This is a genomic window from Acetobacter tropicalis (genome assembly GCF_001580915.1).
In the GTDB taxonomy this organism is placed as follows: domain Bacteria; phylum Pseudomonadota; class Alphaproteobacteria; order Acetobacterales; family Acetobacteraceae; genus Acetobacter; species Acetobacter tropicalis.
Genome location: NZ_LHZQ01000199.1, coordinates 1 through 45956, shown reverse-complemented (window position 1 = coordinate 45956; position 45956 = coordinate 1). Strand labels below are relative to the sequence as shown.

Here is a 45956-nt window from a genome sequence, read left to right as displayed (position 1 = left end):
CCCGAAATTGCCTCAAGTGTGAGAAATCCGCGTCGATATTGCCGAAGATGTCAGGACAAATCTGGGACTGCTGGCCAGAGGAACAGCTTATCCTCTACCAGCAGGCATGGCCTCACGCCTTGGAGCATCCACCGCTGATCTGCCCGCTGTTCTGAAAGGGCTCGGCATTCGCCTCAAACCCGCCATGCCCTTGGAAAAACAGCAGTTTGGTCCTCCGGTGCCAGTCATGCTTCAGCCCGTTCGGGCTGTACTGTCCAACCAGAAAAGTGCGCGCCAGAAAAAGAAGCGCGCCATCACCACCCCGCCCCCGTCTGGTCCCTTTGCAGTACTGGCAGTGTTGCAAAAACGTCGTTAAACTCAGTCCCGCTTTGGTGGAAATGGCGATACCGCACGCAAGCGGGTTGCCATAGGGGAAAAAGCCCCTCATATCATGCGCCATCGTTGGTGGTATGGGCCGATATGGTACGTGCCATCTTACCTTGGCCCGACTTGATCCGGCCCCCAGATAATTTCGGAGATGGCAATGACCTACGTGGTCACTGAAAACTGCATCCGCTGCAAATTCATGGACTGTGTGGAAGTCTGCCCTGTTGACTGCTTCTACGCCGGTGAAAACTTTCTGGTAATCAACCCAGACGAATGCATTGACTGCGGCGTGTGCGAGCCTGAATGCCCCGCCGAAGCAATTTTCCCCGATAGCGATGATCGTGCGACAGCATGGGCGGAACTCAACGCAAAATACGCCACCCAATGGCCGAACATCACCCGCAAGGGTACTCCCCCTGCTGATGCGGAAGAGTGGAAAGACAAACCCGGTAAAGCCGACCTGCTCTCTCCGGAACCGCAGAAAGGCTGATCTTCAAGCCTTTTCATTTTCTACGGTCTAAAACGGCGTGGCGCGCTGCCTTTCCCGGCAGTCCCCGCCGTTTTTTTATGCCCACTGGCCTTCTGTCCCACAAACAGCACCCATAGATGCTCGACGCGGAGAAACAGCCGCCCGTTGCAAGCTAAGCTCCCGCTCTCTTTTTCTGCATGAGCCACCAGCGGTCAAAAGTATTAGCGGACGCACCCCCGTCTTATAGAAAAGAAGAGAGGTCGCTGGAGAGTAAACAGTACCAATAATTATGAGATTTGAGCGATACGACTTCCACCCTGGATTGCACCAACTATGAGAGCATGGTCGCGGCTTCAGGTAGCTTCATAGGCCAAACACTGTAACCGTTGATATAAATACGCCCGCCTGACCGGCTAGTGCCCGGCACGAAAACTGTTCCTTATAGGACATCACTTCAAGCCCCATTCCCCAACACACAAAAAAGGCCGCGGAATTGCTCCCGCGGCCTTTTTCACATGAGCTCCAACCGGAAACCGGCCGGAGCAAACCCCGTATTAGCGGGACATCATGTGCAGAGCTGTGTTGTTCATGATGAACAGGGTGCCAATGATGAAGATGGCAACAAATCCAACCGTGAACACAAAGCAGATGTTGTTCCAGCGCTGCTCGGACCCACCACCCATGTGGAGGAAGTAGTGCAGGTGAACCAGCACCTGAACCAGAGCCAGAGCAGAAATTGCCAGCACGGTACCAGACGGGGACAGGCTATGCGTTGCAACAACTGCAAAAGCCAGAACCGTCAGGATAACGGCAAGAACAAACCCGATAATGTAAGACGATACGCTACCGTGGCTCTCACCAGAGGAGGTTGTGTGAAGATCGCTCATCAGATCATGCTCGCCAGATAGACATAGGTGAAGACGCAGATCCAGACGATATCCAGAAAGTGCCAGAACAGGCTCAGGCAGGTGAGCTTGTTCATCATGCGTTCCGGGATCTCGGTTGTACCCATGAGCTGAACGATCAGGGTAACAATCCAGATCAGACCACAGGTCACGTGCAGACCGTGGGTCGACACCAGCGTGAAGAAGGCAGACAGGAACGCACTGCGATCCGGCCCTGCACCTTCATGAATCATGTGAGCGAATTCGTTCACTTCCAGCCCGACAAAGCCAAGGCCCAGCAGGAAGGTCACACCCAGCCACATGATGACTTTGCTGATCTCGTTCTTATGGGCGGCAATCATGCCAAATCCATAAGTGATGGAAGAGACCAGCAGAAGGGCTGTTTCCAGCCCAAGTCCGCTCAGTTCGAAAAGTTCATGGCCGCTAGGACCGCCATTGAACTGGTTACGCAGGACTGCAAACGCGGCAAACAGAGAGCCGAAGATAATGCAGTCCGTCATCAGGTAGACCCAGAACCCGAACACCACCGGAGATTCGTGGTGATGTTCGTCGTGGCCCGAGGTCGGAACAGTTGTATCGTGCGCCATTACTCAGCTGCCTGTGCCATCAGTTTACGGGAATGCTCGTTCTCGATCCGGGCAACTTCTTCAGCAGGGATATAGAAATCGATATCCTTGTTGGCACTACGGGCAATAACCGTCCCGATCACACCAATCAGACCAATAGCAGCCAGCCACCAGATGTACCAGACAGCGGCAAAACCAAGGACCAGGCTGAAAGCACCCACGAGGAAACCAGCTGCCGTGTTTTTCGGCATATGGATTGCTTCATAAGGGCCACCTGCACGACGGGTATCAATGCCGTTTTCCTTGTCATGCATGAAAGCGTCGAGCTCATGCACGTGGGGAACCAGAGCAAAGTTGTACACCGGCGGCGGAGAAGACGTGGACCATTCGAGAGAACGTGCGTTCCACGGATCACCCGTTACGTCACGGTTCTGCGGCAGGTTGCGGTCACGGATGGAAACATAAAGCTGCGTCAGCTGACAGACGATACCGAACAGGATCAGCACCGCACCCACTTCAGCAACCAGCAGCCAGGGGTGCCAGGCCGGGTTGTCGTAGTGGTTCAGACGACGGGTCATGCCCTGGAAACCAACAACATACAGCGGAACGAACGCGAAGTAGAAGCCAACGAACCAGAACCAGAAAGCACGGATGCCCCAGCTTTCGTTCAGCTTGAAGCCCATAACCTTCGGGAACCAGAAGTTCATGCCACAGATGTAACCGAAATACACACCACCGATAATCACGTTATGGAAGTGAGCAATCAGGAACAGGGAGTTATGCAGAACGAAGTCAGCGCCCGGAATGGCCATCATCACACCGGTCATACCACCGATGGTGAAGGTCACCATGAAGCCAACGGCCCAGTACATGCAGGCATGGAACTGGATGCGGCCCTTATACATGGTGAACATCCAGTTAAACAGCTTCACACCCGTGGGGATGGAGATCACCATGGTTGCAATGCCGAAGAAGGCGTTCACGTCCGGACCAGCGCCCATTGTGAAGAAGTGATGCACCCACACCAGGAAGGACAGGATCATGATCGCGCAGGTTGCGTAGACCATGGTGCCATAGCCGAACAGCGGCTTCTGGGAGAAAGCAGGAACAACTTCAGAGAACACGCCGAAGGCGGGAATAACAAGAATATAAACTTCCGGATGACCCCATGCCCAGATCAGGTTGAGGTACATCATCTGATTACCACCACCATCATTGGTGAAGAAGTGCATGCCGAAGTAACGGTCCAGACCCAGCAGCGCAACGGCAACCGTCAGCACAGGGAAGGAAACCATGATCAGGATGGAAGCACAGAAAGCGGTCCAGGTGAAAACCGGCATTTTCATCCAGGTCATGCCAGGAGCGCGCATCTTCACGATCGTCACGAAGAAGTTCACACCTGTCAGCAGGGTGCCAACACCCGAAAGCTGAATGGCCCAGATATAATAGTCTACACCGACGCCAGGGCTGAACTGAGTTTCAGACAACGGCGGGTAGGCCAGCCAGCCACACTGCGAGAATTCACCGATGAACAGGGAAACGTTCACCAGAATAAACGCAATGGCCGTCATCCAGAAGCTCAGGTTGTTCAGGAACGGGAAGGCAACGTCGCGAGCGCCGATCTGAAGCGGCACAACGAAGTTGAACAGACCGGTCATGAACGCCATCGCCAGGAAGAAGATCATGATCGTTCCGTGAGCGGAGAAGATCTGATCGTAATGGTGTGGCGGCAGGTAGCCTGGGTTGCCAGCATAGGCTAGGGCCAACTGGGTACGCATCATGATAGCGTCCGCAAAACCGCGGAACAGAGCAACGAGCGCCAGGATGATGTACATCACCGCCAGACGCTTGTGATCAACAGAAGTAAACCACTCTTTCCAGAGATAGCCCCACTTCCCGTAATAGGTGATCAGCCCCAGAACCGCGAGACCGACAATGGCAACGCCCAAGAACGTGCCTACAAGGATCGGAACATCCAACGGGATGGCCGATAACGATAGTCTCCCTAGCATAGATCCTATTCCTTCATATTCATGTCGGACATCGCGGACTGCACCTGGATCATCTGTCCGGTGTTTTTGTCCATGACCATGCCGTTATTGTACTTGGCTACGATCGTGTTGAACATTCCGGGTTCAACGTGCGCGAAATATTCGACAGGATTAGCTTCGCTCGGCGCAGCCAGCTTCGGATAGGTCTGGCTATCAAGCTGCTCGGACGAAGATTTAACTTTATCAACCCATGCGTTGAATTCATCACCGCTTACAGCAAGCGTACGGAATTTCATGTCAGAAAAACCACGGCCACTGTAGTTGGCGGATTCACCCAGGTAATCACCCGGTTCGCTGGCCAGCAGGTGAAGCTGGGTCTGCATGCCCGCCATGGCGTAAATCATGGAACCAAGACGCGGGATGAAGAAAGAGTTCATCACGGAATCAGAGGTAATCACGAAATCGATGGGCGTGTTAACCGGAATGGCCAGCTGGTTAACGGTGGCAATACCCTGTTCGGGGTAGATGAACAGCCATTTCCAGTCCAGAGCCACAACCTCAACGTGCAGCGGCTTGGTGGTCGCTTCAGCTTCCAGCGGCTTGTACGGATCAAGGGAATGACAGGTCTGGTAGGTGATCACGGCAAGAAAGATAATGATCAGCGTGGGAACGCCCCAGATAACCAGTTCGATCTTGTTGGAGTGACACCATTTGGGAAGATATTCCGCGCTGGTGTTGGACTGGCGATACTGCCAGGCGAAAACCAGAGACAGAATGATGGTCGGGACCACCACAATCAGCATCGCGACTGTTGAGGTAAGGATGAGTGATTTCACACCCTCACCAACCGGGCCTTTCGGGTCTAGAACATCCAATTCACACCCGGCAAGCAGCAACGCTGACGATAGGCCGCCTAATCGCGCCATTCTCGCCAGTAACTTGTTTTTCATCGCACGCCTCTTGGTTCTGACATCAACTTAGCCTCACAAAGACTCTCTGCTCCTGCTGCCATAGAAGCCGGACAACAGCAAGAAACTACGTTCCGGCCCCGCAGAACTCACACACCACAAGGCCGACATGCAGGCAGTTTCACCAACCGGTTGAAACAGCCTTCATGCCGGGCAGCGCAGAACTCCCACAGGCAGCAGAAACGCCCTGAGCGCTACTTTATTCCTAAAGGCCAGATTCTCAATGTCTGAAAAGTTCCATCAGCCCTTCATCACACTGAGGCCATTGCCCAAGGAATGTTTCCTCACCGTGTTATTTCGCTGATTTTAAAGAGTCACAAGATATCACGATTTATTTCAAATTGTTTCAATATTTTTGCGGACTCTAAATTTGCTTATGTTTTTCAATGGTATAAATGCGCTTCTGAATTATCACGCACGCGTTACTCACTTCATCGTGCTTAGTATAAGTCTTATTTTGAACTTATTTCGGACTATTATGGTCCTTTTCGTTCATCGCATAGCTGACTCAGCAAAAAAGCCCGGCCTTATTAGGCCGGGCTCTGCTGGAAGACACAGACTCCTCTCTCCTGGGATGAAAAGGAGAGAGGTAGCGACTTCTTAGTCGTTGGTGTTTCTGACACCCATGAACTGCAACAGAAACTGAAACAGGTTGATGAAGTTCAGGTAAAGGCTCAGGGCATCATAGACACTGCGCTTGGCAGCTTCATCCGGCCCTTCGTAAGCAGCATACTGCGGATAGGTAACCCGGATACGCTGCGCATCAAACGCACTGAACGCGGTAAAGATGAATACGCCAACAATACTGTACACAAAGTACACTGCCGGGCTTTTAAGGAAGATATTTACCAGACCAGCGATAATCAGTCCAAACAGCCCCATCATCAGGAAAGAGCCAAATTTGGCCAGATTTGCCTTGGTGGTGTAGCCCCATAGGGATGTTGCGCCAAACATGCAGGCTGTCACCAGAAACACGCGCACAACGGAAACGCCCGTGTAAACTAGGAAGATGCTGGAAAGACTGGCCCCCATGGTGGCGCAGAATGCCCAGAACAGTCCCTGCGCGCCCTGGCGTGACAGACGGTTCACACCAAAAGACATGACAAGCACAAAGCCCAACGGAGCGATCATTGCCGCGCCCCCCAGTAGAGTGGGGTGCAGCGCCATACCGCCGGGGGTTGGGGTTAACTGGAAAAACAGCCCACGCAGGCCCGTAAAAGCAACTGCATAAGCGACGATTGCCGTCAGCAGTAGCCCGGATGCCATCCAGTTATAGACCCGCAGCATATAAGCCCGCAGGCCTGCATCCAGTGCGCCAGCCTGAGCATTCCACCCAGATGCTGCGGCAGGTGAACGAAAGTCGTGACCGAACGACATTGTTTTCCTCTCCTTGTCCGGACAAGCCGGCTTTGCTTTATACTTGTGGCTGCCCTGCCACTGCGTCAAGGGTCAGGCCCTTATATTCTCTCAGGATGCATCCACCTGAATGGACGCTCCACAAGCCAGTTTTCCAGCCTTCCCTTTCCGCCTGTTTTACCAGGCAGACCTCAAGGTTTTTCCATGTATCTGACCATCGGCATCACCCTTCCCGACGATCTGCGTGACGCATTACTGGCTTTGCAAAACCATTTTCAGGACAAGAGCTGGGAGCCCGCATCTTTCCTGTTCCTTCCCCTGTGCACGCTTGGAGAGGTGACCCAGCCTCTCACGCTGGAAGAACTCGACCACGCCCTGCATGGGCTGCGCCTGAAGGAACCCGCCAGCTTCGTGCCCGACGGCTTTGATGTTTTTACGCGGCGAGACCGAATCACGCTTGAACTCAGAGTTCGTTCGCCGTCTCTTGATCACCTTTCCGTGAAAAGCCTGTCCGCCGCCAAACGGGCGGGAGTGAGAAATGCGCGCATTTGTGCCCCTCTCAGCATTCCTCTGGCCACCATCTCCGCCGTCCCTCCAGAAGATGTCAGCGCATGGATACAACTGCATCATCAGACAGTTTTCACCACGTCTTCCATTTCGGAAATTACCCTTTTCCGGTCATGGAAAAACAGAGAAACAACACTGTTCACCCCAGAGGCAAATTATCTCTTCGCGCCACCAGGATCATTTGTATAATGTTTGTTATAACATACTCAAGATCACGCTGATTACCTTCTCCCGTGAGAAGATGTACCGCCTCTACCCCTCTGTAACGCCAGCAAATTATTGCATGGACTGGCATCAGCTATTCCTCTGGCGTGATTGACAGCGCGGAGCCTCATTGGCTGAGTGTAGGAAACCGGTCTTCCGGCTTTTAATTGTCTTTTTTCCTCACCTTAATACCAGTCGAGGACACTAACGCATGACCCGCCCCGCCTCCGCCAAGAGACGTTCGCTGCTAGGAATTCTCGCGGCCGGAACGATCTGCGCCGCACCGCTGCCTCTGGCAGCTCTCCCCGCCCATGCTGACAGCCTGGGCAACACCGGGGAAGCGATCATCCACGCGGATGATCATCCTGAAAACTGGCTGAGCTATGGTCGGACCTATACCGAGCAGCGCTACAGCCCGCTGGACGAAATCAACAAGTCCAACGTGGGTAACCTGAAACTGGCCTGGTATTTTGATCTTGATACCAACCGCGGCCAGGAAGGTACTCCTCTGGTTGTGGATGGGGTCATGTACGCCACCACCAACTGGTCCAAAATGAAAGCGCTGGATGCAGCCACCGGCAAGCTGCTGTGGCAGTATGATCCGCGCGTTCCCGGCAACATTGCTGACAAAGGCTGCTGTGACACGGTTAACCGTGGTGCAGGCTACTGGAACGGCAAGGTGTTCTTCGGCACGTTCGATGGTCGCCTGGTCGCTCTGGACGCCAAGACCGGCAAGAAGGTCTGGGAAGTCAACACCATTCCCAAGGAAGCCTCCCTCGGGCAGCAGCGCTCCTACACCGTTGACGGTGCCGTGCGCGTTGCCAAAGGCCTGGTGCTGATCGGCAATGGTGGCTCTGAATTCGGTGCCCGTGGCTTTGTGTCTGCCTTTGATGCAGAAACCGGCAAGCTGAAATGGCGCTTCTATACCGTTCCCAACAACAAGAACGAAGCTGACCACGCTGCATCAGACAACGTGCTGATGAACAAAGCCTACAAGACCTGGAGCCCCACGGGCGCTTGGACGAAGCAGGGCGGCGGCGGCACGGTTTGGGACTCCATCGTGTATGATCCGGTGGCTGATCTGGTTTACTTGGCTGTTGGTAACGGTTCTCCGTGGAACTACAAATACCGCACGGATGGAATTGGTGATAACCTGTTCCTGGGCAGCATTGTGGCGGTCAAGCCTGAAACCGGCGAATATGTCTGGCACTTCCAGGAAACGCCGATGGACCAGTGGGATTACACCTCTGTCCAGCAGATCATGACACTTGATATGCCGATCAACGGTGAAAACCGCCACGTGATCGTGCATGCGCCCAAGAACGGCTTCTTCTACATTCTGGACGCCAAGACGGGTGAATTCCTGTCCGGCAAGAACTACGTTTACGTTAACTGGGCACAGGGTCTGGACCCCAAGACGGGCCGTCCGATCTATAACCCGGATGCGCTGTACACGCTCAACGGCAAGGAATGGTATGGCATTCCGGGTGACCTTGGTGGCCATAACTTTGCTGCCATGGCTTACAGCCCCAAGACAGGTCTGGTTTACATCCCGGCCCAGCAGGTTCCCTTCCTGTATAAAAACCAGGTTGGCGGCTTCAAGGCACATCCGGATTCTTGGAACCTCGGTCTGGACATGAACAAGGCCGGTCTGCCGGATACCCCGGAAGCCCGCACCGCATTCATGAAGGATCTGAAAGGCTGGATTGTAGCCTGGGACCCCAAGAAGCAGGAAGCTGCCTGGGTTGTTGACCACAAAGGTCCGTGGAACGGTGGTATCCTTGCTACCGGTGGTGATCTGCTGTTCCAGGGTCTGGCAAACGGCGAATTCCACGCTTATGACGCCACCAACGGCGCAGACCTGTTCCACTTTGATGCACAGAGCGGCATTATTGCTCCGCCCATCACCTACAAGGCGCAGGGCAAGCAGTATGTGGCTGTAGAAGTGGGCTGGGGCGGTATCTATCCGTTCTTCCTCGGCGGTCTGGCCCGTACGTCTGGCTGGACAGTCAACCACTCCCGCGTTGTTGCTTTCTCCCTGGATGGAAAAGCTGAACTGCCTCCGCAGAATGACAAAGGCTTTCTGCCCGTCAAACCGCCCGCGCAGTATGACACCAAGGTGACCGATAACGGTTACTTCCAGTTCCAGACCTATTGCGCCGCCTGCCATGGCGATAACGCAGAAGGTGCCGGTGTGCTGCCGGATCTGCGCTGGTCTGGTTCCATCCGCCACCAGGATGCGTTCTACAACGTAGTGGGTCGCGGTGCCCTGACGGCTTACGGGATGGATCGGTTCGACACCAGCATGAAGCCTGATGAAATTGAAGACATTCGTCAGTTCATCATCAAGCGTGCGAACGACACCTATCAGCGTGAAGTGGATGCTCGCAAGAATGACAAGGGCATTCCCGAAAACCCGACTCTCGGCATTACGCCGTAATGGTCCGGCACAGTCATGACGTCATTCGGCACACAAGCGACACAGTGGTAAAAACGATGATCAAAGGACTAAAAGCCGCTCTGGGAGCGGTCGCTGTCGGGCTTCTGGCAGGCACTTCTCTGGCGCACGCACAAAGCGCTGACGATGAACTGGTGAAAAAAGGCGCGTATGTTGCGCGCCTGGGGGACTGTGTAGCGTGTCATACGGCGCTGCACGGTCAGGTGTATGCTGGCGGTCTGTCCATCCAGACCCCCATTGGCACCATCTACTCCACCAACATCACCCCTGACCCCACCCACGGGATCGGGACCTATACGTTCAAGGAATTTGACGAAGCCGTACGCCATGGCGTGCGCAAGGACGGCAGCACGCTGTATCCGGCCATGCCGTATCCGTCCTTCGCCCGCATGACGCAGGATGACATGAAGGCGCTGTATGCCTACTTCATGCATGGCGTGAAGCCGGTGGCCCAGCCCAACAAACCGGCTGGCATTTCCTGGCCGTTGTCCATGCGCTGGCCGCTGTCCATCTGGCGGTCCGTGTTTGCACCGGCCCCCAAGGACTTCACACCGGCTCCGGGCACCGATGCGGATATCGCTCGCGGCGAATATCTGGTGACAGGCCCCGGTCACTGCGGCGCCTGCCATACCCCGCGCGGCTTTGGCATGCAGGAAAAAGCGCTTGATGCGTCCGGCGGTGCTGACTTCCTGAGCGGTGGTGCCCCGATTGATAACTGGATCGCCCCAAGCCTGCGCAATGACCCCGTTCTGGGTCTGGGCCGCTGGTCTGAGGATGATATCTACCAGTTCCTGAAATCTGGCCGTATTGACCATTCCGCAGTGTTTGGTGGCATGGCCGACGTGGTGGGCTGGAGCACGCAGTACTTCACGGATAGTGATCTGCGCGCCATGGCAAAATATCTGAAAGCCCTGCCGCCGGTACCGCCGGCCCGTGGTGATTACAAATATGATGCCTCCACCGCTCAGGCTCTGGATTCCCACAACACCTCCGGCATGCCGGGTGCCAAGGAATATGTTGAACAGTGCGCCATCTGTCACCGTAACGATGGTGGTGGTGTAGCCCGTATGTTCCCGCCGCTGGCTGGCAACCCGGTTGTGGTGTCTGAAAACCCGACATCCGTTGCCCACATCATTGTGGCCGGTGCGGTTCTGCCGCCCACAAACTGGGCCCCTTCTGCCGTGGCAATGCCTGGCTACAAGAATGTTCTGTCTGACCAGCAGATTGCGGACGTGGTCAACTTCATCCGCACCTCCTGGGGTAACAAGGCTCCGGCCAACGTTACGGCAGCAGACATTCAGAAGCTGCGCGTTGATCATGCACCGATCTCCACCTATTCATGGGGCTTCGGTGGAAATGACACGGCTACATGGGGTGTCTTCCATCCGCAGCCTTATGGCGCAGGCTGGACCTTTGCTCCGCAGACCCACACGGGTGAAGACGAAGCTCAGTAAGAGCGACTTTTTCTTCCTCGCTCCTTTAAAAGAGCGAGGACCTGCTAAAAACACCGCGTTGGGCAACCAGCGCGGTGTTTTTTATGCTTACCCCTCAGCACGCCACAAAGCTGCTTCACATCTCCCTTCTGGCACCACAAGCAAGCACATACTTTTCGCTCCTTGTGCAAAGCAGCACGGCATCACATATGCTGAAATATGGCCGCTCCATTCCCCTCCTCCCTGCTTTCTGAACGGATTGTTATTCTGACTGGCGCAGGCATCAGTCAGGAATCCGGCCTTGCCACCTTTCGGGATGAAGGCGGATTATGGGCGTCACACAGCATTGAAGATGTCTGCACACCTGAAGGATTTTCCAGAAACCCAACCCTTGTGGACGATTTTTATAATCATCGACGCAAGGAGGCGCAGACTGTTGAACCCAACGCAGCCCATAAGGCTCTGGCGATGTTGGAAACTGCGTTACGGAACCAAATGCCGCATGAGGCAGATGACCGCTTTCTGCTGATCACGCAAAACATTGACCCTTTGCATGAGCGCGCAGGCAGTCGCAGCCTTGTGCATATGCATGGTGAGCTGGAACGGGTGCGCTGTACAGCGTGCCACCAGAGTTTTCAGTGGATAACAGACTGTTTTCCAACCACGCCTTGCCCCCATTGTAGCGCAGCAGCCTTACGACCGGATGTGGTCTGGTTTGGCGAGATGCCTTACCACATGGAACGTATTGAAAAAGCGCTTGCTCGCTGCACCCTTTTTATCGCCATCGGCACGTCTGCAACGGTATGGCCTGCCGCTGGTTTTGTGCAGGCGGCTGGCGCGCACGCCCATACTGTTGAACTGAATCTGGCGCCATCTGCCGCATCTGGCCAGTTTGATGAAGTCTCGTACGGTCCGGCCACCAAGGTTGTTCCGCGCTACGTGAGTGGATTGCTCACACCATGAAAACCCTTTTTTCTACGCCCCCCTGTTCCTCGTCTGCCATCAGTGATGAAGACCTCATGGGTTTTCTCAAAACCGTGCGGAGTTGTACGGCCTGTGCTGGCAAACTCCCCTTTGCGCCCAGACCTGTTATCAATTTTTCCCCAAAAGCCCGTTTGCTGATTGCCGGACAAGCCCCCGGCACCCGCGTGCATGAAACGGGCATTCCGTTCAATGACGCGTCAGGCGAGCGGTTGCGATCTTGGCTGAACATGGACCGCGATCTTTTTTACGATAAAGACCAGATTGCCATTGTCCCTATGGGATTATGCTATCCGGGCGTTCTGCCCAAAGGAGGAGACCGACCGCCTCCGCCTGAATGTGCGGCGCTCTGGCGAGAACGTATTCTTTCTTTCCTGCCCAATATCCAGATGACCCTTCTGGTAGGCTCCTATTCACAAAACTATACACTGGGAAAAGGAAAGGTTTACGAACGCACCCTGAATTTTGAGAATTATCTGCCTGACTATTTTCCGCTTCCTCATCCCTCATGGCGCACGGGGGCATGGGAACGCGCAACACCGGAGTTTCAGGATCGGGTTATCCCTGCCCTCCGGTGCCGCGTTGATAAGATACTGGGCCGATAAAGCCGTGTTTTATTCCGTTGGCAGCACCAGCAGAATACGAATGTCATTCACGTTTGTCAGCGTTGGCCCGGTTATGACGAGATCTCCTATTTCCTTGAAATAGCTGTAACTGTCATGGTTTTTAAGGAAATCCTGCGCATCCAGATCTCGTTTTTTCCCGCGTGAGAGCGTATCGGGTGTCACAATGGCACCTGCGGCATCTTCTGTGCCATCAATGCCGTCACTATCCCCGGCCAGAGCCCATATACCCTGCTCGCCATCCAGTGCCTGCGCGCAGGCCAGCAGAAACTCCGTATTCCGTCCACCACGGCCCGGTTTTTCACCTTTTCTGATGGTGACCGTCATCTCTCCCCCGCTCAACAGAACAGCGGGAGCCGCCACAGGCACACCATGCATTTTGACTGAGCGCGCAATGCCAGCCAACACCACACCGGCCGCACTGCTTTCCCCTTCCAGCGCATCGCCCAGAACAAGCGGGGTGACGCCTGCCTGACGGGCACGCTCCGCCGCAGCCTGAAGCGCCAGAAAAGGTGTTGCGATCATCGTCACGCTGTTGCCTTCCGCCACATCAGGCGTGTGCCCGTGTGTGCGGTCGGCCTCATGTTTGAGATGCGCAAGTGCTGCTTCCGGCAAGGCCAGATCGTATTTGCGCACAATCCGCAAGGCATCCAGCGCTGTTGTGTTGTCTGGCACCGTGGGACCGCTGGCAATAACGGCAGGATCATCACCCGGCACATCGCTGATCACAAAAGTCGCCACCCGTGCGGGAAAAGCCGCCTGTGCCAAGCGCCCCCCCTTAATGCCGGAAAGGTGGCGGCGCACCGTGTTCATTTCCGTAATGGTCGCACCTGAATGAAGCAGATCTTTCCCGATCTTCTTTTTTTCATCCAGACTTAGTCCTTCCGCTGGCAAGGCAAGCAGCGAAGAACCTCCGCCTGAAATCAGGGCGATCACCAGATCATCCGCGCTCAGCCCTTCCACTGCTTTCAGGATAGCGCGGGCAGCCGCTTCACTTCGCTCATCCGGCACCGGATGAGAGGCTTCCAGAATGGTAATATGCTGCGTGGGCACAGCATGTTCATCACGCGTGACCACTACGCCGCCCAGCGGAACATCCGGCCATGCCTCTTCCAGCGCGGCTGCCATGGCGGCAGAAGCCTTGCCCGCCCCAACCACAACGCACCGCCCCTTTGGCTTTTCCGGCAGAGCCTGCGCCAATACCCGAGACGGACTGGCACTCGCGACAGCCGCATCAAACATCTCTCTCAAAAAAGCCCGGATCTGCGCCGCAGACCATGATGAATCGGGCTTTGCCGAAACAGATGAAGTGGGTTGAGGACACATCAGGAACACTCCTTTTCCGGCATTTCTTGTTTTTCTTCTCTGACCAACCCAGGTCAGCCGAACGCCGTGTTTTTCATGGTGTCTTGTGAACGCAGGAAACAACAGGATTGCGTCAGGCGCTACAGAGTGCCCTCATCACATCCCGGTGAGGCGCTGTGTGACCACTGGAGAGAGGGCCTTACTCTTCAGCAACAGAAGGGGCGCTGAGACTCTTAAAGAATTTTTTCAAAATCCAGACCGAAATCAAGGGCTTTGACGGAGTGAGTCAACCACCCGACAGACAGCAGATCCACCCCTGTCTGGGCAATGGCTGGTGCTGTCTGGGGCGTGATCCCGCCAGACGCTTCCACCAGCAGACGGCCATCTATCATATCAACACAGGTGCGCAGATCGGCCAGAGACATATTATCCAGCAGAACGGCATCCACCTTCTCGCCCGCCAGCAGGGCACGCAACTGCTCTGGCGTATCCACCTCAACCTCAATTTTCACCATATGGCCTGCCGCCGCACGTGCACGGGCGACTGCCTCCTGCACACTGCCCACCAGTGCAATATGGTTGTCCTTGATCAGAATGGCATCATCCAGCCCCATACGGTGGCTGACACCACCACCGGCCCGCACAGCATATTTCTGAATGGCCCGCAGGCCGGGCATCGTTTTACGCGTGCAGCATAGACGCGCTTTAGTGCCAGCCATACTGCGCACAATAGTGGCCGTCGCTGTAGCAATCCCGCTCAGGTGAGACAGAAAATTCAGCCCCACACGCTCGCCTGTCAGGATGGCGCGGGCGCTGCCTTCCACCACCGCCACAACATCTCCGGCGGCCAAGGCTTCCCCTTCCTTCTTCAGGCGCTGGAAGTTCAGGGAAGGATCAATGAGATGAAAGGAAAGCCGTGCCAGATCCAGCCCGGCCAGCACACCGTCTTCCCGGCTGCGCATCACCACGCGCAGCCTGTCCTCCGGGCCGATTACGGCATTGGTGGTCAGATCACCCCCGCGCCCCAGATCTTCCAGAAGGCCCGCCCGCACCAGCGGTTCAAGCATGATATCGGGCAGAGAAGGCAGCATTCGGCAGTCATCCATCGTGTAAAAAAGGTCTCTAAACCGATAGCATCCGTTCAATCGCCAGTCGGGCGCGGTCGGCCACATCAGCCTCCACTTCCACCTTTACTTCCATATTTTCAAGCGCCTTACGAATGGAGCCAAGCGTAATACGCTTCATGTGCGGGCAGAGATTACAGGGGCGGATCAGTTCCACATCCGGATGCAGAGCGGCCAGATTGTCGCTCATGGAGCACTCGGTCACCAGCAGCACGCGCGCGGCTTTGCCGGACGCCACAAAGTCTGACATGCCCGCCGTGGAGCCCGCAAAATCAGCCTCCGCCACCACTTCTGGCGGGCATTCCGGGTGGGCCAGCACTACCAGATCCGGATAGGCTTTGCGCCAGTCCCGAATTTCCTGGGGTGTGAAGCGCTCATGCACCTCACAATGGCCTTTCCAGGTGATTACCTTCACGCCGGTTTCGTTCGCCACATTCTGGGCCAGAAACTCATCCGGGATCATGATCACTTCGTCCACGCCCAGGCTTTCAATCACCTGTCGGGCGTTGCCGGATGTGCAGCAGATATCACTCTCCGCCTTCACGGCAGCGGACGTGTTCACATAGGTCACAACCGGCACGCCGGGGTAACGCTGCCGCATCAGGCGCACATCTGCCGCCGTGATGGATTCCGCCAGTGAACATCCTGCCTCTGCCGAGGGAAGAAGAACGGTCTTGGACGGGTTCAGCAGTTTGGAGGTTTCCGCCATGAACGCTACACCGGCCATGACCATGATATCCGCCTCAACCTCCTGCGCCTTACGCGCCAGAGCGAGGGAATCACCCGTGATATCCGCCACACAGTGGAAGATTTCCGGAGTCTGGTAATTATGGGCCAGAATAACGGCGTTATGCTTCTGCTTGAGTTCCAGAATGGCCGCAATATCATCTGCAAACGCAGGCCATTCCATTGCCGGAACCACGTGGCGCACGCGATCATACAGGGCATCCGCCCGTTCTTGCCAAAGCGTGGAGTCAGGGAACCTGATCATATGGTCTTTTCCAACCGTAGGGATGAAGGCCGAAGCACGTCTTTACGGGAACAAATCATTCAGAGCCAGCCCTGCCAGCTTCCATGAGGAAAACAGCCGCAGGCTGAAAGGCCGGACCCTACCCCCTCTACACCAAGACCTGTAGGGGGCAAGCCCACATGGGGGCGACACATATGTGTGAAGCCCAAGCCCATTGCGCCAGAGCATCAGGCAGAAGCAGGCACTGTTTTTTCCGGGAAGGCAGGGTCCAGATAAGGGGAGGAAGCATCGAAGAATGCCCGGTTCTGGGCCAGTTCCGTTTCAATCACGCGCAGGCTGGCGAGTGCCCGTAGCATTTCCACCCGCACGGACAGATTGGTTTCCACCTGTTCACGCTGCACCAGATAGAGCACCGCCAGATGGGTAGCGCGGGAAGTGCGACCATACTGGCCACCATAACGGCCTGTAAAACGCTGCATGCGGTTCATCATGGCCTGCGTCGCCCGCTGCGGGCCGGGGGGAAGCACACCACGCGCCAGAATACTGCGCAGGCGCAGCACATTCAGCCCGATGGTCATGCTGGACAGCACACCGCTGAGGTAGCTTTCCAGCACGTAAGAGCGTTTGCCGCCCGTCATGGATGACAGGCGCACAAAATTATCCACGCCGCGCCCCACAACCTCTGACGGCAAAGGCGGATACCGCCATGCGGCAAGCCTGCGCAGCCAGCGTAGAATATCCAGCCGCATATCCCACCGCAGACCATCGGGATCAAAGGGCAGGAAGACACGATACATCCACATGGCGAACATCATGGCCAGCAACAGCGGCAGAGCCGTGTTGAAATACATGACCTCGTCCATGCGGCCCTGATTGAGTGGACCAACCAGAATGGGCAGAAACAGATTGTACGCCACAGCCGCCAGTACCAGTGGCGCATAGGCAAACGCCAACCCGCCCACCAACATGGGAATAGCCAGACACATGGCCAGCATCTCGTATGTGGTGGGTTGGGCCATGACCCAAAGGTCCAGCAGCCCGCACATGCCGATTACGCACACAGTGCCGTGCAGAAACGCCTGCGTGGCCAAGGCTGGTTGCTCCAGCGTGGAGAACAGGGCGCACACAATGGAGACAAACATCATGAAGGTCAGACCATCCGGCCAGGCCGTTGTCATCCAGATCAGGCCCGAGCAGAAAATGGTGACCGAGGCGCGCAGGCTGTTGGTGAACGCCACTCGCCAGTCACGATACGTCCGCATACCGTAGCGGAAATGATCATGCGGCTGCGGGTGGCGGCTCATTTCAAACTGCTCCAGCGAGAGACGCAGTTCGTCCAGCAGTTCATCCAGCTTGTGTAAAAGCTGCCCTTCCCGCGAGAGGCGGCGTTCCTGCGGCAGATCAACCGGGGGATGCGTGGCGGCCACCATTTCTTCTTGCAGACTGGTGGCCGCCAGTTCCCGGCAGGTGGCATCCAGCAGGGTCAGTTCATCCAGCACCGGTTTTATGGGCTGATCGTCCCCCAGCCTGCCGGGGAGCCCTTGCAGAAAGAGGCTGACCTGCTCGGCTGTCTGCTTGTAATGCACGCCCTGACTATCCGGCACGGCCAGCAGAGCGGAAAGCTCCATGCCGCGAGACATCAGCACCGTAATGGCCGCCAGTGCAGCGCGGGCGTGGTCCCCTTCATGCTCGTGTTTGCCCATTTCAATTTCGGCAAACTCCACCTGATCGCTCAGGGTCAGAATGGTGGTCAGCACATCCGGGGACCGGGTAATGGCGTTATGGTCCCCTCGCAGCATGTTCACCAGAGCACGCGTAGCGCCCCCCATGGCCTGCACAAAATTGGTCGCCAGCCGGTTACGGGCGCGCGTGCCCAACTGATACTGGAACAGGGAGGAGATGGTGGTTTCCACCACAATGCCAAGCGTGATGTACGTGGCGCGGGCCATGGCAATTTCAAAAATATGGTCCGGTGCCAGAACCCCATCCAACGCGATAATGGCGTAGGTAAAACCGGACGCCCGCATGCCATGAATACGGTAATTGGTCATGGCGGCGGGGCCGGGCAGCAGGGTTCCGATAAAACAGAAAATGCCGATTCCACCGGCCAGACACAGAATATACAGCAGGGGCGCCTGCGGCATACAGGCCACCAGCACCACGGCGCAGATGGTGCCCACCACCATGCCGAACATGTGCCAGCGGGCCTTGGCAATGGATTTGCCCCGTGTGCCCTGGGCCACCATCCAGACTGTCAGCGCCGCCCATTGGGGACTGCCCAGTTCCCACCACAAGGCAATGCCCAACGCTATAAGTGCGGAAATGGTGGTACGCAGGGCGTATCCAAAGGAGAGAAGATCAGGCGCAATCAACCAGCGCAGATGATCCAGCTTACGGGGTGGCCCTCCGCCCAGAAGCGTCTGCCGGACCATTGCCGCAAGAGCCTGATAAAACTGGCTGAGTGAAAACGCCGCACTTCTCATGCAGCCAGTCGCCAGCCATCAGAGGTCTGTAATCCTGCCATGAGTTTCACATACATCATGGCAAGGAAAAACAGTACTCAAACCTCGTATGTTCTTTCTGCTTGCATGATCAGAAAGAACAAACCGAAGCAGGCAGTATTACTCTTCGTACGTAACCAGACTTTTAACCGGCACGTCCAGCTTGTCGCGGCCGCCAAGACCTGTCAGTTCCACCAGCAGGGAAGCCCCGACCACATTCGCGCCAGCCTTACGCAGCAGCGTGATGGAGGCCGCCAGTGTGCCGCCGGTTGCCAGCAGATCATCCATCACCACAACGCGCTGGCCGGGTTTGATGGCATCATCCTGAATCTGGAGCGTATCGCTGCCATATTCCAGATCATAGGTATGAGAAATAGTGCCACCCGGCAGCTTGCCTGGTTTGCGCAGCATCAGAAGCCCGCAACCAAGCCGATCCGCCAGCGGAGCGGCTGTCAGAAACCCGCGCGATTCCACAGCAGCCAGCATATCCGGCTCCCACGGAGCAACCTGACGCGCCAGACGCCCCATGGCGATCTGCCATGCATCCGGTTCCCGCATCAGGGTGGAAATATCGTAAAACAGGATACCGGGTTTGGGAAAATCCGGAATATTCCGAATATAACGCTTAAGATCAATCTCCTCGCGCTTCGTCATGTTCCGTACTCTTCCTTCCTGCTTGTACAGCACGCCGGGGCTACTTGCTCAGCCCGCCAGACGGCCCGTTTCATCCTGCCTCTCACACCTTTGATCAAGGCTTGTATGGCAACCGGCACACGCTCTAGCCCGCACCCCCGCCTTCCGCAAGAGAGAACCGTGACGAATCAGACCCCGGCCCGCGCACTCAGGGCGGAGGTCACCGCCCGCATCAGCCCGTCCCGCCGGAAGGGTTTGGCCAGAAGGTGCGCACCCTCCACGGCCCCAGCGGGGCTTGGGCTGTCTGGCGTCAGGTCGCCCGACATATACACCACGGCCAGATCCTCATACCGGCCAGCCAGCACGCGGGAGAGCGTCAATCCATCCAGTGGGCCGGGCAGTTGCAGGTCTGTCACCAGCAGGTCCAGCTTACCTTCGGCCGAGGCGGCAACATCGAATGCCTGTTCTCCATCCGCCGCCTCCAGCACGCGGTGGCCCGCCATGCCGAGAATGGTAACAACAATATCCCGAATCGCGGCATCATCCTCCACCACCAGCACCTGAATGGGCCGCACCTGCGGTTTGACCGCAGGTGGCGTGGCACGCGGCAGAAGCGTTTGCTGCACCCCGGTCACCTCATCAACCGCCACGGCACGCGGCAACCACAGAGACACCTCCGTGCCGCGGCGCTCACCTGTTGCCACAACCACCCGGCCTTTAACCTGCTGGGAAAAGGCCAGAACCATGGCCATCCCCAGCCCGGTGCCAGCACCTTCCTCCTTGGTGGTGAAGAACGGCTCAAACAGATGGTGCAGCACTTCGTCCGTCATGCCGCATCCACTATCAATCACGTCTAGCCTTACCCAATCTCCGGCAGGCAGAGGTGTGGGGTCTGACACAACACGACGATTCCGTCCGTCTTCCACGGGCAGGCTCATCAGATCAGCGTTGACAGAGAACGTCACGTTACGGGCCACAATCCGCAGCCGCCCACCCGTAGGCATGGCATCCCGCGCATTGATGGCCAGATTGAGCACTGCGCTCTCAAGCTGGGCGGGGTCCGCTCTGACAGGCCAGATATCAGACCCATTGCCGCATTCCACCACAATACGCGGCCCGATGATGCGGCCAAGCAACCCACCAAGAAAGGAGAAGAGATCAGACAGAGAGAGCGAATCGGGCGTGCTGCTCTGCCGCCGAATGAAGGACAGCAACTGGCCAGTCAGGGCCTCTGACCGCCTTCCGGCATGCGTTGCGGCGGAAAGATATTCCTGCCTTTGCTCCACATGGTCTGGCTGATCATGATCTGCCGCCAGTTCAAGATTGCCCAGAATAACCGTCAGCAGATTTTTGAAGTCATGTGCGATGCCTGCCGTAAGCTGCCCCAGCGCGCGCAATTTCTGGGCCTCCCCCAAGGCGCGCTCACTACGCAGGCGCATGCTGATATCCGCCGCTGTCAGCACAAATCCACGGCGGGCTGCCGCACCATCCGGCGCAAAAAACAGGGTGCGGCACAATTCCAGATCCGCCCCGTTTATCCCCTTACATTCCACCATCACGGGCGGAACAGACTGGCCGAGGGAAAGACTGGCCTCAATATGTTCAAAAGGTTCCAGCAGCGGGACACCACCGACCACCAGCGCAGCACTCAATGTGTCGTACGGCAGACCGAATTTCAGGAAATCCCTCTCCAACCCCAGCACCGTGCCAAGCTGTTCATTCCAGTGCCAGAGGCGGCCATCGGCACCGAATACCGCCACGCCAAGGCTCAGGCTATCCAGCGTGGCGCGCAGCCGCAGCGCCAGATCACGCGATGAGGCTTCCGCCCGTGCGGCGGCAAGAGAGGAACGATCCAACACCCAGCCTGCGGAAATCAGACTGAGCACACCCGTCAGAATACCCAACAGCCCCAGCCTGCGCTGCCAGCTTGTATTACGCAGCATATTCGCCACGCGGTCAGCCTGATCCATGGTGCTGACATGACTGAGAACAGAGAGATTATTGTCCAGCGCCGTCAGAGCCTGTTCACCGCCCGCTGGCATGGCGGCTGCCTCTGGCTTCCAGCCTGCCACTTCGTCCAGTTCGTGCGCCACTACTGTCAGGGGTTCGGCTCTTCCCGCGCCTTCGCGCAGTTGCACGGCCTTGAACCCATCATACCCGCTGCGGGCGGCAGCAAGCTGGCTGAGGGCACGGGTGTAACAGGCTGCATCCTGCTCCTGCTTGCGTGCCAGCCAGCTATAATAACAGATACGCGCTTCACTGGTGGCGTGATGGAGATTACGCAGATAGCTGCCGGCGGCAGTACTCTGCCGGTCCAGATCCCCATGCCGGGCCATTTCATTGCCCAGTTCAATACCCATTGTACCAAACGTTACAATAAGCAGGCCGGCACCAATAAGTGCCAGAACATGGGCCCGTCTTGCTGGATGCCGTGCCATGGGACCGACAAGCTCCCTCTTCCGCTGCGGAAAATCAGGACTGTGCAAGCCTGACGCCATCCGTCAAGCGCCTAAGCCGCATAACGCCTGTCCACAAGGCGAAAAAAGTGCGTCAGCCTGCCCCGCTCTCCTGTGATTGTGCCTCTAAAGCCTTGGGCCGCAGTGCACAGACAAACAACATCATGACCGTGCCAAAGAACATGCACCCCGCCATGGGGAGAGCGGATGTGGTTGGAAACATGCCCAGCAGTGCCCCGGCCAACGCGCCCATAACATATTGCATGGTGCCCGCCAGTGCCGCAGCCGCACCAGCAAGACTGGGATGGTCCGCCAGTGCGCCCATCATGGCGTTAGGGAAAATAATGCCCGTGGGGGCCAGTGTCAGCAGCATGGCCCCGATCATCAGCCACACCTGATCATGCCGCCATGCAGGGCCTGCATACCATTTCCCCCACGCCACAACCGCCACCAGCAGGGCTCCCCCCAGCAGGGAAACAATAACGGCCCCTTGCAGCAAACGTGCCGAATCGATCCGCCCCACCAGAATACCGTTCACCTGGGACGCGCCGATCATGAACACGGAAAACACGCCAAACAGCATGGAAAAATGCAGCGGCGAGAACCCGAAAATCTTGATGAACACGAAAGACGCCGCCGTCAGGTAGCTGAACTGCATGAACGTGGAAAAACCCGTCACCATGGCATGGGAGGTAAATCCCCGATCCCGCAACAGCGTGAGGTACCGTGTGACCAGCGTGACAGGAGAGAGCGCAACCCGTTTCTGGAACGGCAGCGTTTCCGGCAGCAGGAACAGAACGCACAGCACGCAGATGGCCCCGTAGGCAGCAGAGGCCCAGAAAATCACCCGCCAGGACGCCACGGCAACCACCAGCCCCCCAAGCATGGGGGCAAGAATGGGCACCACACCCATCACCATCACCAGCCGGGAGAGCATTTTGGCGCCCGCATTCCGGTCTGGCACCATATCCCGCACGCACGCCGTGGGGATAACCAGACTGGCTGACGCACCGAGAGAGGCCACAAACCGCGCGATGGAGAATGTCAGGATATCCGGCGCGAAGGCACACACAGCAGATGCGACCGTATAGATCAGATTGCCAACCAGCATGGGCATGCGACGGCCGTAGCGGTCAGACAAAGGTCCCACACTCAACTGCCCGATGGCCAGCCCCACAAACCAGATGGACAATGTCATCTGCACATTGCCGGCATCGGTATGGAAGGTATCCTCCATCGCAGGGAAAGCGGGCAGATAGATATCTGTGGAGATCGGGCCGACGGCTGTCAGAAACCCCAGCAGCAATGGCACCCAGCCAGGCACCCCCTGCGGAAAGACAGCCGATTGGGAAACAGATTCTCGCGAGACGGAGGCAGAAGCCATCTGCGGCGCTCCAGAAAACAAACAAAAAGGATGGAAAGAAAGAAAAGGAACCAGCCCAAAAGAAACAGGCAGAAAAACGAAACACAGAACTGCGTCACGCTGGATGACGCCTTACCGGACAGGAAAAACGCCCTCAGGCGTTCCCTTCCGAAGGGTCCTGCTTATCAGGCATCAGCCGTGCAATACGGGCCTTGCGCCATAACCACATGCCAAACAGGGCGGAAACGCCAAACAGCCCCCCGCCAAGCACACCTTGCCACACAGCGTCAACCCGGATGCCAGACCCCAGCAGCACCGCCACAAGGTTCTGCGGCAGCCCCCCCAGCACCGTAGCGGCCACAAAAGGCAGAAGCTTCATGCCCGAAACACCCCCCAGAAGGTTCAGCAGTAACGCAGACCCAACCGGAAGCAGCCGTAAGGTAAGAATGCTCAAAAATGGCTGCTGGCTGAGCATGGCGTCCATCCGCGCAAACCGCGCCCCCAATCTGGCGCGCGCCCAGGCCTGACCGCCCCAGCGCGCCCAGAGGAATCCTGCCACACATCCAAGGGTGGAAGCAAGTGTTATCATCACCGTGCCTTCTCCCACGCCGTAGGCAAGCCCGGCGGCAAAGCCCGCAACCTGCCGGGGCAGGCCAAAGGCACACCACAGGGACGCTCCGCCCACAAACACCATACGCCCCCACACGCCATCCCGCAGTAAGGCAGTGCTATCCAGCATATGCCGCAGGGCCGGTATGTTGCGAAGAAGCAACGCTCCCGCCACCAACAGCCCCAACATCAGCAAGGGCCGCAGAAACCGTGCGGCAGAGCTGGGAGCCGAAGAGGAAGTGGAGCGATCAGGCTGGTCCATCCGTGCGGCGGTACCATCTTCTTGCCCATGGCCGCAAGCACAGTCTAAATCCTTGGCATCTGATGCAACAGCGCGCAAAAGGCCGCCATGTCCTCTTCCCTTCCGCGTCATGCCGACATGGCGCCCCATCACCGTCGTCTGATTTCCAACTGGCTGTTTGTCCTGTGCTTCATGCTGCTGGGCATGATCGCCATTGGCGGTGTCACGCGCCTGACAGGCTCTGGTCTGTCCATCATGGACTGGCAGCCTGTCAGCGGCATTATCCCCCCTCTCTCCCACGCTGAATGGGAGCGGCTGTTCGCGCTGTATAAAACCATTCCGCAATATCATCTTCAACATGAAGGATTCGGGCTGGAAGGGTTCCAGAAAATTTTCTGGGCTGAGTGGATTCACCGCTTCTGGGGCCGCCTGATGGGCCTGGTGCTCTTTGTGCCGCTGGTATGGTTCACCATTCGCGGCATGATTACCCGCAAACTGGCGCTGCGACTGTTCCTTTTCTTTATTCTCGGTGCGCTACAGGGGGCCATTGGCTGGTTCATGGTCGCTTCCGGCTTCCGGCCAGACAGCACAGCCGTGGAACCTGTGCGGCTGGTGCTCCACCTAAGCGCGGCTTTGGCCCTTTATCTGGCTGTTCTATGGACCGCGTTTTCCATCCGCTGGCCCCAGCCGCAGACCGTTCCCGCCACGCCGGCTGCACACCGCACCAAAAGGCTGGTCTGGGCGGCTCTGTGCCTGATCTGCATCACCATTATAGCGGGGGGCTTTACGGCAGGCACTCATGCGGGGTTCGTGTTCAACACCTTCCCCCTGATGGACGGCCACCTTATTCCACAGGATTATGCGCGTCTGACTCCCTTCTGGCTGAACTGGGTGGACAACAAGGCCGCCATTCAGTTTGACCACCGCCTGCTGGCAACCCTGACAGCCCTGACCATTGGATGTGTGCTGCTGGTTGGCCTGCGCACCCGCGGCCTTGGCGCCAAGGCCCACAATGCGCTGATGCTGCTGGGCTGGGCCGTGCTTATTCAGTACGCGCTGGGGGTTACCACCCTGCTGCTGGTTGTGCCGGTCTGGGCCGGGGCAGTGCACCAGACCTTTGCCGCCGTGCTGCTGGGGGTGATGCTGTATGTGCTGCACAACCTTCGGGGTGTCAGCACCCGCTGAGGCCAGAGGGAAAACCGGATGCTCTCTCCCATTTTCCCGGCACAGAATGGTTGCTTTTAGGCTCTGAAACTGTATGGTGCGCGCCATGAATTCCGTCTGGTTCACGTCCGAGTCTCTGCGGCGCGCCGAAATGGCGCGGGCGGGCGGCGTGGCCCTGCGTCTGGACCTTCTCCTTCGACTAATCAGCCCCTGAGCGATCCCGGCGGCTTCGTGCCGTCACGCTTAGGGGGCGAGTGAACGAGTTTCCGCATAAGTGCGGCACAAGCGGCGCTGACCCGCGCCAGAAACCAGACCAGACTGATATCTTAAGGACATTCTCCATGTCAGCCAGCCACACCATTACCCATCCCTCCTTTGGCCAGATGAGCGCCGACCGGGTTATCATTTTTGATACCACCCTGCGCGATGGCGAGCAGTCCCCAGGTTTTTCCATGAACCTGACGGAAAAACTGCGGATGGCCGAGGCTCTGGCCACTCTGGGCGTGGACGTGATTGAAGCGGGCTTTCCCGTTGCGTCCAAAGGGGATTTTGAATCCGTTCACCAGATTGCAAAAAACACCAACGGCCCGGTAATCTGTGCTCTGGCCCGCACAGGCGGCGCCAAGGACATTGCCGCGGCAGGTGAGGCGCTGGCCCCTGCGAAACGCAAGCGTATCCATAACTTCATTTCCACGTCTCCGCTGCACATGAAATACAAGCTGCGGATGGAACCTGAAACAGTTCTGGACCTGATCACCACCGGTAACACGGCTGCCCGCAACCTGACGGATGATGTGGAATGGTCAGCCGAAGATGGCTCCCGCACCGAGCCAGACTTCCTGTGCCGCTGCGTGGAATCCGCCATCAAGGCCGGTGCCACCACCATCAACATTCCAGACACCGTAGGCTATGCCACGCCGGAAGACATGGAACGCATTTTCTCCATGCTGCGGGAGCGGGTGCCGGGTGCTGAGCGCGTGATTTTCTCCGCCCATAACCATAACGATCTGGGGTTGGCCGTCGCCAACACGCTGGCTTCTGTCCGGGGTGGAGCACGCCAGATTGAATGCACCATCAACGGTATTGGCGAACGTGCCGGTAACGCTGCGCTGGAAGAAATTGTCATGGCCATGCGCACCCGGCATGACCAGTACCCCTTCACCACCGGCATTAACACGCCCGGTCTGCTGAAGGTCTCTCGCATGCTGGCCACCATCACCAGTTTTGACGTGCAGCCCAACAAAGCCATTGTCGGCCGCAACGCCTTTGCGCATGAAAGCGGTATCCATCAGGATGGCGTGCTGAAAAACGCCGCCACCTATGAAATCATGACCCCCGAAAGCGTGGGCTGGAGTCGGTCTTCTCTGGTCATGGGCAAACATTCCGGCCGCGCCGCGTTCCGCGACAAGCTGAAAGCACTGGGTTATGGCGATCTGGAAGACAGCAAGCTGAACGATGCTTTCTCCCGCTTCAAGGATCTGGCTGACCGCAAGAAGGTTGTGTACGACGAAGACATCGTTGCGCTGGTGGATGATGAAGTGCGCGATCACGACCACATCCGCTTTGGCGCGCTGAGCCTGGCTTCCCAGTCCGGCAAGCCTTCTGAAGCGGAACTGACCCTGCATGTGGATGGCAAGACAGTGGCCGCACAAGCTTCTGGCAACGGGCCTGTGGATGCCGCCTTCAACGCCCTGCGCACCGCTTTCCCGCATGAAGCCCGACTGGCCCTGTTCTCCGTCGGTGCGGTAACGGAAGGCACGGACGCACAGGCCCGCACCACCGTACGGCTGGAAGAAGATGGCAAGATGGTGGATGGTCAGGGCGCGGATGCCGATACCGTTGTTTCTGCCGTGCGCGCCTATGTGCATGCGCTGAACAAGCTGCTGGTCAAGCGCACCCGCGCTGAACCCGAAGCTCTGACGGCCTGATATTTCCTTCCCTCTTTTTCGTGCCCGGATTCAGGAAACGGAAAAGAGGGGGATGCTTTATCCGCATTGCTTTTCGCGGAGAGAAGCTCTGCAAGGCCAGCCAGAAGGGATCAACTGGAATGGACTGGCCGTTTTTTCTTGGAGCTGAAACGATTGATACGGAGATCCGGTGCTGTCAATCGGAACCAGAAACAAACGTATTCAGCGGCCAAGAGGTCTATCAGCCTGACGTGAAAGAGTTTTCAAACGGCATCTCAGACCAGCAGAAGACTCTTTCCTCATAGTTTCTCGCGCAAAGGTCTTGTCTGGCTGGTTGCGCATGGGTAATCCCTGCCCCACATATCAACGCGATCTTTCCGGGTAATTTGTAACGGCTCACACTCAGAGAGATCGCTCGGCGCCGCCTTCAAGCCAGGAGTCCTGGATGTTTTCTCGTCTGCTCGGTCTCATGTCTGCTGACATGGCAATTGACCTGGGTACTGCCAACACCCTTGTCTATGTCAAAGGACGCGGGATTGTTCTCAATGAGCCATCTGTTGTGGCCATTGCCGAGGTACGAGGCAAAAAACAGCTTCTGGCGGTAGGGGAGGAAGCCAAACTGATGGTTGGCCGAACCCCCGGCAACATTACGGCCATCCGCCCCATGCGGGACGGAGTCATTGCAGATTTTGATGTTGCGGAAGAAATGATCAAGCATTTCATTCGCAAGGTTCATAACCGCCGCGCCTTTACCAGCCCGCAGATTATTGTGTGTGTGCCCTCCGGCTCCACCGCCGTTGAACGCCGCGCCATTCAGGAAAGTGCTGAAAGTGCCGGTGCCCGCCGGGTCTTCCTGATTGAGGAACCCATGGCCGCCGCCATTGGCGCGGGTCTGCCAGTAACCGAGCCTTCTGGCAGCATGATTGTGGATATTGGCGGTGGCACGACCGAGGTAGCCGTGATCTCTCTGGGCGGCATTGTCTATGCCCGCTCCGTGCGCGTTGGCGGGGACAAGATGGATGAAGCCATCATCTCCTACATCCGCCGCGCCCATAATCTGCTGATTGGGGAAAGCTCGGCAGAACGTATCAAGATCAAGCTGGGCTCCGCCATGATGCCGGATGATCCGGAAGACCCCGGCCCGTGGCTGGATGTGAAAGGCCGGGATCTGATCAATGGGGTGCCGCGTGAAGTGCAGGTTTCCCAGGCCCAGATTGCCGAAAGCCTGATTGAACCTGTCAGCCAGATTGTGGACGCTGTCACCACCGCGCTGGAAAACACACCGCCCGAACTGGCGGCTGATATTGTGGACAAAGGCATTGTGCTGACAGGCGGCGGTGCGCTGCTTTACCGCCTGAGCGATGTGCTGCGTCTTTCCACCGGCCTGCCGGTCACGGTTGGGGAAGATCCTCTTTCCTGCGTGGCGCTGGGCACGGGCCGGGCGCTGGAGGAAATGAAACGCCTGCGCAATGTGCTGACCACCATGTATTGATGGTATCCGGTTTCATCACGCAGACCACCACGCCATCCTCGCGGAAAAGGAATGGCGATCACCCGTCAGCCTGACTGACAGAAGAGGATGCATCACGGTTCATGTGGGGTCAGTTCACACACGCCCTGAACGGACAAGGCGGGGCGAAACCCCTGCGTGAGGCCGTACACGCATGATTCCGGTTTCCATTCAGGTTCGGCAGGCTCTTGGCAAGCTGGTGCTGCCGCTGCTGCTGCTGCTGTCCATTGGCGTGATTATTGGCGCACAGGCAGACAAACCACTGGCGGACAGGGCACGCATGTATGTGGCTGATGCGCTGGCCCCCCTGTGGTCCCTGATGAGCGGCACACAGGAGCATGTGCTGACCATGACGGAAAACCTGCGCGAAGCCGGACGCCTTGCCAGAGAAAACGCCCGCCTGAAAACAGAAAATGAAAATCTGCGCCGATGGTATGATGTGGCCGTCTCCCTCACGCGGGAAAATGACTCCCTCAAGACCGCCCTGCATTGGATTCCCGAACCTGCTCCCGCTTTTGTGACCGGACGCGTGGTGGCGGATAGCGGAGGAATTTATGCCCGCGCCGTGCTGCTGGTGGCGGGTACCGAAAGTGGCGTACAGGTTGGCAATGTGGCGCTGGCCGCCAACGGGCTTGCGGGCCGCGTAACAGAAACAGGGGCGCATTCCGCCCGAATCCTGTTGATTACAGATATTGCCAGCCGCCTGCCGGTTATGCTGGAAGCCAGCCATGCTCCTGCTATAATGGTAGGTGATAACTCACCTATGCCGAGATTGATGTATTACGCGCAGGACACCCGACCCATTGAAGGCGAACGTGTTGTCACCAGCGATCAGGCCGGGGCCTTTCCTGCGGGGCTGCCCATTGGCACGGTACATTACGTCAGCCCCGGCAGGCCTGTTGTTGCTCCCTTTGCCCAACTGGATCATCTCACGCTGCTGCGGGTCTTCAACTTTGGGCGTGCGCAGATTGAACCCCCGGAAGCACCGGGCCACGTTCCCCTGACCCCACAGAAAAAATCACTGGAACTACCGCTCAAAAGCCTGCTGGGTCAGGGTTAAGGACAGCGCACGCCATGATGCCTGATCCTTCCATGTCTTCATGGGAACCGGAAATCCAGCCCCGGCAGACCCTGTGGCAGCGGCTTGATAGCGGCTTACGGCACCTGCTGCCCTCCCTGTTCATTGCGCTGGCCATTATTGTCTTCTCAGCCCCCATCCCCTTGCCGGGATCGGCTGAACTGCTGCCTGCCATCGTGATCGCCACCGTATTTTTCTGGTCCTTCTGGCGGCCCTCCGGCATGCCGAGTCTGGCGGTGTTTGTGCTGGGCCTGTTCATGGATCTGGTGGGGTTTGCGCCGTTAGGGGTCAGCGCCTTTATTCTGCTGCTGGTGCACGGAGTCGCGTTCTATGCGCGCTTTGGTCTCATGCGGCTGCATTTTCTGCTGGTGTGGGCTGTGTTCAGCCTTCTGGCCACGGCCGCCTGCATGCTGCAATGGGGGCTGGCCTGCCTGTTCAGGCTTCATATGCTGGACATGGCCCCCGCTTTGTTTGAATCTTTCCTGTGCATAGGGGTTTATCCCCCACTTTCCGCCCTGTTCTCCTGGGTTTTCCGTATGCTTGATGATGAGGAAGACGCCTGATGCCAGCAGGAGAACCATCATGCGGTTGAGGCGTCGCAGGCGGGAAAACCAGCGCCTGATGCCCATCAAGAACCAGAAGGACCCAGCACGCGGCGTTTTTACACGCCGTGCGCTGCTGTTCATGGCTGTGCAGACGGGTACGCTAGGGGTTCTGGCTCACAAACTCTACCAGCTTCAGGTCAAGGATGGAGACCGCTACGCCCGCATGGCCGCCAGCAACCGGGTCAGCAAGCGGTATCTGGCGCCACCGCGTGGCCGTATTGTGGACCGCTATGGCATTGCGCTGGCCAACAACAAGGAAAACTGGCGCGCCCTGATCCTGCCGGAAGAAACCACGGATGTGGCCGGCACCATAGAACGGTTTTCCACCATCATTCCGCTGGATGAACGGGACCGCGCCCGCATAGCCCGCGAAATGCGCCATCAGCGGCGGTTTGTGCCCGTCATGCTGCGGGACTTCCTCTCCTGGGATGAAATGGCGCGGATTGAGCTGAATGCGCCCTCTCTGCCCGGCGTTCTGATTGATGTGGGCACCCGCCGCGTTTATCCGGAAGGGGAACTGCTGGCCCACATCATCGGTTATGTGGCGCCCCCCAATGAGCGCGATGTGGCTCACTCTGCCCTGCTGGCCCTTCCCGGTATGCGGGTTGGTCGCTCTGGCATTGAGCAAAGTCAGGACGAAAAGCTGCGGGGCACGGCGGGGTCCGTGGAAATGGAGGTCAACTCCGTTGGCCGCGTCATGTCCGAACTCAACCGGATAGAAGGCGCACCCGGCACGGAGATCGGGCTGACCATTGACCGTGGCCTGCAACAGAAAGTGCTGGGGCGCATTGGAGAACAGACGGCCTCTGCCGTGGTGATGGACTGCCGCAATGGCGAGGTGCTGGCCATGGTCAGCACACCCTCCTTTGATCCTTCCCTGTTTGATAGCGGCGTCAGCCATGCGCAGTGGATTGAATGGACCAATAACGAACGCACGCCCCTGATCAACAAGACCGTGGCGGGCGTGTATCCTCCCGGCTCCACCTTCAAGCCCGCCGTCGCCATGGCCGGTTTGCAGTCCGGCCTGTTTTCTCCATCCGACCGGATATTCTGCCCCGGTCATCTGGATGTTGGCGGAACCCGCTTTCACTGCTGGTCGCGCTGGGGGCATGGGTCCATAGACCTGCATCAGGCCCTGAAATATTCCTGTGACGTCTATTTCTATGAAATGGCCCGCCGCATAGGCATGGACCGGATTGCTGATACAGCCCACCAGTTCGGGCTGGGCACAACGCTGGACATTGAACTGCCCCACACCCGCACCGGCCTTATTCCCACCCCAACGTGGCGGCAGGCACACCACCACCACTGGAATGGCGGGGATACCATTGTCAGTGGCATCGGGCAGGGGTTTGTGCAGGTTACACCGCTGCAACTGGCCACCTACACCTCCCGACTGGCAACGGGGCGCAGTGTGCAGCCCCATCTGGTGCGCGCCCTGAACAGTGAAGTCGGGCCGCAAGCCACGGCAGACCACTGGCCAGAGCTGAACATGCCGGAGAAATACCTCACGGCACTGCGCAGTGGCATGTTTGCTGTTGTGAATGAACAGCACGGCACGGCCCCCAAGGCGCGGCTTTCCCTGCCCGGCGTGACCATGGCGGGCAAGACGGGTTCCGCGCAGGTTCGGCGGGTGTCTCGCGCCCTGCGCGAAAGCGGTCACTTCAATTCCGCCAACCTGCCGTGGGAATATCGGCCGCACGCGCTGTTCATCTGCTTCGCGCCGTACGATAACCCTCAATATGCAGTTTCTGTGGTGATCGAACACGGAAACGCCGGGGCTGATGCGGCAGCACCTCTGGCGCGTGACATCATGACCGACACCCTGATGCGTGACCCGGTCAACCATGTCACCCCTCCGCCCGAAAGCGTGGCAGATGCGGGCGATATCGAATAAGCCATGAAGTTCCACAAACGCCTTTTGCGGGCAGAACCGAGCTTTCGGCTCCTCTCCAAGCTGTGGCGCATCAGTTGGCTATATGTGCTGCTGATCTGCACTCTGGCCGGTGTGGGTTATATTACTCTGTATTCGGCAGGCGGTGGTACCCCTTACCCCTTCGCCGCCCCGCAGGCTGCCCGCTTTGCCGTCGGGCTTGTGCTCATGATCACGGTTGCCATGCTGCCGCCCAAAATACTGGTGCGCATATCCTGGCCGCTTTACCTGCTCTCCATCACGCTGCTGGTGGCCGTATTACATATGGGCCATGTGGGCAAAGGGGCCGAGCGCTGGCTGATGATCGGCGGTTTGCAGGTGCAGCCTTCTGAATACGCCAAAGTGGCGTTGGTACTGGCTTTGGCCTCGTGGTTTTACCGCATCAGTTACGCCCGCATGGGCAACCCCCTGTGGCTGTTACCGCCTGCTTTCATGGTGTTGTTGCCAGTTGTGCTGGTTCTGAAAGAGCCCAATCTGGGCACAGCCACCATTATTGGCGGTATTGGCGCGGCCATGTTCTTTGCCGCCGGAATGCGCCTGTGGCTGATTGTGCTGCTACTGCTGCCCGTGCCCTACATGGCCAAATTTGCCTACGCGCACCTGCATGATTATCAGCGCGCCCGCATAACCACCTTCCTGAACCCGGAGAGCGACCCGCTGGGTGCCGGATACAATATCATCCAGTCCAAGATCGCGCTTGGTTCAGGCGGTATGTGGGGTCAGGGCTATCTGCATGGATCACAGGGGCAACTCAACTTCCTGCCCGAAAAACAGACCGACTTCATTTTCACCATGATTGCCGAAGAATGGGGGTATGTGGGGGCCATTACGGTCATTGGTCTGCTGCTGGTGCTCATTCTGGGGGGCATGCTAATGGCCATCCGCAGCCGCAACCGTTTCGGGCGGCTGGTTGCGCTGGGTATCAGCATGAACTTCTTCCTCTACTGCCTTGTAAACCTTTCCATGGTGATGGGGGCCATTCCGGTTGGGGGCGTGCCTCTGCCACTGGTGTCTTATGGTGGGTCTGCCATGCTGAACGTGATGCTGGGGTTTGGCCTGCTGCTTTCCACCTGGGTGCACCGCGATTCCCGCTTTGGCGAAAGCGAAGACGAGGAAACGACCTGAATAGCGGATTTTTTCTGCTGCTGTCGGTTCAGGAAGTAATATATTTCCTGTGGATGATGTGACATAAAAGCGGAAATGAAGCAGAAAACCGCCATTTCCCAATCGCCTTCGGGCCCCTTTTTCCGTAGCCTCTTCAAATAAAAATCAGAAATACCAAAGGGCTTTTCCATACATCATGCCACAGATCAGTAACCCTTCAGACAATACTGATACATCCTCGCAATTCCGCACCATTATCATAGGAATACTTGCCGCTACGGCCGGCCTTATGTCCGGGCTTGATATTGGTGTGATTTCCGGCGCTCTGGATTTTGTATCCGAGGCCTTTCATGCTTCCACCTTTGCGCAGGAATGGATTGTCAGCGCCATGATGGCTGGGGCTGCTGTTGGGGCTGTGCTTGCCGGATGGCTGGCCAAGATTACAGGCCGCAAATGGGCGCTGGTTCTGGGGGGCGTGATTTTCATTATCGGCTCGCTGGGCTGCGCTTTGGCATGGTCTGTGGCCAGCATGATCTGGGGACGAGCCATGATGGGGCTGGCCATTGGCATTGCGGCCTTTACCTCCCCTCTCTACCTGTCTGAAATTGCCAGTGAGAACACCCGTGGAGCCATGATCTCCACCTACCAGCTCATGATTACCGTTGGCATTTTCATGGCGTTCATCAGCGATACGCTTCTCAGCTACCACGCCCAGTGGCGCTGGATGTTCGGGATGATTGCCATCCCCGGTGTGTTGTTTGTGGTGGGTGTGCTGTTCCTGCCCTACAGCCCCCGCTGGCTGATGATGCAGGGCCGCCGGGAAGAAGCGCTGGCTGTTCTGAAAGACCTGCGCCCCACTGCGCATGAAGCCCATGCCGAAATCCGCGCCATTGATGAACAACTCAAACAGCGGCAGGGCGGGTTTAGCCTGTTATGGGAGAACGCCAATTTCCGGCGCTCCATTCTGCTTGGCGTCATGCTTCAGGCCATGCAGCAGTTCGCCGGTATTAACGTGGTGATGTATTACGCCCCCAAAATCTTTGCCATGGCAGGGTTTGTGGGCACCGCCCAGATGTGGTGCACAGCCATGATCGGCTTTGTAAACGTGCTGGCCACTCTCGCCGCTATCGGGCTGGTGGACCGCTGGGGACGTAAACCCATTCTGTACTGCGGGTTCTCCATCATGACTGTCTCCATGGCGGCGCTGGCCGTACTCAACCATGTGGGCATGGAAAGCGACGGGGCAAAAATTCTGTGTGTTTTCCTCATCATGATCTTTATTGTGGCGCATGCCATGTCCGCAGGGCCGCTGATGTGGGTTCTGTGTTCAGAAATTCAGCCCATCAAGGGAAGGGATCTGGGTATTACCCTCTCCACCCTGACCAACTGGATTTCCAACATGATTGTAGGGGCGTCTTTCCTTAGCCTGCTGGGCTGGTTGGGCGGGGCAAAAACCTTTGGCCTGATCGCTCTTCTAAACGCCCTGTTCCTGCTTCTGACCAAACTGTTCGTGCCCGAAACCAAAGGCGTTTCTCTGGAAGTGATTGAACAGAATCTGATGGCTGGAAAAAAACTGAGGGAAATCGGGCAGTAAGCGCATTTTGCCGCCCCACCTCCCTTATGAGACGCACATGCTCTCTTGACTAGATCTGGGGTGGCTTTTAGCCTACGCGAGAAAAGGTAACAAATAGTACTGTTTTCCTCTCTTCTCTTCCCTTACCCGGTTCCGCGCGCTGACACTCTCCCGATTCTTCCCCACAGGCGGACAATCCCTCCCGCCTGCGCTGGTGCTTAAAGATGGGTGTTGGCGTGCTTCTTCTGTTGGTTTTTTCAAAGGCAGGATACGCCAGCGTGACAATGCACCCCATTCCCTTACGCCGTTTTCTGGTATCGGCTGTCGCTCTGCTGGCCCTGGCAGGCTGTAATCGCAAACAGGCCACCCCGCAGCTCCCACCCCAGACTGTTGGCGTTATAACCCTTCACCCTCAGGCTGTGACCATCCATACCAGCCTGCCGGGCCGCACAGATGCATTTGAAATTGCTCAGGTACGCCCCCAGGTCACAGGCGTTATCCAGAAACGTCTGTTTACGGAAGGCGCGGATGTTACGGCGGGGCAACAGCTCTACCAGATTGATCCCTCCCGTTATCAGGCTGCGTATGACACCGCCCGCGGCCAGTTGGCCGAAGCACAAGCAGCCGAAGTCACGGCCCGCGCCAAGCTGGAACGCTACCGTTCTCTGGTGAAAGCCCACGCGGTCAGCAGCCAGGAATATGATGATGCTCTTGCTGCGGAAAAGCAGGCGCAGGGTCAGATTCTCAGCGCCAAAGGGCAGGTGGAAAGCGCCGAGGTTAATCTTGGCTACACCAAGATGTATGCCCCTATTTCCGGACGAATCAGCCGCACACTGGTTACGGTGGGTGCGCTTGTCACGGCCAACCAGACTGACAACACAGCCATTGTCACCCGGCTGGACCCCATTTACGTGGACGTCAATCTACCCGCCATCACGCTGTTGCGCCTGAAGCGGGAACTGGCGCAAGGCCGCATCACGCGCCAGCCCAATGGCGAAGTACCAGTGACCCTCACGCTGGAAGATGGCTCGACCTACGAACATGTGGGCCGTATGGCGCTTTCGGAAGTCAACGTGGACACCTCTACGGCCTCCGTCGTGGTCCGCGCTATCATGCCTAACCCGGACAAATTGCTCCTGCCGGGCATGTATGTACATGCACAACTTGAGGAAGGCTCTGACCCCAACAGTCTTCTGGTGCCCCAGCAGGCCGTCAGCCACAACACTCATGGGGATGCACAGGTCTGGGTTATCAAACCAGATAACACGGCAGAACTGCGCCAGATTCAGATTGGACAGGCCTATGGAGAAAACTGGCTGGTAACCGGTGGCCTGAAAGACGGCGAGCGTGTGGTGACCGTTGGCGTGCAGAAAGTGAAGCCCGGTGCCAAGGTCAAGCCTGAAGAAGCCACCACGCCTCCGGCAGCGTCCTCCCCTGATGCCGCCAGCCAGAACAAGGGCCAGTAAGACTCATGTCCCTGTCGCGCTTTTTTATTGATAGGCCCATCTTTGCGTGGGTCATCAGTCTCATCATCATGCTGGTTGGCGGGCTGTCCATCTTCCGGTTGCCCATTGCCCAGTATCCCAGCATCGCGCCACCCCAGATCGCCATTTCCGTCACCTATCCAGGGGCGTCAGCGAATACGGTGAACGATACGGTTGTACGCCCCATCCTTCAACAGATGTTCGGGCTGGACCATCTGGAATATATTTCCGCGCAGTCTTACGCCTCTGGCCAGATGGAAATTGACCTCACCTTCGCACAGGGTACCAACCCGGACATTGCGCAGGTGCAGGTGCAGAACAAGCTTCAGCTTGCCCAACCCAAACTGCCAACGGAAGTCACGGCTCAGGGCCTCAGCATCACCAAAGCCGTCAAGAACTTCATGATGGTGCTGGCCTTCATTTCCACTGATGGCAGCATGAGCGGCGCGGATATTGCCGATTATGTGGCCTCCAACATCTCTGACCCCCTCAGCCGTGTAACGGGCGTGGGTGATCACACGCTGTTCGGGTCCGAATACGCCATGCGCATCTGGATGGACCCCGGCAAACTGTTTAGCTACGGGCTGACGGTGAAGGATGTTCAGGCAGCCATTCAGAACCAGAACATCCAGATTTCTTCCGGTGAACTGGGCGGTCTTCCGGCCAGCAAGGGTATCCGGCTGGATGCCACCATTATCGGCCCGACGCGACTGACCTCACCAGAAGAGTTTCGCAAGATCATCCTGAAAGTCCAGCCTGACGGTTCTCAGGTGCGTATCAGTGATATTGCGAAGGTTGAACTGGGCCCACAGACCTACAACACCAACTCCTTCTACAACAACATGCCGGCCTCCGGCATGGCGCTGAAACTCGCCCCCGGCGCAAACCAGATTTCAACCGAAGCCGTAGTGCGCGCGCAGATCACCCAGTTGGAAAAATTTTTCCCGCCGGGTCTGAAAACTGTTTACCCGCTGGATACGCAGCCCTTTATTACGCTTTCTATTGAAGAAGTGGTCATCACGCTGCTGGAAGCCATTGGGCTGGTGTTCCTGGTGATGCTGATTTTCCTGCAGAATTTCCGGGCCACGCTTATTCCCACAATTGCGGTGCCTGTTGTGCTGCTGGGTACGTTCGGTCTGCTGGAACTGTTTGGGTATTCCATAAACACCCTGACCATGCTGGCCATGGTGCTGGCCGTGGGCCTGCTAGTGGATGACGCCATTGTGGTGGTGGAAAATGTGGAACGCGTAATGACGGAGAAAAAACTCTCTCCGGTTGAAGCCTCCCGCGTTTCCATGGATGAAATCTCCGGTGCTCTGGTGGGCATTGTGCTGGTACTCAGCGCCGTGTTCCTGCCTATGGCAGCATTCTCCGGCTCCGTGGGTGTGATCTACCGGCAGTTCTCTGTCACCATTGTTGCAGCCATGTGGCTCTCCGTGCTGGTGGCCATGGTGCTGACTCCTGCCCTGTGCGCCACCATGCTCAAACCCGGCACGCACGAAAAAACCACCGGGCCGGCTGGCTGGTTCAACCGCACTTTCCATAAGCTGACCAATGGTTACCTGCACGGGGTGCAGTTCCTGATCAGCCGGATGGCGCTCTCGCTCATCGGGTTTGCGCTCATCACCGGTCTGGCTGTTTTCCTGTTCATGAAACTGCCATCAGGCTTCCTGCCGGATGAAGATCAGGGGCTCATTTTTGGTCAGGTCACCATGCCGCCCAATACGCCCATGGAACAGACCGAGGCCATGAACCGTGAAATTGCTGATTACATTCTCAAGACAGAAGGTAGTCTGGTAGAATCCGTCTATTCCATGAACGGCTTCAACTTTGCCGGGCAGGGCCAGAACTCTGGTGCGTTCTTCATCCGGTTGAAAGACTGGAAGCTGCGCACGGGTGCCGGGCAGACATCTTCCGCCATTGCCAACCGCATCATGATGCACTTCTGGTTCAACCCGAAGGCGCAGATCTTTGCCATCAACCCGCCTGCCGTGCTGGAACTGGGCAACGCCACCGGCTTTGACCTTGAACTGGAAGATCGCGGGCATCTGGGGCACCAGAAACTGCTGGACGCCCGGAACATGGTGCTGGGTCTGGCAGCTCAGGACAAGCGCCTGATGGCCGTGCGCCCCAACGGCATGGAAGATGCCTCGCAGTATCATCTTGATATCGACCGGGAAAAAGCCAATGCACTTGGCATTACCATTGATGATATCAACAGCACCATTGAAGGGGCTCTAGGCTCCATCTACGTCAACCAGTTCACGCGGGATGACCGTGTTAAACAGGTCTATATTCAGGGTGTGCCAGAAGCCCGAATGCTGCCCGCCGACCTGAATAAATGGTACATCCGCAACGCGCTGAACACGCTTACGCCTCTGAACGCCTTTATCAGCGGACACTGGATTGTCGGTCCGCAGAAAGTTGAGAACTACAACGGCCTGAACGCCTTTGAAATTCTCGGACAGCCAGCAGCCGGTTACAGTTCAGGCGATTCCATTACCGCCATTCAGGATATTCTGAAAAAACTACCCTCTGGCATTGGTTATGAATGGACCGGCCTTTCTTTTGAACAGATTGCCTCCGGTTCCTCCACCGGCCCGCTTTATGCGCTGGCGGCGGTTGTCATTCTGCTGTGCCTTGCGGCCCTGTATGAAAGCTGGGCCATTCCGCTGGCGGTTATTCTGGTGGTGCCGCTGGGCGTTCTGGGAGCCATTGCAGCGACCCTCCTGCGCGGCATGGATAATGATGTGTATTTTCAGGTTGGACTGCTGACCACCGTTGGGCTGGCGGTGAAAAACGCCATCCTGATTGTGGAGTTCGCAAAAGCGGGCTTTGAACAAGGGCAATCTCTTGAAGATGCCGTGCAGACCGCCGCACGCGAACGCCTGCGTCCTATTCTGATGACCTCCATCGCCTTTGTGGTGGGTGTGTTCCCGCTGGCCATTGCCTCTGGCGCTGGCTCAGCCTCCCGTATTGCCATCGGCACGGCCGTAGTAGGCGGTATGGCCACGGCAACGCTGCTGGCTGTCTATTTTGTGCCGGTCTTTTTTGTCGGGGTTCTGCGCCTCTTCCGTGTCAGACGCATCAGCGAACGGCAGGAACAGCCCTCACCCGCCTCCAACGCTATCGGAAGCGAATAAACGCATGTCCGCATTTTCTTCCTCTCCGCGTCCGCTCCGCTTCCGCGCCCTGTCCCTCGCTTTGGCGACAGGCGTGCTTTCGGGGTGCACCATGATCCCCAAATACAAACGGCCAGCCCCCCCGCTGGCCACCACCTGGCCTGCCTACCAGAATACGGGCAATCCCAAGCTGCAACAGGCCGCGTACGATATCGGTTGGAATGATTTCTTCACCGACCCACGCCTGAAGGCGCTCATTGCAATCGCCATTCGTGAAAACCGCGATCTGCGTGTCGCTGCGGCCAATATTGCCGAAGCACAGGGCCAGTACGACGTTCAGCACGCTGGCCTGTTCCCCACCATCAGCGCATCCGGCGGGCCAATGTATCAGGCTCCATCCGATGCCGCAGGGCTGAGCTTTGCGCCGGGGCTGGGGTCAGAAAGCTCTGAAAAATCCGGCATGAGCCTGGCGCGTGATCCGTTCCGTTATTATCAGGGAGGAATCGGGTTTTCTTCCTACGAGATTGACCTGTTTGGCCGTATCCGCAGCCTGACGCGGGAATCTGCTGAAAAAGCATTGTCCGAACAGGCCAACCTGCGGGGCATGCTGATCAGCATCGTCTCGCAGGTGGCAACAGCCTATGTCACCTGGCTGGGGGACAAGGAAACGCTGGCCGTGGCGGATAATACGCTGACCACGCAGCAGGAAACGCTCAACCTGACGCGCGAAAAATACAACCATGGTGAAGCCAACCTGCTGACGGTGCGGCAAGCGGAAACACAGGTGCAGCAGAGCGCTGCCCTGCGCGCTGATTCCCGCCGCAAGGTGGCGCAGGATGAAAACCTGATCACGCTGCTGATTGGCGCACCTATTCCCGCCAACCTGCCACCACCACAACCTTTAGGGCAGCAAACCATTCTGGCCGATCTGCCCGCAGGTGTGCCATCTGATCTACTAACTCGCCGACCGGATATTGTAGGAGCAGAGCACGATCTGCTGGCGGCACAGGCGGATATTGGCGCAGCACGAGCTGCCTTCTTCCCGCGCCTGACGCTTACCGCCAATGATGGCATTTCCAGCCTTCAGTTCCATCAGCTTTTCACATCCGCCGCCACAACATGGGGCCTTAATCCGCAACTTCAGATCCCGCTCTGGACATGGGGCATGAACAGCGGAAACCTGAAAGCGTCCAAGGCACGGCGGGATGGGAAAATCGCCTCCTACGAGAAAACCGTGCAGTCGGCCTTCAGGGAAGTGGCAGATGCGCTCGCTGCCCGAGAAGCCTATCTGGATGAGAAAAAACAGGTGGATGATCTGGTCACATCCTCTGCTGATGCCTTCCGGCTGGCCAAGATGCGGTATGATGCCGGAACGGACTCCTACCTCACCACACTGGACTCTCAGCGTTCCTACCTGCAGGCCCAGCAGGTCCAGATCATGGTTGCCGTTTCCAACTACCAGAATCTGATTACCATCTACCGGGCGTTGGGTGGAGGATGGAAGGAGCACACCCTTCCTCCAAAATCCCCCGTTCCGGTTGCGCGCCAGCCTGTCTCTCAGACAGGCTGATACACGCCTTACACCAAAACCGTTCCTCATATCCGCATTCCTGATCTAGGCTGCGGTGAGGAACGGCTACGGCGCTATGTGAGCGGCTAAGTGCCGTCAGATACACAGCCTGCACCTGACCAAAAACATCCCAGATCAATCAGGTCGGTGTGTCAGAACATCTTTCCTGACAGGTGGAGGGTTCAAAAAACTCTCTCCGCCCCTTTCTGCCACAAGCAGTATCACTGGATTATGGGTCTGACGTGACGGAGGATGTTTTCCAACCCTTCCGGGTTTAAACCATTTTGACCATGGCGCACCGAGAACCAGGGGGCAGTCCAGAGATTTCCTCCTGCCGCACAGTCTCTGTCAAACGGGTTTCATTCTTAGCCGACGACACGACGCAAAACCCAAGGCGCTCATAAAAAGGCCGGTTCCATGGTGCGGAGCGGAAGGTTGTCAAGGTAACCCGCGCCATACCGCGTGCTTTGGCTTCTGCACAAGCGTGCTGAATGAGAGCTCGTCCAAGCCCGGCTCCCTGGGCCCTTATTTCTACCGAGACTTCGAGAATATGCAGGTCAGCCCCCTGCTGTTCCGCGCTTAAAAAACCACAGGGCTTTCCTGCACTCTCCACGCCCACCCAGCACAGTCCTTGAACAATGCAGGCCGTGTGCTGGGCCTCTGAAAGGCTTGCCCCGTCTTCCGCCAGAAAAGCCAAAGCCGGAAGCTGACGGAAGAGTTGCGCGGCAGACCGTTCAATAACAGGCAATTTCGGCACGTCTTCCTGCCGAGCCAACCGAACGGAGAAAGAAGCACTACCCATGGTTTCTCTAAATTCAGATAGAATACTGATACAAAAAAAGGCCGTCTGAGACGACCTTTTCCTGCGGCATGTTCGCCAGAACGCCTTTTATTTTTTGGCAGCAACCGGAGCCGGAGAGAGCTTCAGCACCCAAAGCTGGGCAATATCATGAGCGCCCGTATCCCCGTCCACTGTCTTCAGTGTGGCGATAGCAGCGTCTTTCTTCCCAGCCTGCATCTGCGCCAGACCAAGGTGCAGGCGGGCGATATTCACATCCGACATACCTTTGGTAATAGCCTGCTGCATCAAATCAAGGCCTTTATCAACCTGCCCGAATGTGACGTAGTTATAGCCAACCTTCAGCAGATCATCGCCTGTTTTGGCCTTAAGGGCCGCAGCTTCATCCGCAGCAACGGAGGCTTTCTTGTCCGCTACCGTTTTTTCAACCAGCGCTTTCAGGCGCGCCTGACGCGGGGCTTCTGCTCCCTGCCCCAGCACATTGGCTTTGTAACCATCGTTCATCAGGTCCAGTGCCAACTGCGGCATGCCATTCTGCATGGCAATTTCCGTCATTTCCATGAAATCACGGGACTGGGTCACATTCCCTGCGGCCAAACGGATGCGATACACATCAAGCTGAAGAGCCGGTGGAATCTTTGCATTCACAATCAGTTCGTGCAGCAGAAGATCCCAGTATTCCTTTTTGGGGTAATACGTGGCCAGCAGAACATAAGCATGCGTGCTGGTGGTAGAATCCTTCATGGCAGAGGCACTGGCCGCAAGCATCTGCAACTGGGATTCAGCCGGAGCCTTCTTGGCTTTGACTTCCGCGTCAATCTGTTCCTTCAGCACCCGTACCGTGTTCGGGTAATCTTTCTGAAGGTAATAGGACTGTGCCAGAAGCGTACCCATGGTTGCGTTGGGGCCGACTTCCTTCTGGTAGCGTTCAATAGCCTTGACCGCACGGGGGTAGTCCTTGGCTGTATAAGCCATGGTGGCTTCAGACATCAGCATCTGGTGCTTGGTGTCCTTGGGCGTGCGGGGGGAGGCTATCAGCTTGTCATACGCTGCCGTAGCGGCATCCAAATTCCCAGCCTGCGTGGCCACTGCGGCACGCATCTGGGTAATGGTGTAGGACTCGTAATCACTCTTGCTTTTTACAGCATCCGCCGCATCTACCGCCGCCATGGCTTTGGGGTAGTTATGGGCTGCAAGCGCACTTTGCGCCTGCGTGAGCGCCTTGCCTACATCCGCTCCCAGAGTATCGGCTGCATGAGCCAAGGGCTGGGCAAACGCGAATGCCACGCTGGCAAACAGCGAGATGCGTAAAAGATGGGAAGACATTAAGTTACTGTCCTTCTGCAAACTGCTCTTGCCCGACAATACCAAGCTTGGTCACACCAAGCCGCTGGGCATCAGCCATAACATGCACCACCGTTTTGTAATCCGCCAGACGGTTTGGCTGCAGATGGACTTCTGGCTGCTGATCAGCCGGACCACTCGCGGCTTCGCGCAGGTGAGCCTGAAGATCATCTTCCCCGGAAAGGGGCTGGCCATTCCATGTAATCGTGTTGTCGAAATCAACGGCAAGCGTCACCACCGGCGTTTCCTGCGTTGAAGGCGGCGGGTTACCTTGCGGCAGATCAATGGAAACGGCCTGGGTCTGCAACGGAATTGTGATGATAAGCATGATCAGCAGAACCAGCATCACGTCGATCAACGGCGTGGTGTTGATATCGACAATGCCTTCGTCTTCCGTCGTGCTTTCCGATCCGACATTCATGCCCATGGGCTGTCACTCTCTTACAAACTCTGGTTCCGCGACACGGTCCGAACCCAGACGGACGCAGAATAAAAGGGCAGATGCTCCGTTACCCCTCCCAAAAGAAGTAACGGAATTTTCTGATGTGATCAGCCGTCTTTCGGCTTCTCGGTAATAAAGTCGATATGCGCAATACCGGCTTCCTGACAGGCGGCCACCAGCTTGCCGACAGATTCGTAACGGGACTTTGTATCCCCACGGATCTGGATCTGCGGCTGGGGCTGCATGACGGCAATCTTTTCCAGACGGGCCATAAGGTCGGCCCGTCCTTTAAGTGGCGTTTCGTCCCAGTATGCCTGTCCGTTCTCCGTCACTGCAAGCACGACATTCCCGTTTTTGGTCTGTGTCGGCTGGTTAAGATCCTTCGGCAAATTGACTTTTACCGTGTGGGTTGCAACCGGAATTGTGATCAGAAAGATGATCAGCAACACCAGCATGACATCAACGAGGGGCGTCGTGTTGATCGCAGATACGACGTCGTCTTCGCCCCCGCTGTCTCCGACAGACATACCCATGATTAGCCTACCCGGTTAGAGACGGTGGAAGTCGTGGGGGAGTTATCAGCGCGGACAACAATGCTTTCTGGTCCCGCACCATGACGCACACCACCGATCAGGATGGACTGAAGGTCAGCAGCAAAGTCGCGCACGCTGTCCATGGCACCCTTGTTACGGCGAACCAGCAGGTTGTACCCCAGAACGGCCGGAACAGCAGTTGCCAGACCAATAGCCGTCATGATCAGGGATTCACCAACAGGGCCAGCAACCTTGTCAATAGAAGCCTGACCGGCGATGCCGATAGCTGTCAGAGCGTGATAAATACCCCAAACCGTACCAAACAGACCCACGAACGGAGAGGTGGAACCAACAGTCCCCAGGAAGGCGAGACCTTTCTGCAGGCTGTTCTGGATGTTGTTCACGGAACGCTGGATGGAAAGAGACGTCCAGCTGTTCAGGTCGATGGATTCCTGCATCGTGCCTTCGTGATGTTCAGCAGCAACAATGCCGGTGTCAGCAATGTAGCGGAACGGAGATGTCGTGCTCAGAGCTGCGGCACCTTCCTGAATGGAAGATTTGGTCCAGAAGTTTTTGGTGGCTTCTTTCGCAGCAGCAAACAGACGGGCCTGTTCAATGAACTTGGTGATCATGATGAACCAGGTGCCCAGAGACATGCACAGCATGATCAGCAGAACGCCACGGGCAATGATGTCACCGTTGGACCACAGAGCGCCCAGACCGTAAGGATTTGCTTCTTCCTTGCTGGCGGGAGCAGGCGGTGCAGCGGGAGTATCAGCTGCAGGGGCTGCAGGTGCATCAGCAGCCGGTGCGGCCGGGCCAGCAGCCGGCGCAGAGGCGTCCGGCGTGGGCGCTGCAGGTGCTGCGCTATCGGTAGGAGCAGCCGGAGAAGCGGCTTCAGGAGCCGGAGCTGCCGGGGTTGTGGAGGAATCTGTTGCGGAAGGAGCAGAGGCCGCAGGAGCTGAAGCATCCTGAGCCAGCGCCAGAACCGGTGTCGCCGTGCCCAGCATGACCGCAAGAGCCGGAACTGCGAGACCCGACACTGGAAGACGAGACAGTCTGATCATGTACCTTAAAATCCTTATCTTATGCGGCCTGGCGTCGGCACCCTTCCGGCGCCAGGCAGTTATCTCCAGTAATTCGGCTAAATGCCGGGATCAGTCATCCAGTCTGAACCTGATCACATACACCTTGTGAAGCTCCTTGACGGGCTGCCCGTTCTTTGTAGCCGGGCGATAACGCGCCTTGTGCACGTAATCGAGAGCGGCCTGAGCAAAGGACTGACCTCCCTGCACGGACTGAACGGAACAGTTGCTTGTCATCCCCGTGGTTTCCACGTCACACGCAACGGTCACACGACCTTCAATGTTCTCTTCTTCCATATCCGGCGGATAGACCGGACGGGCGTTGTTCAGCGGAGACGTGCCTGCCGTCGTGTCCGGTGAGTCAGACGGAGCCGCCTTTGAGGCAGGTTCAGTCACAGGCGGTGCCGGCGACGTAGTGGTCTGCGGCGGCGAAGGATGCTTGGGCGGCGTACGCGAAACATGCTTGATCGGCGGGTTTGGCGGCGGCGGCAGCTGAATCTTCGGCGGCGGAATGTACGGCGGCGGCGGGACCGTCATGGTCGGCGGGCAGCATTCGGGCTTCTGGCACACCCCGAATATAGACCTGTTTAACACGGTCATCCCGCGTGAACTGG

Annotated in this window: 36 protein-coding genes and 1 pseudogene; 18 read left to right on the top strand and 19 right to left on the bottom strand. The window is 57.3% G+C overall.

Annotated features, from left to right (window positions below; genetic code table 11):
* Positions 1-106 precede the first annotated feature (106 nt).
* On the top strand, positions 107-355 hold the full coding sequence (locus AD944_RS07425; protein ID WP_045543614.1) for a hypothetical protein: 249 nt from the start codon (positions 107-109) through the stop codon (positions 353-355).
* 168 nt (positions 356-523) lie between these two features.
* Positions 524-856: a ferredoxin FdxA gene (gene fdxA, locus AD944_RS07420; protein ID WP_035380722.1), complete on the top strand. Its 333-nt coding sequence runs from the start codon at positions 524-526 to the stop codon at positions 854-856.
* A 533-nt stretch (positions 857-1389) separates the two neighbouring features.
* Here fdxA and cyoD read toward each other — a convergent pair.
* The 5 genes from cyoD to AD944_RS07395 all read right to left on the bottom strand — a co-directional run bounded on the left by cyoD (position 1390) and on the right by AD944_RS07395 (position 6642).
* On the bottom strand, positions 1390-1722 hold the full coding sequence (cyoD, locus tag AD944_RS07415) for a cytochrome o ubiquinol oxidase subunit IV (protein WP_006557382.1): 333 nt from the start codon (positions 1720-1722) through the stop codon (positions 1390-1392).
* Positions 1722-2327 (bottom strand): cytochrome o ubiquinol oxidase subunit III, encoded by a 606-nt coding sequence (cyoC, locus tag AD944_RS07410; protein WP_035380646.1) that lies wholly within the window; start codon positions 2325-2327, stop codon positions 1722-1724. Before cyoC ends, cyoD begins: the two co-directional genes overlap by 1 nt.
* Entirely contained in the window at positions 2327-4318 is a 1992-nt protein-coding gene (gene cyoB, locus AD944_RS07405) for a cytochrome o ubiquinol oxidase subunit I (RefSeq protein WP_035380648.1), read from the bottom strand. The genes cyoC and cyoB overlap by 1 nt, the downstream gene beginning before the upstream one ends.
* A gap of 5 nt (positions 4319-4323) precedes the next feature.
* Positions 4324-5247, bottom strand: a complete 924-nt coding sequence (gene cyoA, locus AD944_RS07400; RefSeq protein ID WP_006559606.1) for a ubiquinol oxidase subunit II — start codon at positions 5245-5247, stop codon at positions 4324-4326.
* A 618-nt stretch (positions 5248-5865) separates the two neighbouring features.
* Positions 5866-6642 (bottom strand): Bax inhibitor-1/YccA family protein, encoded by a 777-nt coding sequence (locus AD944_RS07395; RefSeq protein ID WP_006559607.1) that lies wholly within the window; start codon positions 6640-6642, stop codon positions 5866-5868.
* Positions 6643-6825: 183 nt separating this feature from the next.
* On the opposite strand from AD944_RS07395, the gene AD944_RS07390 reads away from it, so the two are divergent.
* The 5 genes from AD944_RS07390 to AD944_RS07370 all read left to right on the top strand — a co-directional run bounded on the left by AD944_RS07390 (position 6826) and on the right by AD944_RS07370 (position 12869).
* Positions 6826-7377: a 2'-5' RNA ligase family protein gene (locus tag AD944_RS07390; protein ID WP_035380650.1), complete on the top strand. Its 552-nt coding sequence runs from the start codon at positions 6826-6828 to the stop codon at positions 7375-7377.
* Between the two features lie 226 nt (positions 7378-7603).
* On the top strand, positions 7604-9832 hold the full coding sequence (locus AD944_RS07385; protein WP_006559609.1) for a PQQ-dependent dehydrogenase, methanol/ethanol family: 2229 nt from the start codon (positions 7604-7606) through the stop codon (positions 9830-9832).
* Positions 9833-9888: 56 nt separating this feature from the next.
* Positions 9889-11304 carry a c-type cytochrome gene (locus AD944_RS07380; protein ID WP_035380652.1) on the top strand — a complete coding sequence of 472 codons (1416 nt, stop codon included), beginning with the start codon at positions 9889-9891 and terminating at the stop codon, positions 11302-11304.
* 198 nt (positions 11305-11502) lie between these two features.
* Positions 11503-12246 carry an NAD-dependent deacylase gene (locus AD944_RS07375; protein ID WP_045543615.1) on the top strand — a complete coding sequence of 248 codons (744 nt, stop codon included), beginning with the start codon at positions 11503-11505 and terminating at the stop codon, positions 12244-12246.
* Between the two features lie 56 nt (positions 12247-12302).
* The gene (locus AD944_RS07370; protein ID WP_227004933.1) at positions 12303-12869 is read left to right on the top strand and encodes a uracil-DNA glycosylase family protein; all 567 of its coding nucleotides are present in this window, start codon (positions 12303-12305) and stop codon (positions 12867-12869) included.
* Between the two features lie 9 nt (positions 12870-12878).
* On the opposite strand, the gene AD944_RS07365 is transcribed toward AD944_RS07370, so the two are convergent.
* From AD944_RS07365 to AD944_RS07330, 8 genes are all read right to left on the bottom strand, one after another.
* Positions 12879-14129 (bottom strand): glycerate kinase type-2 family protein, encoded by a 1251-nt coding sequence (locus AD944_RS07365; RefSeq protein ID WP_099048361.1) that lies wholly within the window; start codon positions 14127-14129, stop codon positions 12879-12881.
* A 296-nt stretch (positions 14130-14425) separates the two neighbouring features.
* Positions 14426-15283: a carboxylating nicotinate-nucleotide diphosphorylase gene (gene nadC, locus AD944_RS07360; protein ID WP_035380726.1), complete on the bottom strand. Its 858-nt coding sequence runs from the start codon at positions 15281-15283 to the stop codon at positions 14426-14428.
* A gap of 31 nt (positions 15284-15314) precedes the next feature.
* The gene (gene nadA, locus AD944_RS07355) at positions 15315-16307 is read right to left on the bottom strand and encodes a quinolinate synthase NadA (protein WP_045543618.1); all 993 of its coding nucleotides are present in this window, start codon (positions 16305-16307) and stop codon (positions 15315-15317) included.
* A 206-nt stretch (positions 16308-16513) separates the two neighbouring features.
* On the bottom strand, positions 16514-18769 hold the full coding sequence (locus tag AD944_RS07350) for an FUSC family protein (protein WP_006558710.1): 2256 nt from the start codon (positions 18767-18769) through the stop codon (positions 16514-16516).
* Positions 18770-18907: 138 nt separating this feature from the next.
* Positions 18908-19441, bottom strand: coding sequence for an adenine phosphoribosyltransferase (locus AD944_RS07345; protein ID WP_035380661.1), 534 nt, complete (start codon positions 19439-19441; stop codon positions 18908-18910).
* A 167-nt stretch (positions 19442-19608) separates the two neighbouring features.
* Positions 19609-21858: an ATP-binding protein gene (locus AD944_RS07340; protein WP_045543619.1), complete on the bottom strand. Its 2250-nt coding sequence runs from the start codon at positions 21856-21858 to the stop codon at positions 19609-19611.
* Positions 21859-21970: 112 nt separating this feature from the next.
* Complete coding sequence (locus AD944_RS07335; protein ID WP_045543620.1) at positions 21971-23260, bottom strand: multidrug effflux MFS transporter; 1290 nt, start codon at positions 23258-23260, stop codon at positions 21971-21973.
* Positions 23261-23393: 133 nt separating this feature from the next.
* Positions 23394-24188: a TVP38/TMEM64 family protein gene (locus AD944_RS07330; RefSeq protein ID WP_248845814.1), complete on the bottom strand. Its 795-nt coding sequence runs from the start codon at positions 24186-24188 to the stop codon at positions 23394-23396.
* Between the two features lie 39 nt (positions 24189-24227).
* Between AD944_RS07330 and AD944_RS07325 the strand changes: the two genes are divergently transcribed.
* The 11 genes from AD944_RS07325 (at position 24228) to AD944_RS07275 (ending at position 41139) form a co-directional block, all read left to right on the top strand.
* The gene (locus AD944_RS07325; RefSeq protein WP_086641884.1) at positions 24228-25274 is read left to right on the top strand and encodes a COX15/CtaA family protein; all 1047 of its coding nucleotides are present in this window, start codon (positions 24228-24230) and stop codon (positions 25272-25274) included.
* A gap of 320 nt (positions 25275-25594) precedes the next feature.
* Complete coding sequence (locus tag AD944_RS07320) at positions 25595-27181, top strand: 2-isopropylmalate synthase (RefSeq protein ID WP_035380669.1); 1587 nt, start codon at positions 25595-25597, stop codon at positions 27179-27181.
* 424 nt (positions 27182-27605) lie between these two features.
* The gene (locus AD944_RS07315; RefSeq protein ID WP_006558701.1) at positions 27606-28652 is read left to right on the top strand and encodes a rod shape-determining protein; all 1047 of its coding nucleotides are present in this window, start codon (positions 27606-27608) and stop codon (positions 28650-28652) included.
* 172 nt (positions 28653-28824) lie between these two features.
* Positions 28825-29730: a rod shape-determining protein MreC gene (gene mreC, locus AD944_RS07310; RefSeq protein WP_006558700.1), complete on the top strand. Its 906-nt coding sequence runs from the start codon at positions 28825-28827 to the stop codon at positions 29728-29730.
* A 14-nt stretch (positions 29731-29744) separates the two neighbouring features.
* Positions 29745-30311, top strand: coding sequence for a rod shape-determining protein MreD (locus tag AD944_RS07305; RefSeq protein WP_006558699.1), 567 nt, complete (start codon positions 29745-29747; stop codon positions 30309-30311).
* 19 nt (positions 30312-30330) lie between these two features.
* Positions 30331-32250 carry a penicillin-binding protein 2 gene (gene mrdA / locus AD944_RS07300; protein WP_006558698.1) on the top strand — a complete coding sequence of 640 codons (1920 nt, stop codon included), beginning with the start codon at positions 30331-30333 and terminating at the stop codon, positions 32248-32250.
* A 3-nt stretch (positions 32251-32253) separates the two neighbouring features.
* Positions 32254-33411, top strand: coding sequence for a rod shape-determining protein RodA (gene rodA / locus AD944_RS07295; protein ID WP_006558697.1), 1158 nt, complete (start codon positions 32254-32256; stop codon positions 33409-33411).
* A 175-nt stretch (positions 33412-33586) separates the two neighbouring features.
* The gene (locus AD944_RS07290) at positions 33587-34984 is read left to right on the top strand and encodes a sugar porter family MFS transporter (RefSeq protein WP_045543621.1); all 1398 of its coding nucleotides are present in this window, start codon (positions 33587-33589) and stop codon (positions 34982-34984) included.
* Positions 34985-35247: 263 nt separating this feature from the next.
* Complete coding sequence (locus AD944_RS07285; RefSeq protein WP_045543635.1) at positions 35248-36429, top strand: efflux RND transporter periplasmic adaptor subunit; 1182 nt, start codon at positions 35248-35250, stop codon at positions 36427-36429.
* A 5-nt stretch (positions 36430-36434) separates the two neighbouring features.
* Positions 36435-39590 (top strand): efflux RND transporter permease subunit, encoded by a 3156-nt coding sequence (locus AD944_RS07280; protein WP_045543622.1) that lies wholly within the window; start codon positions 36435-36437, stop codon positions 39588-39590.
* A gap of 4 nt (positions 39591-39594) precedes the next feature.
* The gene (locus AD944_RS07275; RefSeq protein WP_045543623.1) at positions 39595-41139 is read left to right on the top strand and encodes an efflux transporter outer membrane subunit; all 1545 of its coding nucleotides are present in this window, start codon (positions 39595-39597) and stop codon (positions 41137-41139) included.
* Between the two features lie 274 nt (positions 41140-41413).
* Here AD944_RS07275 and AD944_RS07270 read toward each other — a convergent pair whose 3' ends face one another.
* From AD944_RS07270 to AD944_RS17405, 6 genes and pseudogenes are all read right to left on the bottom strand, one after another.
* Positions 41414-41941 (bottom strand): GNAT family N-acetyltransferase, encoded by a 528-nt coding sequence (locus tag AD944_RS07270; RefSeq protein WP_045543624.1) that lies wholly within the window; start codon positions 41939-41941, stop codon positions 41414-41416.
* A gap of 87 nt (positions 41942-42028) precedes the next feature.
* Positions 42029-43264 (bottom strand): tetratricopeptide repeat protein, encoded by a 1236-nt coding sequence (locus AD944_RS07265; RefSeq protein ID WP_045543625.1) that lies wholly within the window; start codon positions 43262-43264, stop codon positions 42029-42031.
* A gap of 4 nt (positions 43265-43268) precedes the next feature.
* Complete coding sequence (locus AD944_RS07260; RefSeq protein ID WP_006560220.1) at positions 43269-43709, bottom strand: ExbD/TolR family protein; 441 nt, start codon at positions 43707-43709, stop codon at positions 43269-43271.
* Positions 43710-43831: 122 nt separating this feature from the next.
* The gene (locus AD944_RS07255) at positions 43832-44257 is read right to left on the bottom strand and encodes an ExbD/TolR family protein (protein ID WP_035380683.1); all 426 of its coding nucleotides are present in this window, start codon (positions 44255-44257) and stop codon (positions 43832-43834) included.
* 2 nt (positions 44258-44259) lie between these two features.
* Positions 44260-45324: a MotA/TolQ/ExbB proton channel family protein gene (locus AD944_RS16350; protein ID WP_081939074.1), complete on the bottom strand. Its 1065-nt coding sequence runs from the start codon at positions 45322-45324 to the stop codon at positions 44260-44262.
* 90 nt (positions 45325-45414) lie between these two features.
* Positions 45415-45888: pseudogene (locus AD944_RS17405) on the bottom strand (energy transducer TonB); the annotation flags it as partial.
* Positions 45889-45956 lie beyond the last annotated feature (68 nt).

What these genes read in the sequence shown, in the direction of transcription:
- AD944_RS07335 (WP_045543620.1), bottom strand. Translation starts at nt 23,260, where the DNA reads ATGGCTTCTGCCTCCGTCTCGCGAGAATCTGTTTCCCAATCGGCTGTC.
- AD944_RS07260 (WP_006560220.1), bottom strand. Translation starts at nt 43,709, where the DNA reads ATGGGCATGAATGTCGGATCGGAAAGCACGACGGAAGACGAAGGCATT.
- AD944_RS07315 (WP_006558701.1), top strand. Translation starts at nt 27,606, where the DNA reads ATGTTTTCTCGTCTGCTCGGTCTCATGTCTGCTGACATGGCAATTGAC.
- AD944_RS07340 (WP_045543619.1), bottom strand. Translation starts at nt 21,858, where the DNA reads ATGGCACGGCATCCAGCAAGACGGGCCCATGTTCTGGCACTTATTGGT.
- AD944_RS07365 (WP_099048361.1), bottom strand. Translation starts at nt 14,129, where the DNA reads ATGTTTGATGCGGCTGTCGCGAGTGCCAGTCCGTCTCGGGTATTGGCG.
- AD944_RS07285 (WP_045543635.1), top strand. Translation starts at nt 35,248, where the DNA reads ATGCACCCCATTCCCTTACGCCGTTTTCTGGTATCGGCTGTCGCTCTG.
- AD944_RS16350 (WP_081939074.1), bottom strand. Translation starts at nt 45,324, where the DNA reads ATGATCAGACTGTCTCGTCTTCCAGTGTCGGGTCTCGCAGTTCCGGCT.
- mrdA (WP_006558698.1), top strand. Translation starts at nt 30,331, where the DNA reads ATGCGGTTGAGGCGTCGCAGGCGGGAAAACCAGCGCCTGATGCCCATC.
- AD944_RS07275 (WP_045543623.1), top strand. Translation starts at nt 39,595, where the DNA reads ATGTCCGCATTTTCTTCCTCTCCGCGTCCGCTCCGCTTCCGCGCCCTG.
- AD944_RS07395 (WP_006559607.1), bottom strand. Translation starts at nt 6,642, where the DNA reads ATGTCGTTCGGTCACGACTTTCGTTCACCTGCCGCAGCATCTGGGTGG.
- nadA (WP_045543618.1), bottom strand. Translation starts at nt 16,307, where the DNA reads ATGATCAGGTTCCCTGACTCCACGCTTTGGCAAGAACGGGCGGATGCC.
- AD944_RS07425 (WP_045543614.1), top strand. Translation starts at nt 107, where the DNA reads ATGGCCTCACGCCTTGGAGCATCCACCGCTGATCTGCCCGCTGTTCTG.
- AD944_RS07265 (WP_045543625.1), bottom strand. Translation starts at nt 43,264, where the DNA reads ATGTCTTCCCATCTTTTACGCATCTCGCTGTTTGCCAGCGTGGCATTC.
- AD944_RS07390 (WP_035380650.1), top strand. Translation starts at nt 6,826, where the DNA reads ATGTATCTGACCATCGGCATCACCCTTCCCGACGATCTGCGTGACGCA.
- AD944_RS07370 (WP_227004933.1), top strand. Translation starts at nt 12,303, where the DNA reads ATGGGTTTTCTCAAAACCGTGCGGAGTTGTACGGCCTGTGCTGGCAAA.
- AD944_RS07345 (WP_035380661.1), bottom strand. Translation starts at nt 19,441, where the DNA reads ATGACGAAGCGCGAGGAGATTGATCTTAAGCGTTATATTCGGAATATT.
- rodA (WP_006558697.1), top strand. Translation starts at nt 32,254, where the DNA reads ATGAAGTTCCACAAACGCCTTTTGCGGGCAGAACCGAGCTTTCGGCTC.
- fdxA (WP_035380722.1), top strand. Translation starts at nt 524, where the DNA reads ATGACCTACGTGGTCACTGAAAACTGCATCCGCTGCAAATTCATGGAC.
- AD944_RS07290 (WP_045543621.1), top strand. Translation starts at nt 33,587, where the DNA reads ATGCCACAGATCAGTAACCCTTCAGACAATACTGATACATCCTCGCAA.
- mreC (WP_006558700.1), top strand. Translation starts at nt 28,825, where the DNA reads ATGATTCCGGTTTCCATTCAGGTTCGGCAGGCTCTTGGCAAGCTGGTG.
- cyoA (WP_006559606.1), bottom strand. Translation starts at nt 5,247, where the DNA reads ATGAAAAACAAGTTACTGGCGAGAATGGCGCGATTAGGCGGCCTATCG.
- AD944_RS07375 (WP_045543615.1), top strand. Translation starts at nt 11,503, where the DNA reads ATGGCCGCTCCATTCCCCTCCTCCCTGCTTTCTGAACGGATTGTTATT.
- cyoC (WP_035380646.1), bottom strand. Translation starts at nt 2,327, where the DNA reads ATGGCGCACGATACAACTGTTCCGACCTCGGGCCACGACGAACATCAC.
- nadC (WP_035380726.1), bottom strand. Translation starts at nt 15,283, where the DNA reads ATGCTGCCTTCTCTGCCCGATATCATGCTTGAACCGCTGGTGCGGGCG.
- AD944_RS07350 (WP_006558710.1), bottom strand. Translation starts at nt 18,769, where the DNA reads ATGAGAAGTGCGGCGTTTTCACTCAGCCAGTTTTATCAGGCTCTTGCG.
- AD944_RS07305 (WP_006558699.1), top strand. Translation starts at nt 29,745, where the DNA reads ATGATGCCTGATCCTTCCATGTCTTCATGGGAACCGGAAATCCAGCCC.
- AD944_RS07320 (WP_035380669.1), top strand. Translation starts at nt 25,595, where the DNA reads ATGTCAGCCAGCCACACCATTACCCATCCCTCCTTTGGCCAGATGAGC.
- AD944_RS07255 (WP_035380683.1), bottom strand. Translation starts at nt 44,257, where the DNA reads ATGGGTATGTCTGTCGGAGACAGCGGGGGCGAAGACGACGTCGTATCT.
- AD944_RS07325 (WP_086641884.1), top strand. Translation starts at nt 24,228, where the DNA reads ATGGCGCCCCATCACCGTCGTCTGATTTCCAACTGGCTGTTTGTCCTG.
- AD944_RS07380 (WP_035380652.1), top strand. Translation starts at nt 9,889, where the DNA reads ATGATCAAAGGACTAAAAGCCGCTCTGGGAGCGGTCGCTGTCGGGCTT.
- cyoD (WP_006557382.1), bottom strand. Translation starts at nt 1,722, where the DNA reads ATGAGCGATCTTCACACAACCTCCTCTGGTGAGAGCCACGGTAGCGTA.
- cyoB (WP_035380648.1), bottom strand. Translation starts at nt 4,318, where the DNA reads ATGCTAGGGAGACTATCGTTATCGGCCATCCCGTTGGATGTTCCGATC.
- AD944_RS07385 (WP_006559609.1), top strand. Translation starts at nt 7,604, where the DNA reads ATGACCCGCCCCGCCTCCGCCAAGAGACGTTCGCTGCTAGGAATTCTC.
- AD944_RS07280 (WP_045543622.1), top strand. Translation starts at nt 36,435, where the DNA reads ATGTCCCTGTCGCGCTTTTTTATTGATAGGCCCATCTTTGCGTGGGTC.
- AD944_RS07270 (WP_045543624.1), bottom strand. Translation starts at nt 41,941, where the DNA reads ATGGGTAGTGCTTCTTTCTCCGTTCGGTTGGCTCGGCAGGAAGACGTG.